Source organism: Pseudoalteromonas sp. APC 3495 (assembly GCF_030407645.1).
GTDB lineage: Bacteria > Pseudomonadota > Gammaproteobacteria > Enterobacterales > Alteromonadaceae > Pseudoalteromonas > Pseudoalteromonas tetraodonis.
In genome coordinates this window covers 1-57,671 of record NZ_JASDDA010000004.1, presented here as the reverse complement: position 1 = coordinate 57,671, position 57,671 = coordinate 1, and the positions used below count along the sequence as shown (strand labels likewise).

The window sequence follows — 57,671 nt, the reverse complement described above, 5'->3', positions numbered from 1 at the left end:
TTGGCATACAACGTACCATTTTTACATCTTGACCAAGCATTTCACGTAAGCGCTTAACGGTTAAGCCTGCCGCGACTGAGATAAATAATTTATCGCTAAAGTCGACACCTGAATCTTGAAATGATTGGCATAAATCGCCCATCATTTGTGGTTTAACAGACAAAACAATGACATCGGCATCGCGCATAGCTTCGTTATTGTCACTGGTGGTTTGCACTTTGAAATCGGCAGCTACCTTAGCTAGTTTTTCTTGGTTGCGGTTAGTCGCAATAATATTATTTGCGTTAAAGCCGTTTTTTACCATGCCACCAATGATGGCGTAGCTCATATTACCTGTGCCTATAAATGCGATTTTTTTATCTGACATATGTCTGTTATCACCTTTTAAGTTCGTGTTCCAAAAATATCTGTGCCGATCCTCACCATGGTTGAACCTGCCGCTATGGCAGCTTCTACATCGTTACTCATCCCCATCGACAACGTATCTATATGAGGATATTGGGTCTGTAGTTTATCAAAGCAAGTTTGTAATTGCTCAAAATATTGAATTTGCGTGTTTGTATCGTCACTTTTAGCGGGAATAGCCATCAGTCCGCGCAACTGTAAATGGGCACATTGATCTATATATTGCGCCAGCTCAGTGATTTCATTGGGGTGACAACCAGACTTTGCTTCTTCTTCGCTAATATTCACTTGAATAAGTACATTCAGTGGTGGCATTGTCTCAGGTCGTTGACTGTTTAATCGCTTGGCTATTTTAAGTCTGTCTACACTTTGCACCCAAGCAAAATTGGCAGCGACTAAAGCACTTTTATTTGACTGAATAGGGCCAATGAAATGCCAAACAATATCGCTAAATGTGTCTAGTTGCGCTATTTTATCTACAGCCTCTTGAACATAAGATTCACCAAATTGACGTTGCCCTTGCTCATAAGCTGCCATAATATCAGTAGCGGGTTTGGTTTTAGATACTGCAAGTAACGTAATATCGTTACTATTACGTTGTGCTTTGTGCGCTGCCTCTGCAATTCTAGCGTAGGCGGATGTGAGTCGTTCTGCTATTGTAACCATATATTTATCAGTTAGTTGTGGAGTCATAAATGGATATCACCGAATTATTGGCATTTAGTGTGCAACATAAAGCATCAGATTTGCACTTATCATCAGGGGTATCACCTATGATACGTGTTGATGGCGATGTGCGACGTATTAATATACCAGCACTTGGAGATAAAGAAGTCAGCAGTCTGGTTTATGACATTATGAACGATAACCAGCGTAAGGACTATGAACAAAATCTCGAAGTGGATTTTTCTTTTGAAGTCCCTAATTTAGCACGTTTTCGTGTAAATGCCTTTAACTCTAATCGTGGCCCTGCTGCTGTGTTTCGTACTATCCCGAGTGACGTACTCACTCTTGAAGATTTAGGCGCACCTGAAATATTTAAACAAATTTCAGATAACCCACGAGGCCTAGTGTTAGTCACGGGCCCTACAGGTTCAGGTAAGTCGACCACGCTTGCGGCGATGGTCGATTACATTAACCAAACTAAGCATCATCATGTGCTGACTATTGAAGATCCTATCGAATTTGTTCACGATAATAAACTCAGCTTAATTAATCAGCGGGAAGTTCATCGTGATACACATAGCTTTTCTAACGCACTACGCAGCGCACTCCGTGAAGACCCTGATGTTATTTTAGTGGGTGAGTTACGAGATTTAGAAACTATTCGCCTTGCTATGACCGCTGCGGAAACCGGTCACTTGGTGTTTGGTACTTTGCATACGACCTCTGCACCTAAAACCATTGACCGTATTATTGATGTATTCCCTGGCGAAGAAAAAGATATGATCCGCTCTATGCTCTCTGAGTCATTACGTGCAGTTATTTCGCAAACACTGATAAAAAAAGTAGGGGGAGGGCGAGTGGCTGCACACGAAATTATGTTGGCAACGCCTGCTATTCGTAACTTAATCCGTGAAGATAAAATTGCACAAATGTATTCATCAATTCAAACAGGTGCGTCGCAAGGCATGCAAACCATGGATCAATGTTTAACAAGCTTAGTTAACCGTGGCATTATCACTCACTCAGCGGCGTATACAAAAGCGCAAGATAAGACGCAGTTTAGCGCTTAAGGAATTATTATGACTTTATCTTTAAATCACTTTTTACAAATAATGATCGACAAAAAAGGCTCTGATTTATTTGTATCGAGCCAACTTCCTATTAGCGCTAAAATTAACGGCGAGCTAACTCCTCTTAATGACGATAAATTAACAGATGAGCAAGCGCTAGAGTTAGTCGAATCAGCGATGAGTGAAAAACAAAAAGCAGAGTTTCATAACACTAAAGAATGTAACTTTGCGATTGCAACTAGCGAAGGGCGCTTTCGTATTTCGGCTTTTTGGCAACGCGACAGAGCGGGCATGGTTATTCGTCGAATTGTCACTAAAATACCCGATGTTAAAGAGCTTGGATTACCCTCTGCATTGACCGATGTGATTATGTCAAAGCGCGGACTCGTGTTATTTGTAGGTGGTACGGGAACCGGTAAATCAACGTCTTTGGCGGCACTTATTGGTTATAGAAATCGCAATCAACGTGGGCATATTTTAACCATAGAAGATCCGATTGAATTTGTGCATGAACATCAAAAAAGTATTATTACCCAACGTGAAGTGGGTTTAGATACTGAAAGCTTTGAATCGGCACTTAAAAGCTCTTTGCGCCAAGCGCCTGATGTTATTTTAATTGGTGAAATTCGTTCGCAAGAAACCATGGAATATGCGTTGAGCTTTGCAGAAACGGGTCATTTATGTGTTGCCACCTTGCATGCTAACAATGCTAATCAAGCTATTGACCGCATTATGCACTTAGTACCAAAAGAAAAGCACGATAAGCTTAAATATGACTTAGCATTAAATTTACGCGCTATCATTGCTCAGCAACTTATTCCTACCTCTGATGGGGAAGGGCGTGTTGCTGCCATTGAGGTATTACTTAATACGCCAATGGTCAGTGAGCTAATTAAAAACGGTAATATTGGTGGCATTAAAGAAACCATGGCTAAATCAACAGAGATGGGCATGCAAACCTTTGACCAAGCGCTGTTTGAGCTTTACAGACAGCAACGTATTAATTATGCCGATGCGCTGCATCATGCGGATTCGCCAAATGACTTACGCTTGATGATTAAACTACGTAATAACGAGCAACAAGGCGCAGGCTTCTTACAAGGTGTGACCATTGATGGCCTTGATGACAAAGGCAATATGACTTAGTCTTAACCCACATAAAAAAAGCGCCTTAGGCGCTTTTTTTATGTGGGTTAAGTTCTTTATTCACCATAACTGGCTTCAAAAAAGCTCTCTAGAATGATCACCGCAGACATATTATCTACGTTACCTTTACCTAAATTTTTATAGCCACCACGTTCAAATAACCGTGCTTTAGCATCAGCGGTAGTTAAGCGTTCATCTTGAGTATGAACTGCAATGCCGTAATGGTTGTGCAAACGATTAGCAAATTTTTTAGCTTTAAAGGTAACCTCTTGTGAGGTGCCATCCATGTTTAGCGGTAACCCGACAACCATTAAATCGGGTTGCCATTCTTTTACTTGCACAGCAATGTCATCCCAATTAGGGATGCCATCTTGGGCTTTCACCGCCTTTAAGCTGGTCGCACTGCCAGTGAGCTCTTGACCAATAGCAATACCAATACTCTTGGTACCAAAGTCAAATCCCATAACGGTGCGCTCACCCTGCGGCTTTACTGTTTTTTTAGTCATGTATATCTTTTATGTTATTAAGCATGTCCGGCTTCGGGGCTTAATTGGCCAATATCAAAACCAAGCATAGAGACTGCCATTTCCCAGCGTTTTTCTACTGGAGTATCAAAAATTATTTTAGGATCGGCTTTAATGATCAGCCAGCTATTGTCTAATAGCTCTTGCTCTAATTGGCCTTGTTCCCAACCGGAGTAGCCTAAAGTAATAATAAATTGCTCGGGTGCTTGGGCTGTGGTTAACGTGGCTAACACATCTTTTGAGGTTGTGATCATAATATCACTGCTCAACTTTTGGCTTGCCGAGTACCCAGGTTTAGGTGAATGTAGCACAAAGCCACGGTCTGTTTTTACCGGCCCGCCAGCAAACACAGTCACTTGCGCGGCATGTTGAGATTTATCGTTATCAATATCAATTTTGTCGAGTAACTCACCTACGGTGACATCAATCGGCTGATTGATCACCAATCCCATAGCGCCTTCTTCGTTGTGTTCACAAATATAAGTGACGGCACGTTTAAAAAAAGGGTCTTGCATTGATGGCATTGCGATTAAAAAGTGATTTTCTAATGACTGCATAAGTTTTACCCTTTTAGTTATTGAATCTTGAGTATGGCATAGTCCCATGTTTTAACACTAAAAATTTATTCGAGTTTTCAGCGATGACACGATAAGCGTCATCGCTTTATATCTTTGAACTGATTCAGTGATAATTTATTTATTAAGCTTTTTCTCTATGGCGTCAAATAAAATGCCGGTAATTGAAATATCGTAAGCGGCTTCAATTTCTTTTACGCAGGTTGGCGCTGTTACGTTAATCTCAGTTAACTTATCACCAATAATATCTAAACCTACAAATATTAAGCCTTTTTCTTTCAAAGTAGGGGCGACCGCCTTTGCAATTTTAAGATCTGATTCGCTAATTGGGCGGGCTTCACCACGACCGCCTGCGGCTAAATTACCGCGTGTTTCGCCATTTTGTGGAATACGCGCTAAGCAATAAGGAATCACTTCACCATCAACAACCAATACGCGCTTATCGCCTTGAGTGATCTCTGGGATATAATTTTGCGCCATGGCAAAGCGGCTACCATGCTCGGTTAAGGTTTCGCATATTACGCCTATATTAGCATCATCGGCTTTTACTCTAAAAATAGAGGCGCCACCCATGCCATCAAGCGGTTTTAAAATAATATCTTTATGCTGGGCTAAAAACTCACGGATTTGTTTTTGGCTGCGTGTTACTAATGTATCTGGCGTGTGTTCACTAAACCAAGCTGTAAAGAGTTTTTCATTGGCGTCGCGCAAGCTTTGTGGTTTATTAATCACTAATGTGCCTGCTTGTTCTGCACGCTCTAAAATATACGTTGCGTAAATATATTCAGTATCAAAAGGCGGATCTTTACGCATTAAAATAACGTCTAAATCAGCCAGCGCTATGGTTTCTTTTTCTTCAAGTTGGTACCACTTTTGAGCGTTATCAAAAACTTGAGCTTTGGCTGCAGTGGCGTAGGCATTGCCTTGACGCAGCGATAAATCATCCATTTCCATGTAGTAAATTTCGTAGCCACGGGTTTGTGCTTGCATCATCATTGCAAAACCGGTGTCTTTTTTAATATTAAATCCACTAATAGGATCTGAAATAATACCTAACTTAATTGCCATGCGCTGTGCCTTAATTTATGTGTTTTTTACAACTGTAATCTTGATATGTGGGTGCTTTTAGTTATTTCAATTAGCTAAATCGCCAAATTGTAATTGCAGTGCACTTAAAACGGTTAACGCTGCTGTTTCTGTGCGAAGTACTCGCGGACCTAAGCGAATATCTACAAATTCTTGTTGTTTAGTTTGCGCCATTTCATCATCGGTAAATCCCCCTTCAGGGCCCACTAAAAATCGCACGCCACCATCAGGAACAGTAATGGTTTTAATGCTGTGCTCGGCGCGCGGGTGTAAGGTTAATTTAATTGCATCGGTTTGCTGTTCAAGCCAGTGTTTTAAATCTACGGGAGGATTAATGATTGGTACAAAGTTACGCCCAGACTGCTCTGCAGCAGCAATGGCTATTTTTTGCCATTGCTGGTGTTTTTTTTCTAGGCGGTCGCCACTGAGTTTTACGCCGCATCGCTGGCTAAAAATAGGTGTTATTTCAGTGATCCCTAATTCAACCGACTTTTGAATGGTAAAATCCATTTTATCACCACGGGATACACACTGGCCTAAATGAATCTTTAATGGCGATTCAACGTCATGAGGATTAAATTCAAGGGGCATAACAACAACGGTTTTTTTGCTCACTTCAATAATTTCACTGAGAAATTCACCCCCTTCACCATTAAACATAGAAACCTGCTCGCCCACTTTCATTCGTAGCACACGACCTACATGGCCTGCAGCGTCATCGTCAAGATTTAAAGGGGTGTTGAGAGCAATCGGTGATGATTGATAAATATGGGGCACTCGCATGGCAAATCACTTTTTTACATAGAAGTTATATCTCTCTATGGTAAGTAAGCAAAGGCTTGGGTGCAATTATTTATTTTTCATATTCGGGGGTTAAAAGCTCTGTTAACTCTTGTGCAGTTTGAGCTATGTCGGTATCACACGATAAATGGTTTGAATGGCATTCATCTTTTATGGGCTTAATTTCATACCCTTGATCTGTTTGAATAACCATATAGCGTTTTTCATGCAGTGAATTATAAATAAAGCGCTGTGTATCATCGGCGAGCAAGTAATCTGTTTGGTTAAACAGTACCCCCTGAATATTGTGGTGTTCGTGTAGGTAGCTGGCCAGCTCAGAAATGCTTATTTCGTTTTCAATATCGCAATAGCAATAATCTTTAACGAGTTCATCAAACATCATTTTAACCAGCTTTTGGGTATTAGCTCCGGCAATAACGATGTCTTTTTTAGCTGGATCATTTGAGTTTATATAGTGTTTAATAAATGAATGGCTAAACTCGTTGTCTATATCAATTAAGAGATAACTCGCTGTTTTTATTTCCATATGCCTAAAGTCCCTGTTAATTTACCAGACTATTAAATAGGGACGTTTAGTAACGGCTTAATTTAACCAGTTTGGTACTAAATTGAAAACATACTTATAAGTAAGTAACCAATAGCACAAAATACAGCAAATTCAATACACGCAATACCAATATTATCTTGATGATCGACTTCAAGTGCGGTGTCGATATTAGGCATTGAAATAATTTTTATAATATACGTTAAACAGTATAGTAACAGCCACATCACACCGCAATGCATTACCAAGGTAAATAAGTTTTCTACCATTTTACCATTTTGAAAGGCCGCACTAGATAAACCAGCATACGCCGCAAGTGCTAATCCAATTGACTTACCCGCATAGCGAATACCAATAGAGGTATTTTCTAAGCCAAAATTACTTTGCAATGAGGCGCCTTGATTTGCTTTAGCAAAGCGGTATTCACGTATTTTACTGTCCAAAGCAAACATTCCTTGCAACACAAAAAAGCTTACTGAGGCAATTAATAAATTACTAAACCCCTGAGTATGTGTCCATGTATATAAACCCAGCGCTAAAATACAATTAGCAATAAGCATCCCCGAGTCAACCAGCGCAGCACAGACGTTTTGCTTTAGTATTGCGGCTTCTTCATTAAAGCGGCGTAATATCCATTTACGATGGATTAAATGCCCCATTTTAATAAATGAAAAGAGCAGCACAATTAACAAAATCACTTTTAATGGGTTTGATTGTGCGGTGCTAATACTAATTTCATCAAATAAAAACGCCATGGTGGCTATAACAACAGATATTTCAGAGGCAAAACTAATCCCCATTGCAAAGTTATCATGTTGCGCCAATTCTTCTTTAAGTGCTTGTTTTGCTTTTATTTGAGTAACAATTCTTAAACTGATGATGATGACACAAATAACCACAAAACTAATAGCAATCGCAACTAAACTAGTGTTAGATAATGACAAATATGACATGGTGTTCCTAAATAGATTTACCTTGATAGGTTTTTAACCATTCTAGTATGGTTATTGGTGAGATAAAAGAGGGTATTGATGAGTAACGACACGCAGCTTCCTATTGAATTACAAAAACTCGGTGAAACACGCTTTGCCGCGCTGTACCCAGAGCAACAAAACCAGCAGCAGATAATACGGCTATTGGCGTTAAGTGATTTTGCTTGGCGCAGCTTAAGCTCTCAACCTGCGCTACTGTCTTGGTTACTGTGTGAACACGAAATTAAAAATAGAGAAATTTTAGACCCTTTTACACAGCTAGATATAACTAAAATAGAAGAGAGTGAGTGCCATAAGTTACTGCGCCAATACCGAGAAAAATACTGGTTAAAGGTGGCTTTTTTAGATTTATGCTGCAAAAACCCGATTGAAAATAGTATTAAATATATTAGTGAACTTGCTAATAAACTGATCGACAGTGCTAATCAATGGGCCTATAAAAATGTCGCTAAAACCAATGGTGAGCCATTGGATGAGCACAACAACCCGTTACCGTTAATGGTATTAGGAATGGGTAAACTAGGTGGACAAGAACTCAATTATTCATCTGATATCGATCTTATTTTTGCATATCCTCGCAATGTTAAAACCCAAGGTGGGCGTCGCTCGCTTGAAGCATCTGTCTTTTATACTAAAGTTGCCCAAAAGCTAATTACAGCACTTAATCAATGTACGGTCGATGGCCAAGTTTTTCGCGTAGATATGCGTTTGCGACCATTTGGGGAAAGTGGTCCGTTGGTAATGAGCTTTAATGCCATTGAAGATTACTACCAAGAGCAAGGGCGTGATTGGGAGCGCTACGCGATGTTAAAAGGGCGCTTAATTGGCACGCCTAACATTTATTGGCAGGAGTTTAATACGTTATTAAAGCCTTTTGTGTATCGCCGTTATATTGATTTTTCGGTTATTGAGTCGCTAAGAAAAATGAAGCTTATGATTGCCCAAGAGGTGCGTCGTAAGCGCTTAACCAATAATATTAAGTTAGGTGGTGGTGGCATTCGCGAAGTGGAGTTTATTGTTCAGGCTTTGCAAATGGTGCGAGGCGGCAGAGAGGCCAACTTACAAACGCAATCTTTACTAATTGCATTAAAAGAGCTAACAGTTAGCCAAGTTATTGATGAGCTTGAAGCTAAAGATTTAAAAAGCAATTACTTATATTTACGCAAAGTAGAGCAATACCTACAAATATTTGATGATCAACAAACACAAACACTGCCCGAGGATGAGCTCAATCAACAGCGACTCAATGTGTTGCTCGCTCAGGCAGATTTTGCGGCAACGCTTGTTAAAATAGATCATGTGATGAGCCAAATACATAACGAATTTACACAGGTTATAGGCGAAGAAACTGAACCACTTGATACCTGTGAAGGGGCGTTTATTAGTGCTTGGGATCACGGCGATGTTAGCTTTTTAAATGAGCCCAGAGATGAGTGGCAAACACCATTATACGACTTTAAACAACGACTTTCTAAAGCTAAAGTAGGCAATCGTGGGCGCGATATTCTTGATAAATTAATGCCGGCATTACTTAAACAGTTAAACGACTTTAATGCCAGTGCTAGCGCCTTTGCAACGGTATGCCAAATATTAAATAAAATTATTTCGCGCACCGCTTATCTAGAGTTGCTGTATGAAAATCCAGGAACGCTAAAACAATTGGTTTTACTTTGTTGTCACAGTAAATGGATTGGCGAGCATATTTCATTATACCCCATTTTGCTCGATGAACTTATCGACCCAGCAGTGCTTTACAAGCCAACCCCATTAACTGCGTATAAAGATGAAATAAGGCAGTATTTTTTACGCATTGAACATGACGATTTAGAGCAGCAAATGGAAGCGCTGCGTCAGTTTAAGCAAACCCATCAATTACGCATTGCCGCAGCTGATGCGACGGGCGTTATTGATGTAATGAAAGTAAGCGATCACTTAACAGCATTGGCTGAAGCGATAGTCGATCAGGCTGTAAATATTGCGTGGTACCACTGCGTAAAACGCTTTGGTATGCCACCTAATACCGATGATGAAAACAAGGGGTTTGCGGTTATTGCGTATGGTAAAACTGGCGGTTTTGAGGTGGGTTATGACTCTGATCTCGATTTAGTCTTTGTGCATAACCATGATGGTACAAGCTACACTAATGGTGATAAAGCGATTGACTCAAGACAGTTTTATTTAAAACTCGCACAACGATTAATGCATTTATTTAATACCCGTACCGCCTCAGGTATTTTATATGAGTTAGATACTCGTCTGCGTCCAGAAGGTGCATCAGGGCTATTAGCTATTAATCTAGAAAGCTTTAATCATTATCAGCAAACGCAAGCATGGACATGGGAGCACCAAGCGCTGGTTAGAGCGAGGCTGATTTTAGGTCAAGCTGAATTAGTAACACGATTTGCACAAATTCGCGCCGAGATATTGTGCCAACAACGTGATGAAGATACTTTAAAAGCAGACGTGATTAAAATGCGCGAAAAAATGCGTGGCCATTTGGCTAAAGGCAATGCGCAGCAATTTGACTTAAAACAAGATGTGGGTGCCATGACCGATATTGAGTTTATAACGCAATACTTGGTATTAAAACATGCCCATGAGTTTACCCACTTATGCGATAATTCTGACAATGTGAGAATTTTAACGGACGCGGCTAAAATTGGCTGTATCAGCGATATTCAAAAAAAGCAGCTTATTCAAGCGTATATAGACTATCGCTCACGCTATCATGTGTTGAGCTTAGACCAGCAAGGTCGCTGCGTTAAACGCGAAGAGTTTAGTGAAAATATCAATAATGTTAGCACGGTTTGGAAGGCAATATTTGGGCTAGATTGAGCAATTTAATGTTATGCGCTCAGCAATATTTGAGCGCATATCAACAAAATTAAACCGAATGTAGTTAATTGCTTAGCTTTAAACAGTTTGAGCGTACAAATTCAGACGGTAGCTCGGTAATCACCGCTGCACGTTGTTTAGGGCAGAAAAACGCATACACTTCATTTGAAAAGTCATCATTAATAGAGCGGCTAACGCGGTATAAAGCGGAGTTAAAACTGCTATCTATACGAAAGTGATCTTTTATTACGTAATCTTTGTCTAAGTACCACATTAAAGTAATACCTTCGTTATTAGCATATTGGGTCAGTACAGTACGCAAGGTTGAGTCACGTTGAAAGCGACGCGGGCCTACTTCTCCACTCCAATTTAAAGGCATAGGCTCTACTACAAAAGAGCGTTGGTTTAGCGCTCTGTCGAGGCTAAGATCGGGTTTTTCGAGTTCAATGACAAATTTGTCATTGTCTTTATTGACAGAAATTCTATCTCGGATTGATGCATAAAACCGCGATAACCCTTCAGCCGCAGCGTTAGTGGTTTGTTGATAATTAAGTGACGACGAACCATTTAGTAGAAAGTAAATAGCTGCACCAATTAACAATAAAGCTAAAAGTATATATCTAATCCAAAACCACATGGCTGTTACTCATCTTTGTTATTTTAATAACCCATCTTTAATAAAAAGAGGGGGCGTCTTTATCGGGTCGTGTTTTAAAGCGTCTATGCAACCACATATATTGTTCAGGGGCGGCATTTATTGATTGTTCCATGCGCTGATTAACACGTGTTACATCGGCTTTATTATCGCCGCTCGGGAAGTTTTCAAGCTCAGGCACGATTTCTAAGTGGTACTTTCCGTTGTTATCCCTATAAGCAATTAAGCTCATTGTTTCGCAGTTTTTACTACCTGCAAACATTAGTGTACCAGTGGTGGTTGCTGTATCGGGTACTGCGTAAAAAGGCACAAACTCACAGCGGTTACGGCCATAATCCTGATCGGGTAAGTAATAGCAAACTTTTTTGTTCTTTAATGCTTTTAATAATCCTTTTACGTCTTTTTTTCCAACCATGTACTCGTTAGAGCGAAGGCGTCCGTTGGTGGTGAAGTATTCCATCAGCGGATTATTATGTGGGCGATAAAAACCAATGCCTTGGCACTTTAATCCCATCACTCGACTTGCCATTTCAAGGTGAAGCACATGAGGAACAAGTAATAAAACGCCTTTTCCTGATTGTTGTACGCGCTCAAAATGTTCAAGCCCTTTTAGTGATCCGAGTACCTTTTCTACCCGCCACTGTGGCCACCACCAAGCCATGCCGGTTTCGACCATAGCAATACCGGTATTTTCCATATTCTTAAGTACTAGCTGTTGTTGCTCGGCTTCGCTCATTGTGGGGAAGCAGTGCTTAATATTAACTTCAGCAATGTGCCTTCTACGCTTCATATATTTATGAACCAAGCGTCCTAGCTGCTTACCCATTGCTAATTGTAGTTTTTGTGGTAACCATGAAATGAGATATAAAAACAAAACACCAATCCAGGTTAGCCAGTAACGAGGACCTAAAAAAGAGGCTTTAAAAGGGGATGAGTTAACCACAAAAATTTTTCTCTAAAAATAAAACGTTAGTTTAACGCTATGTGCTTAAAAATACAAAAAGCCAGCAAAAAGCTGGCTTTAGTGATTATTTATAATGAAGTCGTCTGCTTAGTTAACGGTATTTAAACCTTGGTTTATACCCACTAAGTCTTCGCGGCTTAATGTTCCTGTCGCTTGTTTTAAGCGAAGCGTTGATACAACATAACGATAACGCACATCAGCAAGATTACGCTTTGCATTGTACAAGTTTTGCGTACTGATCAGTACATCAACGATTGTACGTGTACCTACTTCAAAACCCGCTTCAGTGGCTTTTAGTGCACTTTGTGCTGAAATAACAGCTTGTTCAAGCGCCTTAAATGTTGCAATGTCAGATACCACTTGATTGTAAGAAGTAATAACTGAGCGAGTTACTGCACGATAATCGGTTTCAAAATCTTGGCTCGCAGCAACGTAAAATGCACGTGCTTGATCTGTTGCAGCAACCGTTGCGCCACCTGAGTAAAGTGGTACGCTAAAGTTTAGTCCAATAGAGCTTGAATCTGAACGAGGTTGATCGTCAAAACTAACGCCATTTAACTCACTATCTGTTAATGAGTCGCCGTAGCTAGCATTTAACGTTAGTTTTGGGTAATGACCTGCTTTTGCGAGTTCAATTTGTTCTTTAGCTATATCAACCGTTATTTTTGATACTTGCAGATTTAAGTTTTTGTCTTTAGCTATTTTAACTAAATCAGTTGCAGGCGTACTTGGCTTAACAGTAGAAAACGTTTCGGTGTTTAACATATCTAGCTTTGCATGGTATTTACCGGTGATCTCACGTAGTTGCTCACGGGCTGTTTCTACCGCATTATTAGCAATGATTTCTTGCGCTACTGAGTTATCAAATTGTGCTTGTGCTTCATGTACATCGGTAATAGCCGTTAAACCTACAGCGTAACGTTGTTTAGTTTGTTCAAGTTGGCGCTCAATGGCACGTTTTTCAGCTTGTACAAATTCAAGGTTATCAATAGCGCTTAATACGTTAAAATAGCCTTCAGCCACACGTACTATTAAATCTTGTTTAGCAAAATCGTACTGGCCACTAGCTTGCAGTGCTTGTTTGTCAGCAATGCCGAGTGAATTCCACGCGCCCAAATCAAATAGCGTTTGGCTTAAGCTAATACCACGTCTGAATTGGTCCGTTTCACTTTCGACTTTAACTTGGTTTGATAAATCGCCTATGCTTTGAAAAGAGGTCGAGTCACTTTTTTCATAACTCATGCTTAAACCAATTTGCGGTAATAGTGCGCTCATAGCGCGATCGCTTTGGTATGATTGTGCATCAGCTTGGGCTTTTGCTTTTAAAACGGTAGGATCGTTGGCTGTTGCGATTTCAAAAACTTGAAGTAAATCTTCTGCATTGGCTACGGTTGAGCCCAATGCGCATGATAAACTAACCAGTGCAGCAAGGATGTTCTTTTTCATGTGATGTTCGGTCCTTAGACAATTTTTGTACTAGTAGCATGTTAACCTGTTTTAACTAATAACTAAAAAAAAAATTAGTAAAACAGCGTTCTCAAGTGTAACAGAATATATACCTAAATGACGTTGATGTATTTGCACCCTCAAAAAGGAAAGAATAGATGGCGAATAAAAGTCGTATTAAATTTACCCATGACGATGTGAGATTAAAACCAATTGAAAATTTGTATGATGGTTTTTTTAAAATAAACCTTTATCAATTTAAGCATGCCTTATTTGCGGGTGGAGAGTCTGAGGTAATTCGTCGAGAAATTCTTGAACGCGGAGATGCGGTCGCAGTTTTACCTTATGACCCAGTAACTGAGCAAGTGCTGCTAATTGAACAAATTCGAATTGGCGCAATTAAAAGCAAACACACGCCTTGGCTGTTAGAATGTATAGCGGGCATGACCGATGGCAGTGAAGATTACGAGTCGGTTGTTAAAAAAGAAGCGTTTGAAGAAGCGGGACTTAATTTAACAGAACTTGAGTTTATGTTGTCTTACCTTTCAAGCCCCGGCGGTACTACAGAGCGTTTGTTTTTATATTTAGCTCACGCCGACTTAAGCCAAATTAATACCGGTATATATGGCTTAGACACCGAAGGTGAAGATATTAAAACGCATATTATGGATTTAGATGAAGCATTTGAGCGACTCAATCGTGGCGAGATAGATAATGCGGCTACGGTAATTTGCTTGCAATGGTTAGCACTAAATCGCGACAGAATACGTAAGAAGTGGGCATAGTTTTTAATTTTTTAATAGTAATGGCGGTATTTTGACAGCACTTTTAACGACTAATCGATACATTCAAAGCCTTCCAAAGTATTTAACACTTTGTGAGCATAATTACGTACGCCTTTTAAAATTACTACCTAGTGAACGAGCGATTGGCAGTGTTAGAGAAATCAAACTGGGCCACAGTGAATTTGCCATCAACATAGATGACAATGCCAAGTACACCCTTGATGTCTCTATTAAACAGTTATCAGGAATGGTAAGTGGTATTTCGCCTTTGTATTTAACAGTGCGCTTATATAATGATGCTAAAGTAGCCGAAATTGTCCATCATGATTACCACCAACGAATCAAACCTTCCTATGGCTACCCTAATCCTAAGATGCATCAAAAAGATGAAAAGTATCAGTTGAATGCTTTTTTATATGATTGGTTGGTTGCCTGTGTAGAGCGAGGTCAATCAACACTTAATTGGGATGTAAATAATGGCTTGGTTTGATGATACGTATTATTTTGAGCAAGCCCAGCTTCGTATAGCCCATATAACGGATTGTCATCTTTTTAGCGATAAGCAGGGCGAGTATTTTGGGGTTAACACCGCAGAACATTTTATTAGGGCACTTACAGATATAGCAAAACAGCAGCCTGATGCCTTGATATTTGGTGGCGATTTAACCCAAGATCACAGCTTTGATTCCTATTTATTATTTGCTGAACTGATTCATAATAGTGAACTAAATTGCCCCGTATTTTGGGTTCCCGGCAATCATGATGAAATTGAACAGCTCAATTTAATTAGTGGCGGGCAAATACAACGCGCTAAACATATTGTGGCGCAAGGGTTTGAGCTTTTATTACTTAATTCTAAAGGAAATACCCCTGCTGGGTGGGTGACGCCCTCGCATTTAGAGGAAATTATGGCGTGTTTAGTCGATTCAGATAATCGTCATATTGTATTTTGCCATCATAACCCATTGCCTATTAATGGCTACCTAGATAAACACATACTAGAAAATGGGCCGCAGCTATTAAATTTATTAGTTAATAATGGCCGAGTTGATGCGCTGTTTCATGGGCATGTTCACAATGACTACCAACAGCAATTTAGAGAGCTTGATATTTACGCGACACCGGCCAGTTCCGTGCAGTTTACAAAGCACAGTGCTACTTGGCAGCAAGAAGATAAAGGGGCGGCTTATCGTATGCTGCACTTAAATGCTGAGCAACAAAAGGTGCATATACGCACGGACGTGATATGGTTAAACGAGTAATCTATATTCACGGTTTTAATAGCTCTGAAAAATCATATAAAGCTGTGCGCTTTGGTGAGCTTATGGCACACTATGATGTTGATTATTGTGTGCCACGCTTAAACCATGAACCTATAGAGGCGATTATAGCGCTTGAACAACTATTAACACCGAATACCGTATTATTGGGCAGCTCGTTAGGTGGCTTTTTTGCTACGTATTTATCGCAGCGTTATCAAATTCCTGCGGTGGTAATTAATCCTGCCGTTGCCCCATATACATTATTAGAGCCTATACTTGGGCCTAATTATAATCCGTATCAAGATTATAATTACCAATTACAATCTCGTCATATAGATGCGTTAAAAGCATTAACGGTGACAGAGTTAAAACACCCTGAGCTGTTGTATTTATTACAGCAAACAGGGGATGAAGTGTTAAATTTTCAGCACGCAATAAAGTATTACTCACAATGTAAACAGTTAATTGAATTTGGCGGCGATCATAGCTTTAATGGCTTTGAGCGAGCTTTTTCAAGCATTGTCGATTTTCTTAAAATCAGATATTAGCGTATATAAAGATAAAAACTATGACTCAACAAAATTATAACGCCGAAGCTATTGAAGTACTTAATGGATTAGAGCCGGTAAAACGCCGCCCAGGCATGTATACAGACACATCGCGCCCCAATCATTTAGGCCAAGAGGTTATTGATAACAGTGTTGATGAAGCAATGGCCGGGCATGCGACGCGTATTGATGTCATTTTGCATGAAGATAACTCACTTGAAGTGAGCGATGATGGTCGGGGGATGCCGATAGATATTCACCCTGAAGAAGGTATTCCTGGGGTTGAACTAATATTCACCAAATTACACGCAGGTGGTAAATTTTCAAATAAAAATTACCAGTTCTCTGGTGGTTTGCATGGGGTAGGTATCTCGGTCGTTAATGCGCTATCTACCCGCGTGGAAGTAACGGTTCGCCGTGACGCACAGCAATTTAGAATGGCTTTTGAGCATGGCGATAAAGTTGAAGATTTAAATGTTATTGGCTCAGTGGGTAAACGCAATACCGGTACTAACGTGCGCTTTTGGCCAGATACCAGCTATTTTGATTCTGCTAACTTTTCACTGACTAAGCTTAACCATTTATTAAAAGCCAAAGCGGTACTATGCCCAGGTTTGCGTATTAAGTTTGTAAATAAACAAACGAAAGAAACCCAAGAGTGGTTTTATGAAACCGGCTTAAAAGATTACTTAGTAGAAGCAGTTAAAGGCTATGAGATACTGCCTAAAGACCCATTTGTAGGTGAGTTTTCAAGTTCTATTGAAGGCGCTGATTGGGCCGTTGTATGGATGCTTGAAGGCGGTGAGTCAACAGCCGAAAGTTATGTAAACTTAATTCCTACCGCACAAGGTGGCACCCACGTAAATGGCCTGCGCCAAGGGCTTTTAGAGGCGATGCGTGAATTTTGTGAATTTAGAAACTTATTACCACGTGGTGTAAAGCTCACCCCAGATGATATTTGGGAACGTTGTAGTTATGTATTGTCGGTAAAAATGCAAGACCCACAATTTGCAGGGCAAACCAAAGAAAAACTCTCATCACGTTCATGTGCTGCGTTTGTATCGGGTGTCGTAAAAGATGCTTTTAGCTTATGGCTAAATGAGCACACTGACACTGCAGAGTTACTTTCTGAATTGTGTATTTCAAATGCACAGCGTCGCTTACGCGCGGCTAAAAAAGTAGTTCGTAAACGTGTTACTTCAGGCCCTGCATTACCAGGCAAACTGACCGATTGTAGTGCTGCTGATAATGACCGCACGGAATTGTTTTTAGTAGAGGGTGATTCAGCGGGTGGCTCAGCTAAACAAGCGCGAGATCGTGAGTTCCAAGCAATCATGCCACTAAGAGGTAAAATTTTAAATACTTGGGAAGTAGAATCAGGGCAAATTTTGGCCTCTCAAGAAGTGCATGATATTTCAGTGGCATTGGGTATTGACCCCGATTCAAGTGATTTATCAGGGCTGCGTTACAATAAAATATGTATATTAGCGGATGCTGACTCGGATGGACTGCACATTGCCACTTTATTGTGTGCCTTATTTGTGCGCCACTTCCCACAATTGGTAAAAACTGGGCATGTGTATGTTGCTATGCCACCGCTGTTTAGAATTGATATTGGTAAAGATGTTTATTACGCGCTTGATGAAGATGAAAAAACGGGCATTTTAGCGCGTATAGAAGCAGAGAAAAAACGCGGTAAGGTAAACGTGCAACGCTTTAAAGGCTTGGGTGAAATGAACCCGCTACAATTGCGTGAAACAACCATGGATCCAAATACCCGTCGTTTAGTGCAGCTAACACTTGATGAAGAAGAACAAACAATGGAAATGATGGATATGTTACTTGCTAAAAAGCGTTCATCAGATCGCCGCCAATGGCTTGAAGATCACGGTAACAAAGCACAAGTTTAATAAGCCTTTGGGCTACAGGAGAGGCAAATGAAAAGACTATTTAGCACACTGTTGTTAGTCGGCTTTATGTCATCGCCAGTGATGGCGAAAAATATTCTCGACAAGCTGACGGCTGCCCCAGGGTTTGAAATAAGCTTATTTGCTGATGATGTTGAAAATGCTCGGCAAATTGCAGTATCAAGCCGAGGTATAGTGTATGCAGGTTCGCGTAATGCGGGTAATGTGTATGCATTGATTGATCATAACAGCGACGGCGTTGCAGATAAAAAAATAGTGATTGCAGAGGGACTGAATATGCCCTCGGGTTTAGCGATTAAAGACGGTGACTTATATGTCGGTGAAGTGCACCGTATTATTCGTTTTAAAAATATCGATAAGCACCTCAAAAACCCTGAGTATGAAGTGTTTTATAGCGATTTACCGTCAGAGCGCCACCATGGCTGGAAGTTTTTACGCTTTGCGCCAAACGGCGAGCTGATTATTCCGGTGGGTGTTCCCTGTAATATTTGTGAGGAAGATGCTCGGTTTGGTCGTATTTTTTCGTTAAACACCGACACCAAAGAAATAACCACTTTAGCCAAAGGTGTGCGCAATACTGTAGGCTTTGACTTTCACCCTAGCACGCAAATGCTATGGTTTAGCGATAATGGCCGTGACATGATGGGGGATGATATTCCACCCGATGAGCTAAACCGCATCACTAAAGAAGAAGAACATTTTGGTTTTCCATACGTGCATGGCGGCGTTATTGTTGATCCGGAGTTTGGTGAAGGCAAAAACATTGCTGACTACACTCAACCTGCATTGGCATTAGGTGCGCATGTTGCGCCATTAGGTATTCATTTTTATACCGGCAAGCAGTTCCCTGATAGCTATAAACAACAGTTATTTGTAGCTGAGCATGGTTCATGGAACCGCTCTAAAAAGGTCGGTTATAAAGTGGCAGTGGCAACTATAGAAAATGCCAAGGTAACAAAGTATACGCCACTGATCACCGGCTTTATGCAAGACGAAACGACATTTGGACGCCCTGTTGCATTTGCACAATTAAATGATGGCAGTCTATTGGTAAGCGATGATTACGCAAACGTAATTTACCGCGTAAGCTATAAGAAAAACTAGGTAAGCTTTAATGAGTGATACAGATACCTTGCTAATGCAAGGAATTGAACAGCAAACAATGGGGCGTTTTACCGAAGACGCCTATTTAAATTATTCAATGTACGTGATCATGGATCGTGCCTTACCGCACGTTGGTGACGGCCTAAAACCCGTTCAGCGTCGTATTATTTATGCGATGAGTGAGTTGGGATTATCGGCAAGTGCTAAATACAAAAAATCAGCCCGTACCGTGGGTGACGTATTAGGTAAATACCATCCTCATGGTGATAGTGCCTGTTATGAAGCCATGGTACTTATGGCGCAGCCGTTTTCTTATCGCTACCCGTTAGTTGATGGTCAAGGTAACTGGGGTGCAGCAGATGATCCGAAGTCGTTTGCGGCAATGCGTTATACCGAAGCGCGTTTATCTAAATTCTCTGAAGTATTACTTAAAGAGTTAGGCCAAGGGACTGTTGATTGGACGCCAAACTTCGACGGCACCATGGATGAACCATTAGTATTGCCATCGCGCTTACCGCATATATTACTTAATGGTGTCACCGGTATTGCTGTGGGTATGGCAACCGATATACCGCCGCATAATGTGCGTGAAGTAGCCAGTGCCTGTTGTTTATTACTTGATAAACCAAAAACAGAACTCGAAGAGTTATTGGATTTAGTACATGCGCCTGATTATCCAACTGATGCTGAAATAATTACGCCTAAAGCTGATATTCACAAAATTTATAAAACCGGTCGTGGCTCAATTAAAATGCGTGCAGTGTATTGTGAAGAGCAGGGCGATATCGTCATTACCGCTTTGCCGCACCAATGTTCGGGTGCAAAAGTACTTGAGCAAATTGCAGCGCAAATGAACGCTAAAAAGTTACCAATGGTGGCTGACTTACGTGATGAGTCTGATCACGAAAATCCAACCCGTATTGTGATTGTGCCGCGTTCAAACCGAATTAAAGCTGAGCCATTAATGGCGCACTTATTTGCAACAACCGATCTTGAAAAAAATTACCGCGTAAACTTAAACATGCTGGGCTTAGATGGCCGTCCACAGGTTAAAGACTTACGTAGTATTTTAACTGAATGGTTAACCTTTAGACGTGAAACAGTGCGTCGTCGTTTGCAATATCGACTCGATAAAGTACTCGCAAGATTACATATTTTAGAGGGCTTGCTTGCTGCCTTTTTAAATATTGACGAAGTTATAGAAATTATCCGCTCTGAAGATAAGCCTAAACCATTATTAATGGAACGCTTTGAGTTAACCGATATTCAAGCGGAAGCCATTTTAGAATTAAAACTTCGCCATTTAGCAAAACTTGAAGAGTTTAAAATTCGTGGTGAGCAAGACGAATTAGCCAAAGAGCGTGACAAATTAGAGCAAACATTAGGCTCAGACCGTCGCATGTCGACGTTGCTTAAAAAAGAAATTCAAGAAGCCGCAGAAATGTATGGCGACGATCGTCGCTCACCTGTTATTGAGCGTGTGGAAGCCAAAGCACTGAGCGAAAAAGATTTAATCCCTTCAGAGTCTGTGACTGTTGTTTTATCTGATAAAGGCTGGGCACGTGTTGGTAAGGGGCATGACTTAGATGTAGAAGGGTTAAATTACCGTGCCGGTGATGGCTATAGAGCATCAGCGCGAGGTAAAAGTAATCAACCTGCGGTATTTTTAGATTCAGCAGGGCGTGCATTTGCGACCGATGCGCATAGCCTTCCTTCTGCAAGAAGCCAAGGCGAGCCTATGACAGGGCGCTTTAACTTAACCTCAGGCGCAAGCTTTGAGCACGTAGTTATGGGTGAAGACGCTCAAGTATTGCTAATGGCTTCTGATGCCGGTTATGGCTTTATTACTGACTTTAAAGATTTAGTCAGTAAAAACAAAAACGGTAAAGCCTTAGTGAGTGTGCCAAAAGGTGGTGTGTTACTTTCGCCAATTCGCGTGAATGACGTTGCCAGTGATTACTGTATGGCAATTTCTAACGAGGGACGAATGTTGTTATTCCCACTGCGTGATTTACCTAAGCTAGGTAAAGGCAAGGGCAATAAGATTATTTCTATTCCGGGCGCTAAAGTACAAGCGCGCGAAGAGTTTGTAAAAGTATTAGCTGTTGTGCCGCAAGGGAGCAGTGTTACGCTGCATGCAGGTAAGCGTAAATTGACGCTTAAACCAAGCGACCTTGAGCATTACCATGGCGAGCGAGGCCGCAGAGGGAACAAGTTACCTCGTGGTTTACAGCGCGTTGATGAAGCCGTGGTAGAGTTAACACCTCAGCAAGTTGATGAGCCAAATTCAGATACTGAGCAAAGTTAAAACACTCGGAAAATTAGACTAAATTAGATAACGGCTTACTTAGGTAAGCCGTTTTTTATGACTGTTTTATTTCAGCGAACGCTTGTGCGCTATTTTCTCGTCTGCGCAACAAAATAACGTTATAATAAAGCAATACATGATTGTGGTTATATTGGAGAGGCGCACTTGCTAGCTGTTATACGTATTTTAATAATGCTGTTGTTTATATTATTAAGTTGTTTTTTTGGTTTGTTGTTATCAATATTTAGACCATTTCATCCTAATAATGTGCACGTTATTGCAAGTTGGTTTGGCTCAATGGCTAAAATGCTTGGGGTTAAATTAGAACTAAAATATCACCCTGATGCGCTTAAGGTGGGGCCTGCTGTGTATGTAGCGAATCATCAAAATAGCTACGATTTATTTACTATTCCAGCCATGGTACCAAAAAATTGTGTGAGCGTTGGCAAAAAAAGTCTTAAATGGATCCCATTTTTTGGGCAGCTTTATTGGTTGTCGGGTAATATTTTAATCGACCGTTCAAATCGTTCAAAAGCTGCTGGCACAATCTCAAAAGCAGCGGCTAAAATAAAACAAAAAGGCTTATCGGTGTGGATGTTCCCTGAGGGGACGCGTAGTTATGGTCGTGGTTTACTCCCCTTTAAAACCGGTGCATTTCATACCGCAATGAGTGCAGAGGTGCCTGTTGTGCCAGTATGTATGAACACAACCGATAAAACCATTAAACTAAATCGCTGGGATAATGGTACAATTTACATTGAAATGTTAGCCCCCATAGCACTTGATAACAGTATCAGTGCCCGTGAACATGCTAAAAGTGTGCACAGTGTTATGGCTGCTAAAATAACAGAATTAGATGCTCAAGTGAGAGAGAAATAATGGAAAACTGGCGTGAAATAAGTGAAGACATCGTAACTTCACTACTTGAAGATGGTTCCGATCCAGAAATTCTTTATGAAGTAGAACACCACTTTGTATGTGAAGACTTTACTAAGTTAGAACAAGCGGCATTGGCTGCGTTTAAACTAGGTTACGATGTAGAAGAGCCAGCAGAACTTGAGCTTGAAGACGGTGAAAAAATTTGGAGTTTTGACATTGTTGTTGAAGCCGAGTTAGATGTCGACGTGATAATGGAAGACGTTGACAAACTCGCGCAACTTGCTGTTGAATGCGATGTTGAATACGACGGTTGGGGCACTTACTTTCAAGAGTAAAGATTACCAATGCAAAAGGCGAACAATATGTTCGCCTTTTTTGTGCCTTGTTGGATCTGTATTGTAATTACAGCCACTTTTTATTTTTAAAGTAAATACCAATCCCACCAGTTAAAACAATTAAAAACACCACAAATGCAGTGAATGCATAGGGGCTTTCTGTTCCAGGTATACCGCCGACATTGACCCCCAATAATCCAGTTAGAAAGCCCAGCGGTAAAAATAAAGCAGCCACCACCGACATTACATACATCCGCTGATTTAATTGCTCAGAGACCTGATTTGTAATGGTTTGTTGGATAACAAGTGCGCGCTCTATTGAACTATCGAGCTCTTCTAAATAGCGAATAAGTAAATTGGTGGTTTCATTTAGCTTGGCTTTATCATCGTCAAAAAGCCATGGGTAATGATTATTAACCATGCTACTGAGTGCTTCTTTTTGTGGTTTTAAGTAACGTTTTAGCGCGATGGTTTGACGGCGAAGTTGCGACAAGCCTTGATTATCAAACTTTTTACTGGGCTCATCAATTTCCTCTTCAAAATCATCTAAGCTTTCATCTAGCTCATCAATTACTGTTTGCATACGTGAAGTGAGCTTGTGCGCTAATGTACACACCAATTCAGAAATACTGCATGGCCCCTCATTAATATTCAACGAGGCTAGAATATCTTGCACTGATAATAATCGGCGCTTACGCGTGGTGATCACCACATCGTTATTTATAAATAACCGAATAGATACCATGTCTTCAGGGCTTTGTGCTGGGTTTAAGTTGATCCCGCGTAAAAATAACATATGGCCATTAGTTGTTGGCGTTATTCGTGGACGCGTTTCATCAGCAGTGAGTGATTCCAGTTCATAGTCGTTTAACAGCCCGCAGTTTTTTAACCAATCTACCGCATCTGTTTGGCTGTAGTCCATATGCACCCACAGTTTTCCATCAGTAGGTTGCCATTGGTGTAATTGCTTGCTGTTTTCTATGGGGCGTGCACCGCCTTTTTCATCAAGAATAAGCGCATGAAGTAAGCCATTAATCATAATAATTTCTCATCGATAGTATATTTTCAATACAGTTAACTGTAATGTATTTAGGATCTGTTTATCTTTCAAGGTTAAATTTACAGCAGTCTATTTGGTATTTAGGCAAGGCAGAGTGTGGTTATTCCCCATAAATAGGCGATAACACAACATCAATGCCAAATAGGCGCTGCCCGAAGGGTTCTGCCTAGGGGCAATTAACTCTTTGTTGCTCGATTTTTACTTAGCCCACTAGGTTACAAACCTCGCGCCGCGATTAAATTGCCCCTAGTTTGAACAAATATTAATTCGTAAAGGTCAACAGACCCTAGTTAAATAAATAAAATTTAGCTTTACTTTGTATATGTTAAACTGAGTTTAACAACAAAAACTTATGTTTTAGCCTATGGTTAAATGCATACGTAAGAGCTGCATTGTTAAACGAGTTAACTTAAAAGGTCAATCAAATCGGCTTATCGAGTAGATTAATTTATTTTGTTGGTGTTTTATTTGCTGTAGCGTATAAAACACTTTTTTTACTAAGGGCACATTTATGACGACAAAAATAACAGTTGGTTGGCGTGAGTGGTTGAGTTTACCCGAGCTGGGCATCGAGCAAATTAAAGCAAAAATAGATACCGGTGCACGTACTTCCTGTATTCATGCAATTAATATTGAAGAATATGAAGTGGAAGGCGAAAAATGGGTTAAATTTATAGCCCAACCATTGCAAGAAGACGAGCAAACGCAAATCACCTGCAATGCCAAAGTTAAAAAAATGAAGTACGTTACCAGCTCTAGTGGCCAAAAAGAACTGCGTTACTTTATTGAAACTACATTACATGCTGGCGAATTTAGTTGGCCAATAGAAATTACATTAACAAGTCGTGCGTCAATGAAGTTTAGAATGTTATTAGGACGCACAGCTATGGAAAATCGTATAGTCGTTGATCCGGCTTTATCACATTTATTATAAGAATTCGTTGAGTAGCAAACATACTTATATGTGCTTGCTCAACATAATTTAGTTAAGGTTTTAACTATGAAAATTGGTATTTTATCTCGCAACAAAAATTTATATTCAACGCGTCGTTTAATTGAAGCGGCTGAGCAACGTGGTCATGAAGTAAAAGTGATTAACGCGCTACGTTGTTATATGAATATAAACTCAGATCAACCTGAAATCCATTACCGCGGCGAAAACCTAAAAGATTTTGATGCCATTGTTCCGCGTATTGGCGCATCAGTTACTTTTTATGGCTGTTCTGTATTACGCCAGTTTGAAATGATGGGTGTTTATCCGGTTAATGAATCTGTGGCTATTTCTCGTTCGCGCGATAAATTACGTTCTCTACAATTATTATCACGCAAAGGCGTAGGCATGCCAGTAACAGGCTTTGCTAGCAAGCCAGATGACGTAAAAGACTTACTCGAAATGGTAGGTGGCGCACCGGTCGTTATTAAGCTACTTGAGGGCACTCAAGGTATTGGTGTGGTACTTGCTGAAACACGTAAAGCCGCTGAAAGTGTTATTGAAGCGTTTATGGGTTTAAAAGCCAATATCATGGTACAAGAATATATTAAAGAAGCGGGTGGTGCGGATATTCGTTGCTTTGTACTCGGAGATAAAGTGATTGCTGCAATGAAACGTCAAGCACAAGAAGGTGAGTTCCGCTCAAACCTTCACCGTGGTGGTAGCGCTACACTGGTGCGTATTACGCCAGAAGAGCGTAAAACAGCGGTTGCAGCGGCAAAAGCAATGGGCTTAAACGTTGCTGGCGTTGACTTACTTCGCTCATCTCGTGGTCCTTTGGTTATGGAAGTAAATTCATCGCCAGGTCTTGAAGGGATTGAAGTGGCAACAGGTAAAGACATTGCGGGCATGGTGATTGATTTCATCGAGAAAAATGCTGCAAGTAAAGGAACGGCAACTCGTGGCAAAGGTTAAAATTAACCGACCTTTCACCCTATTAGGTGAAAGTATTGGTGTAGGTGAACGTAAAACACTCGCGCTAGAAGCTGCAAAGCTTTACACCCATTCACCGCTTAATATTCCTATTGAAGTGGTTAACGGTGTAATGGAAGGCCCTGTATTGATGGTGTGTGCGGCTATACACGGCGACGAACTAAATGGGGTTGAGGTTGTGCGCCAGTTACTGGCTAAAATCGACCCTAATCAGCTGCGTGGTACATTAATTGCGGTCCCGATTGTGAATGTATTTGGTTTTATTCATAAATCGCGTTATCTGCCCGATCGCCGTGATATGAACCGAAGTTTTCCGGGGTCTGAGCGTGGTTCATTAGCAGGTCGCATGGCGTATATGTTTTTTAACCAAGTAGCTGTGCATTGTACGCATATTATTGATTTGCATACGGGGGCGATTCACCGTACTAACTTACCGCAAATTCGCGCTAATTTAGCCGATGAAGCAACAGCGCAAATGGCTAAAGCCTTTGGTACGCCTGCGGTTATAGATGCGTCATTACGTAATGGCTCGCTGCGTAGTGAAGCCGCTAATTTAGGTATACCTGTTATTACTTATGAGGCGGGTGAAGCACTACGCTTTGACCCTATTGCGATTGCTGCAGGCGTGCAAGGGGTTGATTATGTTATGCGACATTTAAAAATGATACGCGGTAAACGCCCTAAAAAACTGCCTGATCCTGTGATTGCAAGTTCAACTAGTTGGGTACGTGCTGAAGTAGACGGCATAGTAAGAGCGCAAGTATCGTTAGGTGAGCGAGTAATGAAAGGCCAAGTGCTTGCTTATATTAGCAGTCCGCTTGGCGATTCAGAACTTGAACTCCTTGCTCCTCGAAGCGGTATTATTATTGGCCAGCAGACCATGCCACTGGTAAATGAAGGCGATGCCGTATTCCATATTGCTTATTTTGCGCATGCAAATAGTTTGGTAGAGCAGCAGTTAGAAACGTTTATTGATGAGATAAATGATTTAGATGATGAGCTGAAAACGGCTGAACTAAATAATTAATACCAATTTGCTCAATTAAGTGAATTGATATGACTCTATCTGTAGATATAAAAAACCGCCTTAGTTTTAAGCTAACGCGGTTTTTTAATAGGTGTTGTTTAGCTACGCGGTTTAGGGCCAATAATGCGTTTAATTTTAGGCGCTTTTGTTGGTTTAGGCTCCGTATTAAGCACTAACACCGGGCGGGTAACAAATAAGTTATTAGGGTAAATCACTCTGTGGCCATCAACGTGTTCGAGTAAGACATTCATCAGCCCCATTTCAATAATACGCCCTTCAATGGCGTTGGCTCCATCCACAATTCTTACCCAATAACCTACACGGCAGTCATTTTGAATAAACATCAGTAAAAACGCGGTTAAGTTACTCAGCAATGACCATGCCGCAAATAATGCAACGCCTAGCATGGCAAATAAAGAAGAGCCTAATACCAGTAAACCACGCAGTTCTATTCCCCAAAAAACTAATACTAAACACAGCATCACAAAGGCGAGTATTATTTTTAGTAGTAGCTCTGCACGGTACTTTCGGTGTAAATCGATTTTACCTCTGATAGCTTTTTCGAGTAATTTTTTAGTTACTTTTAATAGTAGCGGAAAGCTCAAAAGGGCAATCACGGTCACGATAAGTTTATATTGTGTGCCCAAAAGCTCTAAAAGGGTGATTAATTCCAAAATGTACTCTCACAATAATGATAGGCGCAAAGTGTAACGTTTAACGTAGGCGCGCAGTAGTGATTTTAAAAAGAATTTTTGACGCTGAGCAGCCATTGTACCGAGTCAACATCATCATATTTATTTAGCGGCGCGGCTATATCAAGGTGGATCATGGTACCCGCATTGGCACGACTTGGCGCAAGGCGCAAACCTAAGCCCACATTTTTTAGCACTGGGGTGTTCTCAACTTGATACTGAGTGTTCGAGTCGTTGTTATACCAAGCTCGACCAATATCTAAAAAGGCCGCCCCTCCCACTTTAAACAGCTGTAGTAAGTCATATTCCCAGTAATAGCGCTTTTCTAAACTGACTAAAAAACTCCGATCCCCATGTTGAAATTCCATAGGATAGCCACGAAGTCCAGTTTCGCCCCCTAGGGTGAGCTGTTTATCATTAGTGAGGTTTTTTGCGTATTGCAGCCTTGCTTTTACATACCAAGATTGATCAATACTGGTATTTAAATAATATTGAATTTGGCTAGTAGTGAGCAAGTTTTCGAGCTGTTTTTTCTCGTTATTCCAATAGCCTTGAATATCTGCATGAAAACGCCAAAGGGTATGGTTTGTGCTAAAATGGGCTTTGTTAAAATTAAACGAGTACACAGCGCGGCTATCGTCGTTACTCATTGATTCATCGGAGTAGCCCAGGGTGGCTTTGATATTCCAGCCTAAATTTAAATCCTCAGTACGATAAATACTGTCAAAGTTACGTACTTTTATAAAGTTATCTTCAAACCAATGGCCGCTGATGTAGGGGTAACTTAAGCTTCTGTTTTCAGCCACTGCTGTAGTGGTAGAATCAATCGCTTTGAAAGTGTGTTGCTCATCAATATAACCAAGGCTCAAGCGCTGGGTCCAGTTATGACTAAGGGCTTTAGAATGGCCAAAAAACACCTGGTTTAGGTCGGTTTTTTGTTCAAACTCACTAAACTTTTCACCTCTGATGTATAAGGCTTCTTCTCGTTGGGTTGAGTAACTCAAGGCGCCATAACTATAGGGCGTATCGATGGCATAAAACGGGTAGGTTAGTTCAACTAAATGACTTTTACCGTCGCTGTTGTCGGCATACTCTAAACGCCCTCGGTAGCGAGTTGATAAGATATTAGGATCATCGTAAACAAATAAATAACCATTTCGGTCACTGTCTGTTTTACGTGCAAACGATAACCGTTTGCCCCAACCAAATAAGTTAGATTCGCGAAAACCAATACTTGATTTATTTTCACCACCACTACGGCTAAAACTAAGTTCGGGCAGTAAAGTCCATAAGTCTCGAGTAATTACTGTTACATCAATATTTCCATCACAATTTTCGTCAGCAATAATTTGTGCATCATATAAATAACTTTGTTTTCTCAGTAACCGCTCAGATTCGGCCAGCGCTTTTGGATTAAAGGTATCGCCTGACTTAAACAGTAAAATACTCTTAATTACCTCAGGCTCGGTTTGTATGTGCGCCCGATTGGCAAAACGAAATAATGCATTGTTTTCAGCCTCTAGTTCAGTATTAAATACATTAAGCTGTTGCAAAGTAATGGAGGCAATTTTAGTGTTACTTTGTGCTGTGAGTGTTGGAGTTTGAGATGTAATTTGACGACGCAAATTATTTTCATGAGTTTGTGATGAGTCGTCACTAGGGCAGCTTTGGGCTAGTGGCGCTTCTTGCGCGCAAACGCTGAGCATAAACATACTCGAAATAGAAAGGCTAAAACAACTACGTGCAATCCATTTTCTATTTAACATTGACCCTCTTTAGCGCTATTTTGCAAAATAAAACACTTACTCTTAGCTTACATCATTGTTATTGATATGTAAGTAAAAGACAGATTTAGTTTTATTTTTATAGCGATTATAAGGTATTAGCTATGCATTTAAGTTAAATAAAATGTTAACGCTGCCAATAGGTTGTCGGCATCTTGTCCTTCACCATTAATCCACACACTTTGGCTGTAATGCTCAAAATTTAAATTAAATGTGTGGTTAGCATAGTTAAAACGCAGTTGATGACGATCTGCCCCAGCGGCATACTCATTAATGCTAATTTCATCGCTGTGCAAAAATAACGTTCCCCACAATTCAAAGTCTTCATCGTGCGGCAGCTCTGTCGGTTTAATAATAATACATTGATGTGTGTGATCGTATTCAAGTTCGGTCATAAGGGGCTTATTGCGTTGCTAGGTAATGTCGAATTGCGGTTAAAAACTCACCGCCATACTTGTTTAATTTAGTAAAACCAACCCCCGACACTTTTAAAAATTCACTGTCGTTAGTGGGCATAAGCTGCGCCATTTCGGCTAGCGTTTTATCGTTAAATACTACATAAGGCGGCACATCATCGGCATCGGCTAATTCTTTACGTAATGCACGCAGGCGAGCGAATAGTTTTTTATCGTAATTAAACTGCGCTAACTTATCCTGATAAACGTGTTTAGCTTGTAAGCGAGGCTCGGCCAATTGCAGCGCATATTCACCTTTTAAAATAGCGCGTGCAGCTTCAGTTAAACGCAATGAAGCGCCTTGGGTTATATCTTGGCTTAATAGCCCTTGATGAATAAGTTGGCGTAAAATACTAAGCCAAAATTCACTGCTTTTATCTTTACCTATGCCATAGGTACTAAGTTCATGGTGATTGTTATCACGAATGCGGCTAGTATTCGCGCCGCGTAATAACTCTACAATGTAACCTAACCCAAATCGTTGTTGCGCGCGATACACACATGAAAGCGCTTGCTGTGCGACTAATGTGCCATCAAAACTTTTAGGTGGATTTAAGCAAATGTCACAGTTCCCACAGGGCTCGCGTTGGTACTCACTAAAGTAGTTCAATAATATTTGACGACGACACGTTTGTGCTTCGGCAAAGCTGGCCATGGCATTAAAGCGCTGCTCTTCTACGCGGCGGCGTTGTTCATCGTCAATATCTTCAAAAAAGCGTCTAACTCGGCCTATATCGGCAGGGTCAAAATACATGATGGCCTCTGCAGCCAGTCCATCTCGTCCAGCACGGCCTGTTTCTTGGTAATAAGCTTCAATACTTTTTGGAATGTCGTAATGCAGAACAAAGCGTACGTTAGGCTTGTTAATTCCCATACCAAAGGCAACGGTGGCAACCACAATTTGAATATCGTCACGGGCAAATCCGGTTTGCACAAACTGACGTTGCTCGTTACTCATTCCCGCATGGTAAGCGGCAGCATTAAGGCCTGCATCAGCAAGCTTTTCAGCTATATCATCAACACGTTTACGACTGGTGCAATAAATAATACCACTTTGATTTTTTTGCTCTTTTAAATAACGCAGTAATTGCACCATAGGTTTAAATTTTTCTTCTATGGTGTAACGAATATTAGGGCGATCAAAACTGCCGGTATGAATGTAGGGCTGTTGTAGCTTGAGTTGCTCAACAATATCAAAGCGAGTCGCTTTATCGGCAGTGGCAGTGAGTGCCATCATAGGCACATGTGCAAAGCGTTGTTTAAGCTCATTTAAACGAAAATAATGCGGTCTAAAATCGTGACCCCAATGAGAAACACAGTGTGCTTCATCAATAGCAAACAAGCTAACATTCAAATGAGAGAGCCGTTCTAAAAAATCGCGTTGTAGCACTTTTTCAGGAGCTACATAAAGTAGCTTTATCAGCCCTTGATGCAATTGCTGATACACTAATTGTTGTTCTTCGCGAGCTAGGCTGTTATTGACATAAGCGGCCTTAACTCCCAGTGCTTGTAACTGGGTGACTTGATCTTGCATTAAAGAGATCAGCGGAGAAATAACAATGGTGACTCCCTCTAATACCAACGCGGGTATTTGGTAACACACCGATTTACCACCACCGGTGGGCAGTAATACTAATGAATCTTGGCCATTAATGGCGGCATCAATTACTGCACTTTGACCGTCGCGAAATTCACTGTAACCAAACACTTGTTTGAGTACAGTTTCGGGTTTACGCACAAGCGTATTAGGAGAAGGAGTTAGTGTATTCATCGGCGCTATTTTAGTGGTTTTTTATCAGGATGTCTTTAGCTTTCATTACTTGGTACACACATCTGTAGTGATAAACTAAAATCTGCAGGGGGTTACAATAGCCTCAAGCTGTGCTTTACTCATCGTACCACTAAAAACATAGAGAATAATAATGAATAAAGAAATGTTGATCGATCAAGTAGGGGCGCTGTTTGTTAATAACATGCCCTTTAACCAGTTTTTAAAAATAGCAGTAGAGTCACTTAGTACTGAACAAGCTAAAATATCATTTCCTTGGCAAGACGTATTAATTGGCAATCCGGCGCAAAAGATTCTTCACGGTGGAGTGATTTCTGCGGTGCTCGACAATGTAGGCGGAATGCTTGCTGCAGCAAGTGTAATAGGAAAACTAGACGATGCCGACTTACCCAGTGTGCATAAAAAGTTAGCAACACTGGGCACCATAGATTTACGTACCGATTATTTACGCCCAGGTAAAGGGGAGGTATTTATTGCCAGCGCCACACTTATTCGCTCAGGAAATAAAGTGTGCGTGTGCCGGATGGAGTTACATAACGAGCAGTCGGTACAAATAGCGTTTGGAACGGGCACGTATTTAGTTGGCTAAAAAGTGAGAGGGGGTTAAACTTACGGCCTTTTAAATCATCAAGTGGTTACTATGTCGATTGATACCGAGCAGCGAAAGGGCGCCATTTTTGCCTGCCTCGCCTTTTTTATGTGGGGCTTAGCACCCATTTATTTTAAGATGATCCAACATGTATCAGCATTTGAAATTTTAATGCATCGTGTTATTTGGTCAGTGATGTTTCTTATTTTGGTGGTGAGTGTGCTCAACTACTGGGATAAAATTAAACGCATTTTAATCCAACCTAAATTAATTCTGATGCTAGTTGTTACCTCGACCTTACTGGGATTTAACTGGGGGTTGTTTATATGGGCTATTAATAACAACCACATGCTAGATGCCAGCTTAGGCTACTATATCAATCCTTTGTTAAATGTATTACTTGGTATGGTGTTTTTAAACGAGCGGTTACGTAAGTTGCAAGGAGCTGCTGTTGCCTTGGCTTTTACAGGTGTTTTATTACAGTTAATTAGTTTTGGTTCATTTCCGGTTGTGGCATTTTCGTTAGCGACTTCTTTTGCGTTATATGGCCTATTACGTAAAAAACTACAGGTTGATGCCCTGCCTGGGATTTTAATTGAGGCATTAATATTATTACCGGTGGCACTGACCTATTGGTGGTTAATGGTGCCGACTGAAACGTCTAATTTACCAGCGAATGATTGGCTAACTAATGCGCTATTAGTAAGTGCAGGTATAGTGACTACGCTACCATTGCTGTGTTTTACCGGCGCGGCTAAGCGACTGCAATACACAACGCTTGGGTTTTTTCAGTACATAGGGCCTAGCTTAATGTTTATTTTAGCAGTGGTGTTTTATGGTGAAGTGTTTGATGCTGAGCGTGTAATTACCTTTGCGTGTATTTGGAGTGCACTGGCTATTTTTAGTTGGGATTCATACCATCAGTCGCGTAAACGCAGAAAAGCAGCCATTGTCGCCTCAGGTGTGGTTTAGTTAAACTAAACCACTTTATTACGCCCCGACTCTTTGGCTTTGTAGAGCTTTAAGTCGGCTTGTTTTAATAGTTCGTCAATTTGATAGGTTTCACTGTGGCTGAAGCCTATCGACAGCGTAAACTTGATTTGTGCTTGGCTAAACTCATGGCTATTAAGCTCAATAAATAATCGAAAACTTTCTAGTCGTTTTAGTGCTTCTTGCTCGGTCAGTTCAGTAAAAAATACCGCAAATTCTTCTCCGCCTAAACGGGCAACCAATTGGTTTTCAAAATATTTATTAAAGCATACCGCCAGCCCTTTAAGCACTTCATCTCCGGCATCATGGCCATAGGTATCATTAATAGCTTTAAAATGGTCAATATCAAGCATAGCTAACATGGCTGGTGCTTTTGCTTTTTTAAACTGCTTTAATGACTTGTTAGCCTCTTCAAAAAAGTAACGACGATTAGGGAGTTTAGTTAAGTAATCTGTATTGGCTTGTCGTTTTATAGTTTCGATATGCTCTAGCATATCGACGTTTTGGCTTAACCGGCAGTAAAATTCTTCACTGTTAAATGGTTTGTATAAATAGTCATTTGCTCCATTTTTTAAAAATAAGGCAGATAAATTAGACGAAGTAGCGCCTGAAATACCAATAATGGCTTTTTCGTTATTACTATAAATGCGTCTAATTTCATTACATAGCTCAATACCGCCCATATTAGGCATTTCTTTGTCGGTAATAATCACAGAAATATCGGGGGTGCTTTCAAGCTCTTTAAGCGCCTCTAGGCCATCGGCTGCTTGTAATATTTGATATTTGTGACGTGTTAATAAACTACATATGTATTGGCGTGTTGACGCAGAGTCATCAACAACCAATACTTTTACATGCTTATTGCGAGGTAGGCGGTAAAGCTGCTTTTCTAAATACTCGTAGGCTTGTTTATTGCCTTTGATGATGTAATCAATAATGGGGTATTTTTCAACGGTATCACGGGTATGCTTATCGATATTGCCTGTCATCACTATGGTAGGAATATCTGCTGCAATGGTGCATGGAACCGCTTCACCTTGTGGCGCGTCAGGTAATATAAAGTCGACCACTGCGCAAAAGTAATGGTGCTTACTTATAAGCTCTTTAGTCTCAGCCAAGGATTGAGCAATATCAACCTCGTAGCCGACTTTTTGCGCGATATGCTTTTGCACTCGCGCAATAGTCGGAGTGTCTTCAACAATAAGTATTCTGTGCGTCACGTAACAGCCTTGTTTAAATTTTGCAAAAGTGTTTGCTTATACAAGTTGTAACTGCTAAAACGCCAAAAAGCAACTATTGTAGTGACTTATAGATTGTCTGCCTCAGAATAATAATCTTGGCTTATTGGTGTTGGCCCTGAAATTTTTGAGCGTCCAAATAATGTATGGAATTTTGTTTTGCAGGTTGTTAACTTTAAATATTTAACCCATGCTCGCTCAATTGGGTTACTTGGCTCTATTGCGCCACTAACCGCATTTACAAATTGTTGCTGATGTTCGTTTTGTGGCTCAACTGTTTTGTTATACAGGCTTTTTAAAACAACACCGTGCTGTTCTAAAATACTTGCCTCTAACAGGGTAAAGTGTCCGCTGCGGCTAAATCCGCGTGGAAAGTTTTGGTCATCATAAAATTGACGTTGACTTACGAATGCTTGACGAAGTAGTGAAATATCATTGCTCATAGCTGTACCCTCATACCAATTATTAGCTGGAGTATGGGACATAATCGCTATTTTTTTAAACAAAAAATTTTTATCGTGAGGATAAAAAATTGGACATAGATTTATTAAAAACATTTGTCGAAGTGGTGCGTACTCGCCATTTTGGTAAAGCGGCAGAAAACCTATACATAACGCAGTCTGCGGTGAGTTTTAGAATTCGCCAATTAGAGCAGGGCTTAGGCGTAAATTTATTTATTCGTCAGCGTAATAATATTCAACTCACCGCCCCAGGTGAGCGCTTGTTACCGCATGCGCAAATGATTATTACCGGCATGCAAAGAGCCAAAGTTGATGTTGCTCTTGCAGATAATATGCATAAGCAAATTAGTTTAGCAGGTACGCCTAATATTTGGGATGCATTTTTACAGTTTGGTATTACAAATATTGTATCGGCTATGCCTGGTGTATCGCTGGTGGCAGAAGTGAAAGCGCAACAAGAAAGCACTCGCTTATTGTTGGAGCGCACGCTTGATTTAGCTATTTTATTTGATCCTCCTAAAGTTGATGAACTTGTGGTTGAACGTATTTGTGAACTGCCTATTATTCCGGTGAGTGGTTACGATACGGCAACCAGTGATAACTTTTTTGATAATCAATATGTGTATGTTGATTGGGGAACCACGTTTTCTCTTTGGCATGCGCGTCAGTTTACCGGTAAAACACCGCCTTATTTTAGAACCAGTACAGGGCGTATAGCGCTTGATTTAATACTGCAATGTGGCGGTAGTGCGTTTATTCCACAGGTATTAGTTAAAGATCATTTAGAAAAAGGCGAACTTTTTCATGTAAAAGGGGTAGAAAATACCTCAAGAGATGTATTTGTTGCCTATCATAGAGATAACGAACAGAAAGAGTTAATAGAAACCTTGGTTAATTTGTTGTCGCAAATGACACCGAGTTTATTGAAACAAAGTAAGTAGTCGGTAGGCAGTTTATTTTACATGTTATTTTGATTTCAGATTTAATGCAGATTTATTAACTTAAAAAGACAAAAATGTGTCCTTTGTAATATTTTTGTCATTTAGTGGTGACACACTGCTGCTGTTTTAAAAATTAGTCTATTGTGATTATCGAGGAAATAACATGAAATTTGCAAAATCGAGCTTATGCTTAGCCCTACTTAGTGGTTTATCTTTTAATGCACTTGCAGAGGTAGATATTTACGGTAAAGCAAATGTAACCGTTCAATCATCTGACGATGGTGAAGGATCGTTTACTGAAATTAAAAGTAATGCATCTCGTTTCGGACTTAAAGGGTCTGAAAAAATTTCAGACGGTTTAGAAGCGGTTTATAAGTTTGAATTTCAGGTTGATGTGTCTGATGCCGATTCTAAAGGTGATGACGACAATATTTCAGCGCGTAATCAATATGTGGGCTTTAAAGGCGGATTCGGTCAGGTTGTGATAGGCCGCAACGACACCGCGCTTAAGCAAGCGCAGGGGAAACTAGATCTTTTCAACGATCTTGAAGGTGATATAAAAAATACCTTTAAAGGTGAAAATCGTTTAGGTAACTCAGTATCTTATGCTTCAAACTCATATGAAGGTTTTAAAGTATTAGCGTCATTTATTGCAGAAGACGACGTAGATGCCAAAAATGGCTACTCAGTGGCGTTAACTTACGGTGATGCAGGCCTTAAAAAGAGCGCAGTATATGCTGCCATTGCTGCTGATAGCGAAGTAAATGGTTACGATGTAGTGCGTGCAACAGTTCAAGGTAAAATTGAAGATTTTAGACTTGGCGCAATGTACCAAACACAAGAAAAAGTAGATGGCAGCGCTGAGGCTGACGGTTACTTAGTGAATGCAGCTTATCTTATGGGTAGCAACACTTTCAAAGTGCAATACCAAACAATGGATTTTGATGACAGCGATGATAAAAGCGCGGTATCGGTAGGTGTTGACCATAAGCTAAACAAAAACCTTAAAGTATTTGGCTTTTACTCAAGCTTTGATATGGACAACAATGTTGACCAAGATTACCTAGGTTTAGGTATGGAATATAAGTTTTAACTAAACCTTAGTTAAAACACTCCCTTTTAACCGCACTCAGTTGAGTGCGGTTTTTTTTTGCTTTAAATTATTTACTTATCTGCGCATAATAGCCAAGCATTTGGAATGAGGTGTAACTCCTCAACTATTCCCGTAACTGTGATCAGTTTTACTGTAAGTCAGATACAAATGCCTTAAAACTTCATATAACGAGCGGGTTAACTCATTTTCTTTTTGGTACGTATTAGTACTGAGTGTGGGTGTTTCCCTGCCTAGGATAATTTTTTGCACACTCACACCTCTTTAAACTTACCGCTTTTAACCGTTAACAACGTTTCTTGGCGAGTGGACAATACATTAATTCTTAAGCACATTAATGTGAGCATTGAGCGTGGTAAATTTATTGGTTTAATTGGCCCTAATGGGGCAGGAAAGTCGAGTTTACTGCGGTGCTTATATCGATTTAATCAGCCATCAGCAGGCGACATTAAATTTAACGATACCGATATTTGGCAGCTAAAAAGTGAAGACTATGCCAAGCAAGTTGCGGTAGTGCTACAAGAAACACCGTCGCAATTTAATCTCTCGTTATTCGATGTTGTAGCTCTAGGGCTTACCCCGCATAAAACGCTATTTAGCTCGACCACCCAAGCAGATAAACAAAAAATAGCGCAGGCTATTAGTCGTGTTGGGCTTGAATCTCATAGCAATCAGTCATTTGACTCACTATCTGGCGGTGAAAAGCAACGAGCGCTTATTGCCAGAGCGATTGTGCAGCAACCACAGCTACTCATTATGGATGAACCCACAAGCCACCTTGATGTTAAATATCAAATTCAATTAATGGAGCTGGCTAAATCTTTGGGCATTACTGTGTTTGCTTCATTTCATGATTTAAATTTAGCGGCAGCCATGTGCGATAAGTTAGTGGTTATTAAAAACGGAGAAATCGCTAGCGCGGGAAAGCCTAATAAGGTGATCACCGAGCAAATGCTTGATGAGGTTTTTGGTGTTTGCGCCCAAGTTAATGCTCACCCTCAAACGTCGTCCAATGGTGAGTCTATTCCCCATATTACCTATTATTATGGATACCAATAACATGGCGATTATGTCTAACCATGGTGTGGCGTTAATTATTGCACTGCTATGCGCTGTATTTAGTTTATTTGTGGCATTGAGCTTTGGTGCTGCCCCTACCTCGCTCGCAGATGTATACCATAGCTTAACTTTTTCAAGCGAGGCCTCATTTACCAGCCGCATTATTATTGAATTAAGAATGCCACGTACGTTATTGGCTTTTTTGGCCGGCAGCGGTTTAGCGATTGCTGGATTGATATTACAAACAGTTACTCGTAATCCATTGGCTGACCCTTATTTGTTTGGTATTTCGTCGGGAGCATCATTAGGAGTCGTAGTATTAATGGCTTTTGTTGGAATAGGCGCAGGCATTGCGCTATCAGCAGCAGCCTTAATTGGCAGTTTAGTAGCAATGGGGTTATTAATTTTAATTGCTGGCAGTCAACGCAACGCCCAAGTTGAGTCGATGTTATTGGCTGGGGTGGCCTTATCATTTTTATTTAGCGCCTTTACCAGTTTGTTACTTTATTGGAGCGATCCGCAGGCCGTCGCGGCTATTTTATTTTGGACTTTGGGAAGTTTTGCTAGGGCGCAATGGCCGTCACTGTTATTACCTGCCTTGGTCATCATTACATGTACAGTCATTATGTTAGGCTTTAGACGTCAACTTAATGCCATGTTGTTAGGTGATGAAAGCGCAACAACGCTTGGTGTTCGGGTGCATCGCTTTCGAATTTTAATGCTTATTTTAAGCTCATTGATCACAGCCGTGTTGGTTGCTATGTGTGGCGGAATTGGCTTTGTTGGCTTAATGGTGCCGCACATAGTGCGCTTTTTTATCTCTCAAGGCAGTAGTGTTGGATTGTTAATGACCGGATTAGTCGGGGGCATATTTATGGTATGGGTCGATGTACTGGCACGTTCATTACTCGCTAACCAAGAGCTGCCAATAGGGGTGATCACGGCGGCCATTGGTAGTCTATTCTTTTTAAGTATCTTGTATTTTCGTAAGCGCCAGCTGGTGGGTAAATAATGAAAACATTAATGGTACAAGGTACCACCTCCGATGCGGGTAAAAGCACCTTAGTGGCAGCACTTTGCAGAGTGTTTGCTAACCAAGGGGTTAATGTTGCACCGTTTAAACCACAAAATATGGCGCTCAATAGTGCCGTAACGCACGATGGTGGCGAAATTGGCAGAGCCCAAGCATTACAAGCCATAGCCGCAAAAGTTGAACCTGAAATTGACTTTAACCCTATATTACTCAAACCCAATAGTGATACCGGCGCACAAGTTATTATTCATGGTAGAGCTATCAGCAATATGGAAGCCGATGCTTACCATGACTACAAAAAAGTGGCTATGGATGCAGTATTAACCTCGCATAAGCGTTTAGCTAAACGCTTTGATTTATTACTGGTAGAAGGGGCTGGCAGCCCAGCCGAAATTAATTTACGCGCAAACGATATTGCAAATATGGGTTACGCCGAGCAAGTGGATTGCCCTGTTATTATTATTGCCGATATTGATAAAGGAGGAGTATTTGCGCACTTAGTCGGGACTTTGGCGTTATTAAGCGAGTCTGAGCAAGCACGAGTAAAAGGCTTTGTGATTAACCGTTTTCGTGGTGATATTAGTTTATTACAAGGTGGGCTAGATTGGCTCGAGGAGTACACCGGTAAACCTGTATTAGGGGTATTACCTTACTTGCACGATTTAGCACTTGATGCAGAAGATGCTGTGGCCATAGATAATAATGTGACCGATGCCAGTATAAATATTGCTGTACTGTTATTGCCACATATTAGTAACCATACCGATTTTGATGCTCTGCGATTACACCCGAATATAAATATAACCTACGTGCGCCATACACAAGCAATTCCTGCTGTTGATTTAATTATTGTACCTGGCAGTAAAAATGTACTCAGCGATCTCGCGTTTTTAAAAAATGAAGGCTGGGATCAGCAAATTAAGCGCCATCTACGTTATGGTGGCAAAGTATTGGGTATTTGCGGTGGTATGCAAATGCTGGGCAACACTATCAGTGATCCAAATAGGGTGGAGTCATCGTTGGGGCAAGTGACGGGTTTAGCGCTTAGCGATTTTGATACGCTATTGGGTGAGCAAAAAGTGTTAAGCCGAGTGAGCGCAGTGCTTAATTTAAATGAGCAACAGGTTGCATGTGATGGCTACGAAATACATGCAGGTATTAGTCAAGGAAAGGCGCTCTACAAGCCACTCATTCGCTTTAATAAACACCCCAATGACTTTAAAACCGATGGTTTTGTGAGTGACGATAATGCCATTGCTGGTACCTATTTACATGGCTTGTTTGATAGTCCTGCAGCCACAGAGCAGCTGTTAAAGTGGGTGAAACCAGAAAGTGCAATTAGTGCGATTAGTATAAATGAGCATCGTGAACGCCAGTTAGAACGCTTAGCTGATATGTGTAAAGCGCATTTAAATATTGAACAAATTATTAAAATTTATCAAGGACATAACAATGACTGAATCAACTAACGACAAGCACCAACAGCGCCAACAAAAAGTAAAAGAACAGGTTGACGCGCGAGTAGCCGCAGCGCAACGAGAAAAAGGCATTTTTCAGGTTATTACTGGTAACGGTAAAGGCAAGTCGACTTCTGGCTTTGGTGTGGTTGCACGCTGTGTTGGGCACGGCAAAAAAGCTGCGGTATGTCAGTTTATTAAAGGCACATGGGAGTGTGGTGAGCGTAATTTACTGCAAGGTGCTGGGGTTGAATTTGCTGTTATGAACACCGGGTTTACGTGGGATACGCAAAATAAAGAGGCCGATACCGCGGCAGCGCAAGCAACATGGCAAGAGTCAAAGCGGATGCTAAGCGACAGCAGTATCGATGTGGTATTACTCGATGAACTCACCTATATGGTGACCTATGGTTATATCGACCTAGAGGAAGTGGTTGTTGCTGTAAATAATAGACCGCCTATGCAATCGGTAATTATTACTGGTCGTGCTGCGCATCGCACCTTAATAGAGCTTGCCGATACGGTAAGTGAAGTACGTAATGTAAAACATGCGTTTGAGTCGGGCGTAAAAGCATTGAAAGGCTTTGATTACTAATGTTAAAGCGTATTGTTTTTGGGCTGTTATTGTTTGCTGTTAATGTACCTCAAGCCCTAGCTGACAAGCCGCTTCGTATAGTGGCTTTAGCACCACACATAGTTGAAAATTTATATGCTATTGGTGCTGGTGATTTAATAGTGGGCACGCTGGATTACGCAGATTACCCGCAAGAGGCGACTAAAATTGAGCGTATTGGTGGCTACAATGGCATTTCTATTGAAAAGTTACTCATGCTAAAACCTGACATGGTGATTGCGTGGAAAAGTGGTAATCAGGCTGAAGATTTAGCACAAATAAAGCGTTTAGGAATTGAATTATATTTAAGTGATCCACGTTCTATTGAAGGGGTTGCCTCGGAAATACTAAAACTAGGTCAAATAACGGGTCATATTGAGCAAAGTAAACAAGTAGCCGAGACATTTACGGCCAAACTCAACGCAATTAAAGTTACACAGAAAGATAAAACCACGCTTACTGGGTTTTATCAGTTGTGGCCTGAGCCTATGATGACTGTATCAAAAAATACATGGATCAATCAGTTAATCGAAACTTGCCAAGTAACCAATGTATTTGCAAACAGCGACACAGATTACCCACAAATTAGCATCGAAAACGTGATAGTTACTAAGCCACAAGTTATTATTATTCCTGATGAAAAATCAAAAAGGGTAATGCCTACGGTAAATTGGCAGCAATGGCCTGAAATCCCTGCGGTAAAGTATGAGCAATTTATTAGCGTCAATGCTGATTTATTACATCGGTTTACCCCCAGAATGTTGGATGGATTAGCGCAGATGTGTGACAAAGTAGATATATCTAGAGAATTTATTAAGAGTCAATTATGAGCAACTGGTCATCTTTTTTAAACCATGAACTTAGCCAAACATATATGCAGCAAACCCTTGAATATATTGCGAATAAACGAGCCGAAGGCACAGCTGTATATCCGCCAAAATCACAGGTGTTTAGCGCATTTGATGCAACTCCACTTAGCGACATTAAAGTGGTTATATTAGGTCAAGACCCTTACCATGGAGAAGGGCAAGCGCATGGTTTGTGTTTTTCAGTATTGCCTGAGGTTAAAAAGCTCCCGCCTTCGCTTAAAAACATTTATAAAGAGTTAGTAACTGATATTAATGGCTTTACCACGCCAGAACACGGCTATTTACAAGGCTGGGCAGAGCAAGGTGTATTTTTGCTCAATACAGTATTAACTGTAGAGCAAGGGCAAGCCCATTCCCATAAACACTTAGGTTGGGAGCAATTTACCGATAACGTGATTGCTCATATAAATGAACACTGCCAAGGTGTGGTGTTTATTTTATGGGGCGCACATGCACAAAAAAAAGGTAAAAGTATTGATCGCCAGCGCCATCATGTATTGGCAGGGCCTCATCCTTCGCCGCTTTCAGCGCATCGCGGCTTTTTTGGTTGCCAGCACTTTTCCAAAACCAATGAACTGTTAATAGCGCAAGGGGCGCAGCCCATTAATTGGCAGGTATAGGGTAATAGGCATTAAAAAAGGCTTTCATTTATGAAAGCCTTTTTAGTTGCTTATGTTGGTTAAAACTCTAACTCATCAATAGCAACACTATCTGCAAAATAGTCAAGCTCCTGTAGTTCTTTGCGCAAACGTTGCTTATCTTTTATTGCTTCTATTTCGCGCCATTTTCTTTTTTTATTTTTTTGAGAGGTTTTTTTCGATGTATCAGAACCTTCTAATATCTCTATTATTTCGTTTAGGCTATCCATTGATTATCTCCTATTGACCACTTTTTGAACCTCGGCAGTATCTATACCACAGCTATTAATAAAATAGAATATAAATGTGACGAAACTGTTACTAGTGGGTGGTATTTTGATGAAGATCAATGAGAACAGCACTTAAATGGGGACAAGGCGAGTATTTAAAATAAAATTGCAGGTATAAAAAACGCCGCAATAAGCGACGTTTTTAAACTCTTAAAACAGCGGTTAGTTACATCGCTTTAAAGCGTGCTTCTAATTGTTCCTGTGCATCTGCAAATGAGCGAATACCTTCAGCGAGTTTTTCAGTCGCCATGGCATCTTGGTTATGTAACCAACGGAACTGTGCTTCGCTAAGTGGCTCAGGTTTTGGCTCTTTAGTAATATCACTTGCTAGCAAGTATTCTTCAGCACCTTCTAAATTACCCAAATCTTCTAAAAGATTAGGGCTAATTGTTAGCTTATCGCATCCTGTAAGGGCAATAATTTCACCGGTATTACGAAAGCTTGCGCCCATAACTACGGTTTTGTAGTCGTGACGTTTGTAAAACTCAAAAATGCTACGTACAGATTGCACACCCGGATCTTGAAGCGGATCGGTTGGTTTTTCCATACCGTTTGCCACGTGCCAATCTAAAATACGGCCAACAAATGGAGAGATTAAAAATACGTTTGCATCAGCACAGGCGCGCGCTTGGGCATCGCTGAATAATAAAGTAAGGTTACACTTAGTGCCTTCTTTTTCTAATTGCTCAGCCGCTTTAATACCTTCCCACGTTGACGCTATTTTAATTAAAATTTTGTCTTTGCTTACGCCTTCTTTTTCGTAAAGGCTCAATAGCGTGTGTGCTTTATTAATTGTTGCTTGGGTATCAAATGATAAACGTGCATCAACTTCGGTAGAAATATAACCCGGTACAATTTCACTAATTTCTTTACCAAGTAATACTGCAAAATAATCACAAGCCAGCTCTAGCTGTTTTGCAGGCTGCTGCTCTGTTTCTTTTGCATACTGCCATGCTTTATCTAGATAAGGTTTGTAAGCTTCAATCTCGCTCGCTTTTAAAAGTAGCGATGGATTGGTAGTCGCATCTTCAGGTTGATGTTTTTTTATGGCTTCTATATCGCCCGTGTCGGCCACGATAGAAGAATGTTGTTTAAGCCTTTGTAGAGCGCTAGTCATTTGCTTTTCCTCATTCCAAGCAAGTTAAAAGAAAATCTAAACTACCTTAATATAGCTATACTGCAACAGTGTGACAATGCTTGATAGGTCTTATGTCCTTATCAATAAAAAAACGGTAACGGTTGAGTTTTAGGTAGGATAATTTTAAACAAAACGTGCTTTTCGTTTCATTTAATGTTGAAATTGACATTAAATAATTTACAAGTCAATAGCTAACTATGATCACTGTTATTTCACCAGCAAAGAATCTTGATTACGACACGCCACCCGCAACAGATAAGTTCACTCAACCTGAATTACTTGAGCACAGCGAAGCGCTCATGAAAGTATGCCGTGAACTAACTCCTGCGCAAATTGGCAGTTTAATGAAAATTAGCGATAAACTCGCAGGCCTCAACGCAGCGCGTTTTAGTGAGTGGGCACAACCATTCACTACCGATAATGCTAAACAGGCCGTGCTTGCCTTTAACGGCGATGTATACGGCGGGTTAGATGCTAATACCCTCACTACTAAGCAGCTTGATTACGCTCAAGACCATTTACGTATACTTTCGGGATTATACGGAGTATTAAAGCCGCTTGATTTAATGCAGGCTTATCGCTTAGAAATGGGTACAAAACTTGAAAATAGCCGGGGTAAAAACTTATATGAGTTTTGGGGCAGTGTTATTGCTAATAAACTTAACGACGTATTAGCGGCACAAGATGCACAATACTTAGTAAACCTAGCCTCTAACGAATACTTTAAAGCAGTAGATAAAAAAACGCTTAACGCACACATTATTACACCACACTTTAAAGACTGTAAAAACGGCCAATATAAAGTGATTAGCTTTTACGCTAAAAAAGCGCGCGGCATGATGGCACGCTACATCATTGAAAATCAAGTGACTCAATTAAGCCAACTCAAAGAGTTTACTGTGGCCGGCTATTACTTTAGCCCAGAGGCAACCACCAAAGAACTTGAACCGGTATTTTTACGCGAAGAGCAAAACTAACACACTTTTTAAAGTATTTAATAAGCCATGCATTGCATGGCTTTTTTATACTGGCGTTATTTTTGCAAACCTTAGATTACTAACCCTAACTAAGGTATAAAATAAATGCTCTCAATTCCCTCAATTACAGAAGCCGAAAAGTTGATAGAAGAAAAGCTCGGCGGTTGGTTTGATGTAGTTATAAGCCATATCCCTAATTTTATTGTTGCGGTGATCATTGCCATTCTATTTTCATTTATTGCGCGTTTGGCAGGCAAAGGAATGAAAAATGTTTTACGTCGCTCGCTCGACTCTACGCAAATTGCCGATTTAATGGCCTCAATATTTAAAGTTATTGTACTGAGTGTGGGGGTATTTATTGCCCTTGATTTTATGGGCTTAAAAAGTACTGTCACTTCTCTGCTTGCTGGTGCAGGTATTGTTGGTCTTGCCATTGGTTTTGCTTTTCAAGATATGACCGAAAACCTGATAGCGGGTATTGCCATGGGAATTCGTAAACCGTTTAAAGCGGGTGATGTCATAGAAACCGATAATGTGTTTGGTTCGGTACATTCAATAAACTTGCGCAACACACTAATAGAGAGCTTTTACGGGCAATTGATACTGGTACCTAATAAAATACTATTTAGAAATGTACTGCGTAATTACAGCACCTTAGGGGTAAGACGAATAGAAGTGCCGGTGGGTATTTCTTACGCTGACGATATAGAAAAAGCCAGTGAGGTCATCGTCGACAAAATTAACCAATTTGACTTTGTGATCCGCAAAAATGAAACCGCTGTTTATGCCGAAGGCTTTGGTGATAGCAGTATAAACTTGTTGGTGTGGTTTTGGATCAAATACCCTGGCGAGCCTGATTTTATGACGGTGCGTCACAAAGGAGTTGTGGCTGTAAAGCAAGCACTCGATGCCGCTGATATTAGTATTCCGTTTCCTATTCGTACGTTGGATTTTGGTATTAAGGGCGGTGAAAAACTCGATGCCATGATAAGCGATAAAATAAGTCAGCAGTCAGCAAATAAAGAGGGTGACAATAATACTGATGCAAGCCAAGGTGAGTAAATAATTTAAAACCCCGAAGGTAAAAGCATTGGGAAATAGTTACTGACTATCAGCGCGTTTTTACAAAGTAAAACGCGCTTTTTATAATAAATAATATAAGGGTCTGTTGACCTTTGCGGATTAAAATTAGTTCAAACTAAGAGCTATTTAATCGCGACGCGAGGTTTGTTGCCTAGTGGGCTCGATAACTGCTCCTGCGTTATTCTACTGGCTTACATCCATGTAATAATAAGTAAAAACCGAGCAAAGCTTCCGCGTCCAGCTCACGCTCCTTACCACCATCCATGTAGCCAACAAAGAGTAAATGTCCCTGGGCAGAACCCTTGGCTAAATACCAAACAGACTACTGCAAATTCAACCTTGAAAGAACAACAGACCCAATTGATAATCTGAAGTAATTAAAGCCTTGCGCTAACTGCCTTAAAAGCATCTCAATTATAAAACTATATCGATAAGGTTTCTCATCTCAAAATAGATTACTTAATTAATCGAATTTGTGCTCAAGCTTGATGCAAGCCCTATATAGTAAGTGTCTGTGAGTAATAAAGGATTCAATGGTATAAGTAGCTGCAATGAGCGTCGCGATTGGTGCGTAAACAAAAAGGCTTTTAATCAAGCTATTTAAACTGGATTGGGATTATGTCTGTATTGAATTTATATTGTGAAGGCCATAAAAAGCGCCGCTTGTGTTGGAGAAGCAAGCAGCGCTGAGGGATAAGTTAAGTGTATTAGTTAAGAAAAAGTTGTATTAAATAACACTAATTTTGTTGCGAATTACTTTAACTCCATCCATATTTTCTAAAAATTTTTGTGCAAGAGCACGTTCAAAACCGTTATTAGCTTTGCCATTAAGTTCAACGTCGCCATTTTCGACCTGTACGTTCAAATTTTCTAATTCTAAATTTGGATTAGTACGTAACTCATGAGTAATAGATTGTTGTAAATTAGGTTGTGTGGCCACACTACTTACTACTGCTAAATGCGTTGCTGCACTAACTTTAAAAGCAGAGACTAATAAAAATAAACAACAAAACGAAATAAAACCGATAGTAAATTTAATGCGACTCATAACTATATCCTTAGTGTTTTTGAAAAAGCAGCGCCGATACTCGGCGTTTTAATACTCATACACTAGCTTGGGTTACAAGTTTCATTCCAAAATTAACCATTTGAAATAATTGGATATTTTATTAAGTGGTTATTCAGCTAAGTAGTTTTTACATATTACTCTGAATTGCTTACTCACTGTTTTTAAGCCACAAAAAAGCCGACAAACGTCGGCTCAATCAAATGTATTAAAGCTAAAGCTATTTTTTCTTTTTAGCTTTGGCTTTTTTCTTCGCTTTCATTTTTACTGGATCTTTACGCTTTTTGACTGGTGGCTTGGCTTCTTTATGCTTTGGCTCTAATCCTTTAAATACACGGCGTTTTAGCTTCTGTTCTATGTAACGTTCTACTTTGTAAAGGATTCCAATATCGTGCGCTTCAATGAGTGAAATCGCTATGCCTTTTTTACCCGCGCGGCCTGTACGGCCAATACGGTGTACGTAAACATCTGCAGTGCGAGGCATATCAAAGTTAATTACGTGGCTTATATCAGCTACATCAATACCACGCGCGGCTACATCGGTCGCGACTAAAATGCGGGTTTTGCCACTGTGGAAATTTTCCATCGCTTTCATGCGTTTATCTTGTGGCATTTCACCACGTAGCCACGCAGCTTTAACGCCGTTATTGGTTAGTTCACCAATAAGGGTTTCAAGGCGCTCACGAGTTTTTACAAACACAATCGCTTTACTAACATCAGGGCCGTTTAAGGTGTTAACTAATAGCTCAAGTTTATGGCGGTAGTCGTCGGCTAAATGAACCCATTGATGTATTTTAGCTTTTTCTTTGCGTGATGATTCGGCTTCAAGCAGAGCCGGGTCGTTTAAAATACGCTCTGCAAATAATTCTACGCTGTCACCTTCAAGAGTAGCTGAGAATAAAAAGCACTGACGACGGTTTTTAGCTTCATCACAAATGCGCAGCATTTCTTTACGAAAACCCATGTCGAGCATGCGGTCGGCTTCATCAAGAATGAGCATTTCTACGTTTTCTGCATGGAAGTTTTCGGTTTCTAAATATTCCATTAAACGCCCAGGTGTGGCGATTAAAATGTCGTTATTATTTTCAAAAATTTCTTTGTGTGTACCGTAGTTAATACCACCGGTAACTACCCCAATTTTTAACTGGGTTTGTTTTGCAAGTAACTCACATTGTTCATGAATTTGATAAGCAAGCTCGCGCGTTGGGGTCATAATTAATACCCGTGCAAAGCCCGGATCACGACGCGGAAAATCCATTAAATATTGAATTGCCGGAATTAAAAATGCCGCCGTTTTACCTGTACCTGTTGGTGCCGACGCTAAAATATCGCGTCCTTGCAACGCCTCAGGAATGGCTTGTTGTTGAATGCTAGTGGGGGTTTCATAGCCCATTTTATTAATAGCATTGAGTAGCTTATCATCAAGATCAAATTCAGAAAATTGCATAGAGTGTCAAAAATAGGGGACAATTGCCGTTAATTATACGCACTTAAACCTGCTTGGTGAATGAAAAGGTGAAAAAATGTCTGGTTTTGCATTTAAACAATTTAAGGTTGAGCACGACCAGTGCGCCATGAAGGTCTCTACCGATGGTATTTTACTGGGCGCATGGGCTGATTTAAGCCACGCAAATACGTTACTTGATATAGGAACAGGCACAGGGTTACTGGCTCTAATGTGTAAGCAACGAGCGCCACATTTAAAGGTGAGTGCGGTTGAAGTTGATGAAGCCGCCTACCAGCAGGCTTTACAAAATTGCCAGCAAAGTCCTTGGCCGGATATTAGTATTTACCATCAGCCTATTCAGCAGTTTGAGGCTGCAGGTTTATTTGATTGTGTTATAGCTAATCCGCCTTATTTTAATCAAAGTTTAAAAGGTGATAATGCAGCGCGAAATACCGCTCGCCATACCGATGGTTTAAGCTTTGCAGAACTGCTTGGTGCGTTTAGGCAACTAAGTCATCAACATTCGCGTTTTAATCTTATTTTACCCACTACTGAGGCGCAGTTATTTATAACATTAGCACAGCAGCAAGGGCTGTATTTAAATCGCCTTTGCCAAGTACAAGCTATGCCAAATAAGCCCTTTAGACGCAGTTTGATGACTTTTAGTTTTGATGATTGTGAAGTAAGTAAAAGCACTCTATGCATAAGGGAGTTAAGTAATGCTTACAGTCAAGACTACATTGCACTGTGCAAGGCGTTTTATTTAAATATGTAATACCACGCTGTATGCCTAAAGCATTTTTACGTAGAGTGTTTTATAAAGGGTTGTTAGTATGGCACCATTATTGACTCATATTTAAAGTAATTTGATGAATTTATTAACTAAAAAATCAAAAAAAATACTATTACTAGCCCTTTTAGCGGGCAGCTTATTTAACACCTCTGAGGTTTTTGCTAACCCCACACCGGTTGGGCTTTGGAAAACTATTAACGAAGAGACTAACGAGGCTAAGTCGTACGTGCGCATTACTGAGCAAGATGGCGTGCTGACTGGAAAAATTGAAAAAATACTCAATAAAGCCAAGCAAGATGCACTTTGCACCGAGTGTGATGGTGATAAAAAGAATCAGCCTATGTTGGGGATGACCATTATTGAAGATGTGACCTATGCGGGTGACGGTAGTTGGGAAGACGGTGAAATACTCGACCCAAATAACGGTAAAACCTACAGCGTGCGTTTAACACCGCAGCAAAATGGCGAAAAACTAGAAGTGCGCGGTTATGTGGGCTTTTTTTACCGTAACCAATACTGGTTAAAAGTAGAATAGTTAAGAATTAAAAAGCGCTGCATGGCAGCGCTCTTTGCAATAGTGAGTTATAGGGTTTTAGCGTACTCTGTCATCACTTGTTCTACCCACGTGGCAATACGCTCGTCGCTTAGCTCGTACTGACTATCTTCGTCTAATGCTAAACCTACAAACTGTTTACCGTCTTCGGTAAGGGCTTTTGATGCTTCAAATTCGTAATTACTGTCGTTCGGCCAAAAGCCTAATTGAGTAATGGCTTGGGCATTTATTTCGTCGTGAAGCATGCCTAATGCGTCTTGAAACCACTGGCCATACCCTTGCTGATCGCCCATGCCAAATAAGGCAATGGTTTTACCATTTAGGTCGACATCTTTTATGTCGTCCCACTTTGATTCCCAATCTTCTTGAATTTCGCCAAAGTCCCACGTAGAAATACCAAAAATGATAAAGTCATATTGCTCAGCGTTTTTAAGCGGCTCGTCTTTAATATTGTGTAAACTGACGATATCGGCGCCAATAATGTCGCGTATTTTTTCTGCCGCCATTTCGGTATAGCAGGTAGTAGAACCAAAAAATAAACCAATCTGCATCGTATTTATCACTGTGTAATTGCCTGTTATGATAGGCTCAAGTTTACCGTAAGGTATTTTTAATTGATACCTTCTCCCGTGGTATTACCAACATGAGATCACAACGTGACAACGCTATCTGACGATTTACCTGAACAAAATACTGAGCTAAGCAGCAATAGCGACTTTTTAGAAACCTTTTTAGATAGCCTCTATTTAGAGCAAGGCGTAAGTGAAAACACACTGAGCGCTTATCGCAGTGACTTAGATAAGTTTTGCCAGTTTTTAAAAGGCGAAAACTTAATGACGGTAACCAGCTTAGATGTTGAAAGTTACCTAGCACACCGCGTTGATTTAGGGCTAAAACCACGCAGCACTGCGCGAAGTATTAGTGCATTAAAACGTTTTTATCAGTACTTTGTACGTGAAAAAATAATTAGCGACTCACCTATGGTCAATATTGCTCAGCCAAAGGCAGGGCAGTCGTTACCAAAAACGCTATCTGAGGCCGAAGTAGAAGCGCTATTAAGTGCGCCCAACATTGAAGAGCCAATGGGGCTGCGCGATAAAGCCATGCTGGAGTTACTGTATGCAACAGGCCTGCGGGTAACCGAGCTGGTGGGGCTTAGAATGGAGCAAATAAATTTGCGCCAAGCTGTGGTGTTTGTAAAAGGTAAAGGTAACAAAGAGCGATTAGTGCCTTTAGGTGAAGAGGCCATGTATTGGCTCGAGCAATTTTTAAAGCTCGGGCGCGCGCAAATGATAAAACATGCTACCGATTTTGTGTTTCCCTCAAAGCGAGGAGTGGGTATGACACGACAAACTTTTTGGCATCGGATTAAACACTATGCTATTTTGGCATCCGTTGAGTCGCCGCTATCACCCCATACCTTGCGACATGCATTTGCAACGCATTTATTAAATCATGGGGCTGACTTGCGTGTGGTGCAGATGATGCTTGGCCACAGCGACCTATCAACTACCCAAATTTATACGCATGTAGCGAATGAGCGATTAAAATCGGTGCATGCTGAGCATCATCCTCGTGCTTAAGCGAATTTTTTTGTCACTAAGCCGGTCATATAGACACGATAAGATAAGTATTTTTAGGATAGAGAACCCGTTATGAAAAAATTAATGTTAGCAGGTGCCATGTTGTGCACTAGTTTGAGCGCTTTTGCTAATAGCGTTGCAGTCACTCCGGATGCTACAGATCCTATCGTGACAAAATTTGCCGCGCTAGGGGTGACCGTTAAACAAATTAATCCAAGCCCAGTTGCAGGCTTAAAAGAATTGATCACCAATAAAGGTGTGCTGTATGCAAGTCCTGACGGTCAATTTTTAATGCAAGGTACGCTAATCGATCTAAACAACCGTAGTAACCTAACCGAGCAAGCACTTAATGGTGTGCGCCAATCAGGGTTAAAAGAATACGAAGACTCAATGATTGTTTACAAAGCACCTGAAGAGAAGCACAGCATTACTGTATTTACCGATATTAGCTGTGGTTACTGTCGTAAATTACACCGTGAACTAGATGACTTACTTGATGCGGGTATTACCGTTAAGTATTTAGCATTTCCACGCGGCGGTCTGCAAGGATCTGGTTACGCTGATTTAATGAATGTATGGTGTGCGAAAGATCAGCAAGAAGCATTAACTGAAGCTAAATCGGGTGCAGATACCCAAATTGTTAAAGGCTGTAGCGCACCTGTTGCTGAGCATTATCAGTTAGGCCAGAGTTTTGGTATTAGCGGTACACCGGCTATTATTTTAGAAGATGGCACGATGATCCCAGGTTATCAGCCTGCTGCGGCATTAAGCGCAGCGCTTGAGGCTAACAAAGCGGGCTAAGCAATACCACGAGTATGTGTTTAAAAAGGCCTTAATGGCCTTTTTTTGTCTTATATCATGAACATCATAAGTTAAAAACTAGCATGAAAAAAATGATCATTGCGCGAGAACCCGTTGACGACTCTCATCTGCCGAGCCATCTTCACCCTGTTATTAAGCAAATTTATGCCACGCGAAATGTGTCCCATGCCGATGAGCTAAACAATAGCGCAGCTACACTCCACGACTTCAAACTTTTTAAAGATATAGACAAAGCCAGCCAACTGTTAATTGAAGCCCTACACGCACAAAGCAAAATACTTATTGTGGGCGACTTTGACGCCGATGGCGCAACCAGCACCGCCACCTTAATGCAAGGGCTGGCCATGTTTGGCTTTACCCACTTAGATTACTTAGTACCAGACCGCTTTAGTTTAGGATACGGCTTAAGCCCAGCATTGGCTGAGCAAATAGTGACGATGCAGCCCGATTTAGTGATCACCGTCGATAACGGCATATCGTGTATCGCAGGCATTGATATTGTTAAAGCCGCAGGCATTAAAGTGCTGGTAACAGATCACCACTTGCAGGGTGAACAACTGCCTAACGCCGATGCTATTGTTAACCCTAACCGCCACGATTGTGATTTTCCCTCTAAGTCGATAGCCGGTGTTGGTGTGGCATTTTATTTACTCATTGCCCTGAGAAGCGCATTGCGTGAACAAGGTTATTTTGAGCAGCATCCTATGCCAAATATTGCTGATTTGCTTGATATTGTAGCGTTAGGTACGGTGGCCGATGTGGTAGCCCTTGATGCGAATAACCGCACCTTAGTGCACCAAGGCTTGGCACGTATTCGCAGTGGTAAAACTCGCCCAGGTATTACCGCACTGATTGAAGTGGCTAATCGCAATGCCGCGCGCTTGAGCGCCAGTGACTTTGGTTTTTCGCTTGCTCCACGCTTAAATGCAGCAGGGCGCTTAGACGACATGAGTCTAGGCATAGCGTGTTTACTTAGCAACGACATAAATCAAGCAAGGCGCATAGCTGGCGAGCTTGATAGTTTAAACTTTGCCAGACGTGAAATAGAGCAAGGCATGCAAGTAGAAGCGCAAGCGGTGCTCGATAGGCTCGCCTTTAAAGAAGATAGTGTGCCCGATGCTATTTGTTTGTACCAAGACGATTGGCACCAAGGGGTAATTGGTATTTTAGCCGGGCGCTTAAAAGAAAAGTACCACCGCCCAACGGTGATATTTGCCGGTGGTGAAAATGGTGAAATAAAAGGCTCATGTCGCTCAATTGAAGGCTTGCATATGCGCGACCTACTTGAGGGATTAAACACCGCGCAGCCTGGTTTAATTAATAAATTTGGCGGCCACGCAATGGCGGCAGGGTTAAGTATTAACGAGCAGCAATTTACTGAGTTTAAACGTGCGTTTGATAGTGCGGTCAGCGCGCAACTCAGTGAAGAAAGTAAACGCTGCATTGTATTTACTGATGGTGAACTACCTAACGACTGCTTTAGCATGGATTTTGCCCAGCTTTTAAAACAATCAGGCCCGTGGGGGCAGCAATTTCCTGAGCCGATATTTGAACACACCTTTGAAGTGATACAGCAGCGCATTGTGGGTGAAAAACACCTAAAGTTAGTCCTTAAACACCAATCTGCACGTTTAGTTGACGCCATAGCTTTTGGCATTGATGTAAAAGCGTGGCCAGATACCGAGGCGCAGTTTGTTAAAGTAGCGTACCAGCTCGATATAAATGAATTTAGAGGTAAATTTAGCTTACAACTGATTGTAAGAGAGCTTGAAAAAGTGGGCTAAAAAATATCTTCAAACCATGCATAAAAGGCTAATAAAACGCGCGGTTTTTTGTTAAAATCGGGCGTTTTTATTATTTGATGATTTTTAATTGCGCTCAGTCTCTTTTTTAAGTGCGCAATAACCTAGCCATTTTGGAGTAATGTACATGTTTGAAGTGAATCCTGTGATTAATCAAATCAAGGAAATTCGCGAACGTACTGAACTGCTTCGGGGGTACCTTTGACTACGCTCTTAAACAAGAACGTTTAGAAGAAGTTAACGCCGAACTTGAAGATTCAGCCGTATGGAATGAACCTGAGCGCGCACAAGCCCTTGGTCGTGAAAAGTCAGCACTAGAAGCCGTTGTTGAAACCATTGACACCTTAGTGGCGGGTACTGACGACGTTGAAGGGTTAGTAGAGCTTGCTGTTGAAGCCGAAGATCAAGACACCTTTGATGAAGCGCAAAGCGAACTGGCTGATTTAAATCAGCAGCTTGAAGGGCTTGAGTTTCGTCGTATGTTTTCAGGTTCTCACGATTCAAACGATGCCTACCTTGATTTACAGTCAGGTTCTGGCGGTACTGAAGCGCAAGACTGGTGTAATATTTTACTTCGCATGTATTTACGCTGGGGTGAAGCAAAAGGCTTTAAAGTAGAGCTTGTTGAAGCGACCGATGGTGATGTTGCCGGTATTAAAGGCGCAACGGTGCGTTTTTCTGGCGAATACGCTTATGGTTGGTTACGCACTGAAACAGGCGTACACCGCCTCGTCCGTAAAAGCCCATTTGATTCAAGTGGTCGTCGTCATACCTCGTTTGCTTCTGCGTTTGTTTACCCAGAAGTTGATGACAATATTGAAATTGACATTAATCCGTCTGACTTACGTATAGACGTTTACCGTGCATCAGGCGCGGGTGGTCAGCACGTAAATACCACTGAATCGGCGGTACGTATTACTCACGTGCCAACCAATACAGTTGTGCAGTGTCAGAACGAGCGTTCACAACATAAAAATAAAGCCCAAGCAATGAAGCAGTTAAAAGCGAAATTATTTGAGCTTGAGCTACAACAGCAAAATGCAGAAAAGCAAAGCCAAGAAGACAACAAGTCTGATATTGGCTGGGGAAGTCAAATTCGTTCTTACGTACTTGATGACTCGCGTATTAAAGATTTACGTACCGGCGTTGAAAACCGTAATACTCAAGCGGTACTCGATGGCGACTTAGACAAATTTATTGAAGCCAGCTTAAAATCTGGTTTATAACCACCAAGCTAAAAAAGAGCTAAAAAATGACTGATCAAATCCAAGACGAAAATAAGTTAATCGCTGAGCGTCGCGGCAAATTAGACGCTATTCGCGCAAATTGCCCAGCCAACGGTCATCCAAACCAATTCCGTCGTGAGCATTACACGGCAGATTTGCAGGCTGAGTTTGGTGATAAGAGTAAAGAAGAATTAATCGAATTACAGCACGTAGTATCGATTGCAGGTCGTATTCTTGCTAAGCGTGGTCCGTTTATGTCTATTCAAGATATGAAAGGCCGTGTACAAGTTTATGCATCAAAAGACGTACAAAAAGATTTAAAAGCAAAATATGGCCAGCTTGATATTGGCGATATTATTGGTGTTAAAGGGCCGCTTAATAAATCGGGTAAAGGCGATTTATACGTAGAGATGGCTGAGTACGAACTACTGACTAAGTCACTTCGTCCACTTCCTGAAAAATTCCATGGCCTATCGGATCAAGAAACGAAATACCGTCAGCGTTATGTTGATTTAATTACTAACGAAGCAACGCGTGAAACATTCCGTATTCGCTCACAAGTGGTTGAAGGTATTCGTCGCTTTTTAGCCGACCGCGATTTTATGGAAGTAGAAACGCCAATGCTACAGGTTATTCCTGGTGGTGCATCTGCGCGCCCATTCGTAACTCATCATAATGCGCTTGATATCGACATGTACTTACGTATTGCGCCTGAGCTTTACTTAAAGCGTTTAGTAGTAGGTGGTTTTGACCGTGTATTCGAAATTAACCGTAACTTCCGTAACGAAGGGTTATCAACGCGTCACAACCCAGAATTCACCATGATTGAGTTCTACCAAGCATACGCTGACTACATTGATTTAATGAACATCACCGAAGACATGCTACGTACAGTTGCAACTAACGTACTGGGCAGCCCAATTGTGGTTAACACCACTAAAGATGAAAACGGTGAAGTGATTGATTCAGTAGAGTATGACTTTGGTCAACCGTTCACACGTTTAAGCATGAGCGACGCAATCTTAAAATACAACCCTGAGTTTGATGCTGCGGTATTCAACGACCCAGAAAACCACTTTGAAGAATTAAAAGCGTACGCTAAACAAGTACACGTTAAAATTCCTGAAAACTGCGTATGGGGCCCAGGTAAGTTCTTATGTGAAATATTTGAAGAGACGGCTGAGCATATGCTTATCCAACCTACATTTATCACAGGGTATCCGTGGGAAGTATCGCCACTTGCACGTCGTAACGACGAAAACCCATTTGTAACTGACCGCTTTGAATTCTTTGTTGGTGGCCGTGAGCTTGCAAATGGTTTCTCTGAGCTTAATGATGCACAAGATCAAGCTGAGCGTTTTTCTCGCCAAGTTGAAGAAAAAGACGCAGGTGATGATGAAGCAATGCACTACGACGAAGACTACATTCGCGCGCTAGAGTATGGTTTACCACCAACAGCCGGTGAAGGGATTGGTATTGACCGTTTAGTCATGTTGTTTACTGACTCATCAACTATCAAAGATGTTATTTTATTCCCGCATATGCGCCCACAAGCAGACTAAGCTTGAAAGAATAAACTAAAAAATTATCAACGCCGCTAACTAGCGGCGTTTTTTTTGCCCTATTGTTTGTGAGACATTGCCTAAACTTCACATTAGGGCTTTTAATTAATAAGTACTACACTGATAATTAAGTGTAAGTATAAAAGTAAATTAATCTTTAATTCAGCTTCATTATCATAAAGTTGCTTGACTGCTTAGCAACATTACAGCAGTGCTATAACTTTTTGGTATGATTGTTTTTTAAACATTATGTTGTATTTATGTGAATTTTTTAGCTAAAATGTGGCCGAAATTTATACACGGTCATTCTTAGTCGTAAAAAATAAAAATTTCTAAAGGACTTAGAGAAATAATATGAAAGCTAAACGAGTAGAATCTTTACCTGATGAGAACACTACAGAGCAACAGCGAGAAGCGTATTATCGCGCGTGTATTGCCGAGTTTCAGAAGTTAGGCTATCAAGAGCAATACCTTGCTGAACTTACGGACGAACTAGTGCCAGTGATGGGTGTAAATTCAAGCACCCCAAACACCTAACCTGATTATTTTTCAAACTAATTACACTTTAAAACCAGGCATGTGTGCAATCTATAGCCATATAGTCACTTTTGTCAGAAAAGTGTTTGACATATTTTCTGAAATCTTTATTATACGCCCCACAAGACGGAGAGGTGTCCGAGTGGCCGAAGGAGCTCCCCTGCTAAGGGAGTATAGAGTTTGTAGCTCTATCGAGGGTTCGAA

The 57,671-nt window shown here is 40.8% G+C and carries 58 protein-coding genes and 1 riboswitch (1 of these 59 running past the window's edge); of the genes, 35 read left to right on the top strand and 23 right to left on the bottom strand.

Going from position 1 to position 57,671, the window contains the following annotated elements; genetic code table 11:
• Both proC and QL984_RS02605 read right to left on the bottom strand, forming a co-directional pair.
• A protein-coding gene (gene proC, locus QL984_RS02610; RefSeq protein ID WP_013465853.1) for a pyrroline-5-carboxylate reductase crosses the window boundary here: on the bottom strand, window positions 1-367 show its beginning. It extends 455 nt beyond the left edge of the window; 367 of the gene's 822 nt are visible here — the first part of the coding sequence; its start codon is at window positions 365-367; the stop codon falls past the left edge of the window.
• 17 nt (window positions 368-384) lie between these two features.
• On the bottom strand, window positions 385-1,098 hold the full coding sequence (locus tag QL984_RS02605; protein WP_013465852.1) for a YggS family pyridoxal phosphate-dependent enzyme: 714 nt from the start codon (window positions 1,096-1,098) through the stop codon (window positions 385-387).
• Between the two features lie 2 nt (window positions 1,099-1,100).
• On the opposite strand from QL984_RS02605, the gene QL984_RS02600 reads away from it, so the two are divergent.
• A complete protein-coding gene (locus QL984_RS02600; protein WP_013465851.1) occupies window positions 1,101-2,141 on the top strand; it encodes a type IV pilus twitching motility protein PilT in 1,041 nt (346 codons plus the stop codon).
• 9 nt (window positions 2,142-2,150) lie between these two features.
• Entirely contained in the window at window positions 2,151-3,287 is a 1,137-nt protein-coding gene (locus QL984_RS02595) for a PilT/PilU family type 4a pilus ATPase (RefSeq protein WP_013465850.1), read from the top strand.
• A gap of 56 nt (window positions 3,288-3,343) precedes the next feature.
• On the opposite strand, the gene ruvX is transcribed toward QL984_RS02595, so the two are convergent.
• The 6 genes from ruvX to QL984_RS02565 all read right to left on the bottom strand — a co-directional run bounded on the left by ruvX (window position 3,344) and on the right by QL984_RS02565 (window position 7,770).
• Entirely contained in the window at window positions 3,344-3,793 is a 450-nt protein-coding gene (gene ruvX, locus QL984_RS02590) for a Holliday junction resolvase RuvX (RefSeq protein ID WP_013465849.1), read from the bottom strand.
• A 17-nt stretch (window positions 3,794-3,810) separates the two neighbouring features.
• On the bottom strand, window positions 3,811-4,368 hold the full coding sequence (locus QL984_RS02585) for a YqgE/AlgH family protein (RefSeq protein ID WP_013465848.1): 558 nt from the start codon (window positions 4,366-4,368) through the stop codon (window positions 3,811-3,813).
• Between the two features lie 135 nt (window positions 4,369-4,503).
• Complete coding sequence (gene gshB / locus QL984_RS02580) at window positions 4,504-5,454, bottom strand: glutathione synthase (RefSeq protein ID WP_013465847.1); 951 nt, start codon at window positions 5,452-5,454, stop codon at window positions 4,504-4,506.
• 66 nt (window positions 5,455-5,520) lie between these two features.
• On the bottom strand, window positions 5,521-6,255 hold the full coding sequence (gene rsmE / locus QL984_RS02575; protein WP_013465846.1) for a 16S rRNA (uracil(1498)-N(3))-methyltransferase: 735 nt from the start codon (window positions 6,253-6,255) through the stop codon (window positions 5,521-5,523).
• Between the two features lie 70 nt (window positions 6,256-6,325).
• Window positions 6,326-6,799 carry a hypothetical protein gene (locus tag QL984_RS02570; protein ID WP_013465845.1) on the bottom strand — a complete coding sequence of 158 codons (474 nt, stop codon included), beginning with the start codon at window positions 6,797-6,799 and terminating at the stop codon, window positions 6,326-6,328.
• A 77-nt stretch (window positions 6,800-6,876) separates the two neighbouring features.
• A complete protein-coding gene (locus QL984_RS02565; RefSeq protein ID WP_013465844.1) occupies window positions 6,877-7,770 on the bottom strand; it encodes a hypothetical protein in 894 nt (297 codons plus the stop codon).
• 78 nt (window positions 7,771-7,848) lie between these two features.
• Between QL984_RS02565 and glnE the strand changes: the two genes are divergently transcribed.
• Window positions 7,849-10,644 carry a bifunctional [glutamate--ammonia ligase]-adenylyl-L-tyrosine phosphorylase/[glutamate--ammonia-ligase] adenylyltransferase gene (glnE, locus tag QL984_RS02560; RefSeq protein ID WP_138764493.1) on the top strand — a complete coding sequence of 932 codons (2,796 nt, stop codon included), beginning with the start codon at window positions 7,849-7,851 and terminating at the stop codon, window positions 10,642-10,644.
• Window positions 10,645-10,708: 64 nt separating this feature from the next.
• On the opposite strand, the gene QL984_RS02555 is transcribed toward glnE, so the two are convergent.
• The 3 genes from QL984_RS02555 to tolC all read right to left on the bottom strand — a co-directional run bounded on the left by QL984_RS02555 (window position 10,709) and on the right by tolC (window position 13,709).
• The gene (locus QL984_RS02555; RefSeq protein WP_016900582.1) at window positions 10,709-11,281 is read right to left on the bottom strand and encodes a toxin co-regulated pilus biosynthesis Q family protein; all 573 of its coding nucleotides are present in this window, start codon (window positions 11,279-11,281) and stop codon (window positions 10,709-10,711) included.
• Between the two features lie 37 nt (window positions 11,282-11,318).
• Entirely contained in the window at window positions 11,319-12,242 is a 924-nt protein-coding gene (gene lpxL, locus QL984_RS02550) for an LpxL/LpxP family Kdo(2)-lipid IV(A) lauroyl/palmitoleoyl acyltransferase (RefSeq protein WP_138764492.1), read from the bottom strand.
• Between the two features lie 108 nt (window positions 12,243-12,350).
• Entirely contained in the window at window positions 12,351-13,709 is a 1,359-nt protein-coding gene (gene tolC, locus QL984_RS02545) for an outer membrane channel protein TolC (RefSeq protein ID WP_138764491.1), read from the bottom strand.
• 158 nt (window positions 13,710-13,867) lie between these two features.
• On the opposite strand from tolC, the gene QL984_RS02540 reads away from it, so the two are divergent.
• The 9 genes from QL984_RS02540 (at window position 13,868) to rraB (ending at window position 22,858) form a co-directional block, all read left to right on the top strand.
• Window positions 13,868-14,494, top strand: coding sequence for an NUDIX domain-containing protein (locus QL984_RS02540; protein WP_016900572.1), 627 nt, complete (start codon window positions 13,868-13,870; stop codon window positions 14,492-14,494).
• Window positions 14,495-14,525: 31 nt separating this feature from the next.
• Window positions 14,526-14,984, top strand: a complete 459-nt coding sequence (locus tag QL984_RS02535; protein ID WP_013465838.1) for a DUF1249 domain-containing protein — start codon at window positions 14,526-14,528, stop codon at window positions 14,982-14,984.
• On the top strand, window positions 14,971-15,756 hold the full coding sequence (locus tag QL984_RS02530; RefSeq protein ID WP_138562239.1) for a metallophosphoesterase: 786 nt from the start codon (window positions 14,971-14,973) through the stop codon (window positions 15,754-15,756). The genes QL984_RS02535 and QL984_RS02530 overlap by 14 nt, the downstream gene beginning before the upstream one ends.
• A complete protein-coding gene (locus QL984_RS02525) occupies window positions 15,741-16,304 on the top strand; it encodes a YqiA/YcfP family alpha/beta fold hydrolase (RefSeq protein ID WP_008110593.1) in 564 nt (187 codons plus the stop codon). Before QL984_RS02530 ends, QL984_RS02525 begins: the two co-directional genes overlap by 16 nt.
• Window positions 16,305-16,324: 20 nt before the next feature.
• The gene (parE, locus tag QL984_RS02520; RefSeq protein ID WP_138764490.1) at window positions 16,325-18,214 is read left to right on the top strand and encodes a DNA topoisomerase IV subunit B; all 1,890 of its coding nucleotides are present in this window, start codon (window positions 16,325-16,327) and stop codon (window positions 18,212-18,214) included.
• Between the two features lie 27 nt (window positions 18,215-18,241).
• The gene (locus QL984_RS02515; RefSeq protein WP_138562235.1) at window positions 18,242-19,336 is read left to right on the top strand and encodes a PQQ-dependent sugar dehydrogenase; all 1,095 of its coding nucleotides are present in this window, start codon (window positions 18,242-18,244) and stop codon (window positions 19,334-19,336) included.
• A gap of 10 nt (window positions 19,337-19,346) precedes the next feature.
• Window positions 19,347-21,644 carry a DNA topoisomerase IV subunit A gene (gene parC / locus QL984_RS02510; protein WP_138764489.1) on the top strand — a complete coding sequence of 766 codons (2,298 nt, stop codon included), beginning with the start codon at window positions 19,347-19,349 and terminating at the stop codon, window positions 21,642-21,644.
• 165 nt (window positions 21,645-21,809) lie between these two features.
• The gene (locus tag QL984_RS02505; protein ID WP_036956639.1) at window positions 21,810-22,523 is read left to right on the top strand and encodes a 1-acylglycerol-3-phosphate O-acyltransferase; all 714 of its coding nucleotides are present in this window, start codon (window positions 21,810-21,812) and stop codon (window positions 22,521-22,523) included.
• Window positions 22,523-22,858 (top strand): ribonuclease E inhibitor RraB, encoded by a 336-nt coding sequence (gene rraB, locus QL984_RS02500; RefSeq protein WP_008110603.1) that lies wholly within the window; start codon window positions 22,523-22,525, stop codon window positions 22,856-22,858. Before QL984_RS02505 ends, rraB begins: the two co-directional genes overlap by 1 nt.
• A 67-nt stretch (window positions 22,859-22,925) precedes the next feature.
• Here the strand turns inward: rraB and QL984_RS02495 are convergent, their stop codons facing one another.
• Window positions 22,926-23,897: a zinc transporter ZntB gene (locus tag QL984_RS02495; protein WP_036956638.1), complete on the bottom strand. Its 972-nt coding sequence runs from the start codon at window positions 23,895-23,897 to the stop codon at window positions 22,926-22,928.
• Between the two features lie 532 nt (window positions 23,898-24,429).
• Between QL984_RS02495 and QL984_RS02490 the strand changes: the two genes are divergently transcribed.
• The 3 genes from QL984_RS02490 (at window position 24,430) to QL984_RS02480 (ending at window position 26,869) form a co-directional block, all read left to right on the top strand.
• Window positions 24,430-24,852 carry an ATP-dependent zinc protease gene (locus QL984_RS02490; RefSeq protein ID WP_008110607.1) on the top strand — a complete coding sequence of 141 codons (423 nt, stop codon included), beginning with the start codon at window positions 24,430-24,432 and terminating at the stop codon, window positions 24,850-24,852.
• Window positions 24,853-24,918: 66 nt separating this feature from the next.
• Window positions 24,919-25,824, top strand: coding sequence for a 30S ribosomal protein S6--L-glutamate ligase (gene rimK / locus QL984_RS02485; protein WP_008110610.1), 906 nt, complete (start codon window positions 24,919-24,921; stop codon window positions 25,822-25,824).
• Window positions 25,811-26,869: a succinylglutamate desuccinylase/aspartoacylase family protein gene (locus QL984_RS02480; protein WP_008110612.1), complete on the top strand. Its 1,059-nt coding sequence runs from the start codon at window positions 25,811-25,813 to the stop codon at window positions 26,867-26,869. The genes rimK and QL984_RS02480 overlap by 14 nt, the downstream gene beginning before the upstream one ends.
• A gap of 98 nt (window positions 26,870-26,967) precedes the next feature.
• Here QL984_RS02480 and QL984_RS02475 read toward each other — a convergent pair whose 3' ends face one another.
• The 4 genes from QL984_RS02475 to recQ form a co-directional block, all read right to left on the bottom strand.
• A complete protein-coding gene (locus QL984_RS02475; RefSeq protein WP_013465831.1) occupies window positions 26,968-27,543 on the bottom strand; it encodes a mechanosensitive ion channel domain-containing protein in 576 nt (191 codons plus the stop codon).
• A 65-nt stretch (window positions 27,544-27,608) separates the two neighbouring features.
• The gene (locus tag QL984_RS02470) at window positions 27,609-29,327 is read right to left on the bottom strand and encodes an outer membrane protein assembly factor (protein WP_058155229.1); all 1,719 of its coding nucleotides are present in this window, start codon (window positions 29,325-29,327) and stop codon (window positions 27,609-27,611) included.
• 128 nt (window positions 29,328-29,455) lie between these two features.
• Window positions 29,456-29,740: a DUF3630 family protein gene (locus QL984_RS02465; protein ID WP_008110618.1), complete on the bottom strand. Its 285-nt coding sequence runs from the start codon at window positions 29,738-29,740 to the stop codon at window positions 29,456-29,458.
• A gap of 7 nt (window positions 29,741-29,747) precedes the next feature.
• On the bottom strand, window positions 29,748-31,571 hold the full coding sequence (gene recQ, locus QL984_RS02460) for a DNA helicase RecQ (protein WP_028835655.1): 1,824 nt from the start codon (window positions 31,569-31,571) through the stop codon (window positions 29,748-29,750).
• Window positions 31,572-31,722: 151 nt separating this feature from the next.
• Between recQ and QL984_RS02455 the strand changes: the two genes are divergently transcribed.
• Window positions 31,723-32,178: a thioesterase family protein gene (locus QL984_RS02455; protein ID WP_028835656.1), complete on the top strand. Its 456-nt coding sequence runs from the start codon at window positions 31,723-31,725 to the stop codon at window positions 32,176-32,178.
• 51 nt (window positions 32,179-32,229) lie between these two features.
• Window positions 32,230-33,150, top strand: a complete 921-nt coding sequence (gene rarD, locus QL984_RS02450; RefSeq protein WP_058155227.1) for an EamA family transporter RarD — start codon at window positions 32,230-32,232, stop codon at window positions 33,148-33,150.
• A gap of 5 nt (window positions 33,151-33,155) precedes the next feature.
• Here rarD and QL984_RS02445 read toward each other — a convergent pair whose 3' ends face one another.
• Window positions 33,156-34,388 (bottom strand): response regulator, encoded by a 1,233-nt coding sequence (locus QL984_RS02445; RefSeq protein WP_028835658.1) that lies wholly within the window; start codon window positions 34,386-34,388, stop codon window positions 33,156-33,158.
• Between the two features lie 86 nt (window positions 34,389-34,474).
• A complete protein-coding gene (locus QL984_RS02440; protein ID WP_128583161.1) occupies window positions 34,475-34,849 on the bottom strand; it encodes a DUF413 domain-containing protein in 375 nt (124 codons plus the stop codon).
• An 89-nt stretch (window positions 34,850-34,938) separates the two neighbouring features.
• Here QL984_RS02440 and QL984_RS02435 point away from each other — a divergent pair, with 89 nt between their 5' ends.
• From QL984_RS02435 to ung, 8 genes are all read left to right on the top strand, one after another.
• Window positions 34,939-35,808, top strand: a complete 870-nt coding sequence (locus QL984_RS02435; protein WP_013465823.1) for a LysR family transcriptional regulator — start codon at window positions 34,939-34,941, stop codon at window positions 35,806-35,808.
• 163 nt (window positions 35,809-35,971) lie between these two features.
• Window positions 35,972-36,901 carry a porin gene (locus QL984_RS02430; protein WP_033102554.1) on the top strand — a complete coding sequence of 310 codons (930 nt, stop codon included), beginning with the start codon at window positions 35,972-35,974 and terminating at the stop codon, window positions 36,899-36,901.
• Between the two features lie 61 nt (window positions 36,902-36,962).
• A riboswitch (cobalamin riboswitch) is annotated at window positions 36,963-37,087 on the top strand.
• A gap of 78 nt (window positions 37,088-37,165) precedes the next feature.
• Entirely contained in the window at window positions 37,166-37,978 is an 813-nt protein-coding gene (locus tag QL984_RS02425) for an ABC transporter ATP-binding protein (RefSeq protein WP_128583162.1), read from the top strand.
• A 1-nt stretch (window position 37,979) separates the two neighbouring features.
• Entirely contained in the window at window positions 37,980-38,990 is a 1,011-nt protein-coding gene (locus tag QL984_RS02420; protein WP_028835661.1) for an iron ABC transporter permease, read from the top strand.
• Window positions 38,990-40,471: a cobyric acid synthase gene (locus QL984_RS02415; protein WP_128583163.1), complete on the top strand. Its 1,482-nt coding sequence runs from the start codon at window positions 38,990-38,992 to the stop codon at window positions 40,469-40,471. Before QL984_RS02420 ends, QL984_RS02415 begins: the two co-directional genes overlap by 1 nt.
• Window positions 40,464-41,063, top strand: coding sequence for a cob(I)yrinic acid a,c-diamide adenosyltransferase (gene cobO, locus QL984_RS02410; protein WP_028835663.1), 600 nt, complete (start codon window positions 40,464-40,466; stop codon window positions 41,061-41,063). Before QL984_RS02415 ends, cobO begins: the two co-directional genes overlap by 8 nt.
• Window positions 41,063-41,911 (top strand): cobalamin-binding protein, encoded by an 849-nt coding sequence (locus tag QL984_RS02405; RefSeq protein ID WP_064663499.1) that lies wholly within the window; start codon window positions 41,063-41,065, stop codon window positions 41,909-41,911. Before cobO ends, QL984_RS02405 begins: the two co-directional genes overlap by 1 nt.
• Window positions 41,908-42,570 carry a uracil-DNA glycosylase gene (ung, locus tag QL984_RS02400; protein ID WP_033102558.1) on the top strand — a complete coding sequence of 221 codons (663 nt, stop codon included), beginning with the start codon at window positions 41,908-41,910 and terminating at the stop codon, window positions 42,568-42,570. Before QL984_RS02405 ends, ung begins: the two co-directional genes overlap by 4 nt.
• 59 nt (window positions 42,571-42,629) lie before the next feature.
• On the opposite strand, the gene QL984_RS02395 is transcribed toward ung, so the two are convergent.
• Both QL984_RS02395 and tal read right to left on the bottom strand, forming a co-directional pair.
• Complete coding sequence (locus QL984_RS02395) at window positions 42,630-42,818, bottom strand: DUF3545 family protein (RefSeq protein ID WP_008467780.1); 189 nt, start codon at window positions 42,816-42,818, stop codon at window positions 42,630-42,632.
• A gap of 226 nt (window positions 42,819-43,044) precedes the next feature.
• Window positions 43,045-43,995: a transaldolase gene (gene tal / locus QL984_RS02390; RefSeq protein ID WP_128583164.1), complete on the bottom strand. Its 951-nt coding sequence runs from the start codon at window positions 43,993-43,995 to the stop codon at window positions 43,045-43,047.
• Window positions 43,996-44,213: 218 nt separating this feature from the next.
• On the opposite strand from tal, the gene yaaA reads away from it, so the two are divergent.
• A complete protein-coding gene (gene yaaA / locus QL984_RS02385; RefSeq protein ID WP_028835667.1) occupies window positions 44,214-44,993 on the top strand; it encodes a peroxide stress protein YaaA in 780 nt (259 codons plus the stop codon).
• Between the two features lie 105 nt (window positions 44,994-45,098).
• Window positions 45,099-46,055, top strand: coding sequence for a mechanosensitive ion channel family protein (locus QL984_RS02380; RefSeq protein ID WP_033102560.1), 957 nt, complete (start codon window positions 45,099-45,101; stop codon window positions 46,053-46,055).
• A gap of 748 nt (window positions 46,056-46,803) precedes the next feature.
• Here QL984_RS02380 and QL984_RS02375 read toward each other — a convergent pair.
• On the bottom strand, window positions 46,804-47,124 hold the full coding sequence (locus QL984_RS02375; RefSeq protein ID WP_036956628.1) for a BON domain-containing protein: 321 nt from the start codon (window positions 47,122-47,124) through the stop codon (window positions 46,804-46,806).
• 238 nt (window positions 47,125-47,362) lie between these two features.
• On the bottom strand, window positions 47,363-48,589 hold the full coding sequence (gene srmB / locus QL984_RS02370) for an ATP-dependent RNA helicase SrmB (RefSeq protein ID WP_013465810.1): 1,227 nt from the start codon (window positions 48,587-48,589) through the stop codon (window positions 47,363-47,365).
• A gap of 76 nt (window positions 48,590-48,665) precedes the next feature.
• Here srmB and QL984_RS02365 point away from each other — a divergent pair, with 76 nt between their 5' ends.
• Complete coding sequence (locus tag QL984_RS02365; protein ID WP_036956627.1) at window positions 48,666-49,364, top strand: methyltransferase; 699 nt, start codon at window positions 48,666-48,668, stop codon at window positions 49,362-49,364.
• Window positions 49,365-49,458: 94 nt separating this feature from the next.
• Window positions 49,459-49,917 carry a DUF2147 domain-containing protein gene (locus QL984_RS02360; protein ID WP_036956626.1) on the top strand — a complete coding sequence of 153 codons (459 nt, stop codon included), beginning with the start codon at window positions 49,459-49,461 and terminating at the stop codon, window positions 49,915-49,917.
• Between the two features lie 47 nt (window positions 49,918-49,964).
• Here the strand turns inward: QL984_RS02360 and fldB are convergent, their stop codons facing one another.
• A complete protein-coding gene (fldB, locus tag QL984_RS02355) occupies window positions 49,965-50,486 on the bottom strand; it encodes a flavodoxin FldB (protein ID WP_008110660.1) in 522 nt (173 codons plus the stop codon).
• Window positions 50,487-50,591: 105 nt separating this feature from the next.
• On the opposite strand from fldB, the gene xerD reads away from it, so the two are divergent.
• The 6 genes from xerD to QL984_RS02325 all read left to right on the top strand — a co-directional run bounded on the left by xerD (window position 50,592) and on the right by QL984_RS02325 (window position 57,467).
• Window positions 50,592-51,518 carry a site-specific tyrosine recombinase XerD gene (xerD, locus tag QL984_RS02350; protein ID WP_008110662.1) on the top strand — a complete coding sequence of 309 codons (927 nt, stop codon included), beginning with the start codon at window positions 50,592-50,594 and terminating at the stop codon, window positions 51,516-51,518.
• Between the two features lie 72 nt (window positions 51,519-51,590).
• A complete protein-coding gene (gene dsbC / locus QL984_RS02345) occupies window positions 51,591-52,319 on the top strand; it encodes a bifunctional protein-disulfide isomerase/oxidoreductase DsbC (RefSeq protein ID WP_008467797.1) in 729 nt (242 codons plus the stop codon).
• 83 nt (window positions 52,320-52,402) lie between these two features.
• A complete protein-coding gene (gene recJ, locus QL984_RS02340; protein ID WP_008467799.1) occupies window positions 52,403-54,124 on the top strand; it encodes a single-stranded-DNA-specific exonuclease RecJ in 1,722 nt (573 codons plus the stop codon).
• Between the two features lie 145 nt (window positions 54,125-54,269).
• Window positions 54,270-55,368, top strand: a protein-coding gene (prfB, locus tag QL984_RS02335) for a peptide chain release factor 2 (RefSeq protein WP_096038752.1) whose coding sequence is annotated in 2 segments (ribosomal slippage) — window positions 54,270-54,344 and window positions 54,346-55,368 — 1,098 coding nt in all. Because the reading frame shifts where the segments join, the coding sequence is not laid out codon by codon here.
• Between the two features lie 26 nt (window positions 55,369-55,394).
• Entirely contained in the window at window positions 55,395-56,930 is a 1,536-nt protein-coding gene (gene lysS, locus QL984_RS02330; RefSeq protein WP_033102563.1) for a lysine--tRNA ligase, read from the top strand.
• Window positions 56,931-57,284: 354 nt separating this feature from the next.
• Window positions 57,285-57,467, top strand: a complete 183-nt coding sequence (locus QL984_RS02325; protein ID WP_013465804.1) for a hypothetical protein — start codon at window positions 57,285-57,287, stop codon at window positions 57,465-57,467.
• Window positions 57,468-57,671 lie beyond the last annotated feature (204 nt).

Bases quoted from the DNA above. Each gene is read 5' to 3' on its own strand.
- QL984_RS02605 (WP_013465852.1), bottom strand. From the start codon at position 1,098: ATGACTCCACAACTAACTGATAAATATATGGTTACAATAGCAGAACGA.
- QL984_RS02600 (WP_013465851.1), top strand. From the start codon at position 1,101: ATGGATATCACCGAATTATTGGCATTTAGTGTGCAACATAAAGCATCA.
- QL984_RS02595 (WP_013465850.1), top strand. From the start codon at position 2,151: ATGACTTTATCTTTAAATCACTTTTTACAAATAATGATCGACAAAAAA.
- ruvX (WP_013465849.1), bottom strand. From the start codon at position 3,793: ATGACTAAAAAAACAGTAAAGCCGCAGGGTGAGCGCACCGTTATGGGA.
- QL984_RS02585 (WP_013465848.1), bottom strand. From the start codon at position 4,368: ATGCAGTCATTAGAAAATCACTTTTTAATCGCAATGCCATCAATGCAA.
- gshB (WP_013465847.1), bottom strand. From the start codon at position 5,454: ATGGCAATTAAGTTAGGTATTATTTCAGATCCTATTAGTGGATTTAAT.
- rsmE (WP_013465846.1), bottom strand. From the start codon at position 6,255: ATGCGAGTGCCCCATATTTATCAATCATCACCGATTGCTCTCAACACC.
- QL984_RS02570 (WP_013465845.1), bottom strand. From the start codon at position 6,799: ATGGAAATAAAAACAGCGAGTTATCTCTTAATTGATATAGACAACGAG.
- QL984_RS02565 (WP_013465844.1), bottom strand. From the start codon at position 7,770: ATGTCATATTTGTCATTATCTAACACTAGTTTAGTTGCGATTGCTATT.
- glnE (WP_138764493.1), top strand. From the start codon at position 7,849: ATGAGTAACGACACGCAGCTTCCTATTGAATTACAAAAACTCGGTGAA.
- QL984_RS02555 (WP_016900582.1), bottom strand. From the start codon at position 11,281: ATGTGGTTTTGGATTAGATATATACTTTTAGCTTTATTGTTAATTGGT.
- tolC (WP_138764491.1), bottom strand. From the start codon at position 13,709: ATGAAAAAGAACATCCTTGCTGCACTGGTTAGTTTATCATGCGCATTG.
- QL984_RS02540 (WP_016900572.1), top strand. From the start codon at position 13,868: ATGGCGAATAAAAGTCGTATTAAATTTACCCATGACGATGTGAGATTA.
- QL984_RS02530 (WP_138562239.1), top strand. From the start codon at position 14,971: ATGGCTTGGTTTGATGATACGTATTATTTTGAGCAAGCCCAGCTTCGT.
- QL984_RS02525 (WP_008110593.1), top strand. From the start codon at position 15,741: ATGGTTAAACGAGTAATCTATATTCACGGTTTTAATAGCTCTGAAAAA.
- parE (WP_138764490.1), top strand. From the start codon at position 16,325: ATGACTCAACAAAATTATAACGCCGAAGCTATTGAAGTACTTAATGGA.
- QL984_RS02515 (WP_138562235.1), top strand. From the start codon at position 18,242: ATGAAAAGACTATTTAGCACACTGTTGTTAGTCGGCTTTATGTCATCG.
- parC (WP_138764489.1), top strand. From the start codon at position 19,347: ATGAGTGATACAGATACCTTGCTAATGCAAGGAATTGAACAGCAAACA.
- rraB (WP_008110603.1), top strand. From the start codon at position 22,523: ATGGAAAACTGGCGTGAAATAAGTGAAGACATCGTAACTTCACTACTT.
- QL984_RS02495 (WP_036956638.1), bottom strand. From the start codon at position 23,897: ATGATTAATGGCTTACTTCATGCGCTTATTCTTGATGAAAAAGGCGGT.
- QL984_RS02490 (WP_008110607.1), top strand. From the start codon at position 24,430: ATGACGACAAAAATAACAGTTGGTTGGCGTGAGTGGTTGAGTTTACCC.
- rimK (WP_008110610.1), top strand. From the start codon at position 24,919: ATGAAAATTGGTATTTTATCTCGCAACAAAAATTTATATTCAACGCGT.
- QL984_RS02470 (WP_058155229.1), bottom strand. From the start codon at position 29,327: ATGTTAAATAGAAAATGGATTGCACGTAGTTGTTTTAGCCTTTCTATT.
- QL984_RS02465 (WP_008110618.1), bottom strand. From the start codon at position 29,740: ATGACCGAACTTGAATACGATCACACACATCAATGTATTATTATTAAA.
- recQ (WP_028835655.1), bottom strand. From the start codon at position 31,571: ATGAATACACTAACTCCTTCTCCTAATACGCTTGTGCGTAAACCCGAA.
- QL984_RS02455 (WP_028835656.1), top strand. From the start codon at position 31,723: ATGAATAAAGAAATGTTGATCGATCAAGTAGGGGCGCTGTTTGTTAAT.
- rarD (WP_058155227.1), top strand. From the start codon at position 32,230: ATGTCGATTGATACCGAGCAGCGAAAGGGCGCCATTTTTGCCTGCCTC.
- QL984_RS02440 (WP_128583161.1), bottom strand. From the start codon at position 34,849: ATGAGCAATGATATTTCACTACTTCGTCAAGCATTCGTAAGTCAACGT.
- QL984_RS02430 (WP_033102554.1), top strand. From the start codon at position 35,972: ATGAAATTTGCAAAATCGAGCTTATGCTTAGCCCTACTTAGTGGTTTA.
- QL984_RS02420 (WP_028835661.1), top strand. From the start codon at position 37,980: ATGGCGATTATGTCTAACCATGGTGTGGCGTTAATTATTGCACTGCTA.
- QL984_RS02415 (WP_128583163.1), top strand. From the start codon at position 38,990: ATGAAAACATTAATGGTACAAGGTACCACCTCCGATGCGGGTAAAAGC.
- cobO (WP_028835663.1), top strand. From the start codon at position 40,464: ATGACTGAATCAACTAACGACAAGCACCAACAGCGCCAACAAAAAGTA.
- QL984_RS02405 (WP_064663499.1), top strand. From the start codon at position 41,063: ATGTTAAAGCGTATTGTTTTTGGGCTGTTATTGTTTGCTGTTAATGTA.
- ung (WP_033102558.1), top strand. From the start codon at position 41,908: ATGAGCAACTGGTCATCTTTTTTAAACCATGAACTTAGCCAAACATAT.
- QL984_RS02395 (WP_008467780.1), bottom strand. From the start codon at position 42,818: ATGGATAGCCTAAACGAAATAATAGAGATATTAGAAGGTTCTGATACA.
- tal (WP_128583164.1), bottom strand. From the start codon at position 43,995: ATGACTAGCGCTCTACAAAGGCTTAAACAACATTCTTCTATCGTGGCC.
- yaaA (WP_028835667.1), top strand. From the start codon at position 44,214: ATGATCACTGTTATTTCACCAGCAAAGAATCTTGATTACGACACGCCA.
- QL984_RS02380 (WP_033102560.1), top strand. From the start codon at position 45,099: ATGCTCTCAATTCCCTCAATTACAGAAGCCGAAAAGTTGATAGAAGAA.
- QL984_RS02375 (WP_036956628.1), bottom strand. From the start codon at position 47,124: ATGAGTCGCATTAAATTTACTATCGGTTTTATTTCGTTTTGTTGTTTA.
- srmB (WP_013465810.1), bottom strand. From the start codon at position 48,589: ATGCAATTTTCTGAATTTGATCTTGATGATAAGCTACTCAATGCTATT.
- QL984_RS02365 (WP_036956627.1), top strand. From the start codon at position 48,666: ATGTCTGGTTTTGCATTTAAACAATTTAAGGTTGAGCACGACCAGTGC.
- QL984_RS02360 (WP_036956626.1), top strand. From the start codon at position 49,459: ATGAATTTATTAACTAAAAAATCAAAAAAAATACTATTACTAGCCCTT.
- fldB (WP_008110660.1), bottom strand. From the start codon at position 50,486: ATGCAGATTGGTTTATTTTTTGGTTCTACTACCTGCTATACCGAAATG.
- dsbC (WP_008467797.1), top strand. From the start codon at position 51,591: ATGAAAAAATTAATGTTAGCAGGTGCCATGTTGTGCACTAGTTTGAGC.
- recJ (WP_008467799.1), top strand. From the start codon at position 52,403: ATGAAAAAAATGATCATTGCGCGAGAACCCGTTGACGACTCTCATCTG.
- lysS (WP_033102563.1), top strand. From the start codon at position 55,395: ATGACTGATCAAATCCAAGACGAAAATAAGTTAATCGCTGAGCGTCGC.
- QL984_RS02325 (WP_013465804.1), top strand. From the start codon at position 57,285: ATGAAAGCTAAACGAGTAGAATCTTTACCTGATGAGAACACTACAGAG.